Raw genomic sequence first — 57,671 nt, 5'->3', positions numbered from 1 at the left:
GACGGATGCTCCGGTACGGCCCCGACCCACGACGGCCCGAAGCCGACACGACACACAACATGTGGGGGTACCACAGCGCCCCGGCACAAGATGTATGCTCATGCTCGCTGTCGCCGCAGGGGAATCCGGTGCGAATCCGGAACTGTCCCGCAACGGTGTACTTATGCGCGTTCGTTCGCGTGCGAGTCCAGTCCGAGGACCTGCCGACAGTGCGCCCCGGCCGGCCGGCCCGGGTGACATGACGTCCGGGCCTCGCGGAATGGGCCGGTGGACGCGGCGCATCGCTGCCCAAGAGCGTGCGCTCGTGTGCCCCGCCACCCTCCCCAAGGCCCCGTGCCCAGCGAGGGAGAGCCCCACGTGACCATCGCGCCAGTCGACCCGGCCTCAGCGATTACGCAGCAGGCCCCGGTGGAGACGGACGGCCCCGGTGCCGCACTGCTGCGGACCCTGACGGACCTCACCGCCGACCTCCCCGACGCCGACCCCGGCCGAGTCGCCGCCGCCGCACTGCGCGGCCGGTCCGCACGAGGGGCCTCCGAAATCACCGCGGAGCTGCGCGAGCTGGCCACCGAGGCCGCGGCGGGCCTGATCTCCGAGGACCCCGTCTACTCGAAGCTGGCCGCCCGGCTGCTGACGATCAGCATCGCGGCGGAAGCCGCCTCGCAGGGCGTGCGGACCTTCTCAGACTCGGTCACCGTCGGCCACCGCGAGGGCCTCGTCGCGGACCGCACCGCGGACTTCGTACGCCTGCACACCGCGCGCCTGAACGCACTCATCGACACCGAAGCCGACGACCGCTTCGGCTACTTCGGCCTGCGCACGCTGCACAGCCGCTACCTCCTCCGCCACCCCATCACCCGCAGGGTCATCGAGACGCCCCAGCACTTCATGCTCCGCGTGGCGTCCGGTCTGGCGGAAGACGACACAACGCGCGCCCTCACCGAAGTCGAGGCGCTCTACCGGCTCATGAGCCGCCTCGACTACCTCCCCTCCTCCCCCACCCTCTTCAACTCCGGTACGCGCCACCCCCAGATGTCGTCCTGCTACCTCCTCGACTCCCCGCTGGACGAGCTGGACTCCATCTACGACCGCTACCACCAGGTCGCGCGCCTCTCGAAGCACGCGGGCGGCATCGGCCTGTCGTACTCCCGTATCCGCGCCCGCGGTTCACTGATCCGCGGCACGAACGGGCACTCCAACGGCATCGTCCCGTTCCTGAAGACCCTCGACGCCTCGGTCGCCGCGGTGAACCAGGGCGGCCGGCGCAAGGGCGCGGCCGCGGTCTACCTGGAGACCTGGCACTCCGACATCGAGGAGTTCCTGGAGCTGCGCGACAACACCGGTGAGGAAGCCCGCCGTACGCACAACCTGAACCTCGCGCACTGGATCCCGGACGAGTTCATGCGCCGCGTGAACGAGGACGCCCTCTGGTCGCTCTTCTCCCCGTCCGACGTGCCCGAACTGGTCGACCTGTGGGGCGACGAGTTCGACGCGGCGTACCGCGAGGCGGAAGCCCAGGGCCTCGCAAGGAAAACGATTCCCGCCCGCGACCTCTACGGCCGCATGATGCGCACCCTCGCGCAGACCGGCAACGGCTGGATGACCTTCAAGGACGCCGCCAACCGCACCGCCAACCAGACGGCGGAGCCGGGCCACACCGTCCACTCCTCGAACCTGTGCACCGAGATCCTTGAGGTCACGGACGACGGGGAGACGGCGGTCTGCAACCTGGGCTCGGTGAACCTCGGCGCGTTCGTCGACACGACGGCCGGCGACATCGACTGGGAGCGTCTCGACGAGACCGTCCGCACCGCGGTCACCTTCCTCGACCGGGTCGTCGACATCAACTTCTACCCGACCGAGCAGGCGGGCCGCTCCAACGCCAGGTGGCGCCCGGTCGGCCTCGGCGCGATGGGCCTCCAGGACGTCTTCTTCAAGCTGCGCGTCCCCTTCGACTCGCCGGAGGCCAAGGCACTCTCCACCCGTATCGCCGAGCGCGTCATGCTCGCCGCGTACGAGGCGTCCGCGGACCTCGCCGAGCGCAACGGGCCGCTCCCCGCCTGGGAGAAGACCCGCACCGCCCGCGGCGTCCTGCACCCCGACCACTACGACACCGAGCTGAACTGGCCGGAGCGCTGGAGTGCCCTGCGGGAACGCATCGCCACGACGGGCATGCGCAACTCGCTGCTCCTCGCCATCGCGCCCACCGCCACCATCGCCTCGATCGCGGGCGTCTACGAGTGCATCGAGCCGCAGGTGTCGAACCTGTTCAAGCGCGAGACGCTGTCCGGCGAGTTCCTCCAGGTGAACTCCTACCTGGTCGCCGAGTTGAAGAAGCTCGGCGTGTGGGACGCGCAGACGAGGGAGGCGCTGCGCGAGTCCAATGGCTCGGTGCAGGGCTTCACCTGGGTCCCGCAGGACGTCCGCGACCTGTACCGCACGGCGTGGGAGATCCCGCAGCGCGGCCTGATCGACATGGCCGCCGCCCGCACCCCGTTCCTCGACCAGGCGCAGTCCCTGAACCTCTTCCTGGAGACACCGACCATCGGCAAGCTCTCCTCGATGTACGCGTACGCCTGGAAGTCGGGCCTGAAGACGACGTACTACCTGCGCTCCCGCCCGGCGACCCGCATCGCCCGCGCGGCACAGGCCCAGGCACAGCCCGAAAAGACCATCCCCGTGCAGGCGACCCCCGACGAGGACGCCGTCGCCTGCTCCCTCGAAAACCCCGATTCCTGCGAGGCCTGCCAGTGAGCACCACCCAGAAGAACCTTCTCGACCCGGGCTTCGAACTCACCCTCCGCCCCATGCGCTATCCCGACTTCTACGAGCGCTACCGGGACGCCATCAAGAACACCTGGAGTGTCGAGGAGGTCGACCTCCACTCGGACGTCGCCGATCTCGCGAAGCTGTCGGAGGGCGAGCAGCACATGATCGGCCGGCTGGTCGCGTTCTTCGCGACAGGCGACTCGATCGTGGCGAACAACCTGGTGCTGACCCTCTACAAGCACATCAACTCCCCCGAGGCGCGGCTGTACTTGAGCCGCCAGCTCTTCGAGGAGGCGGTGCACGTCCAGTTCTACCTGACGCTCCTTGACACCTACCTGCCCGATCCGGACGACCGTGCGGCTGCCTTCGACGCGGTGGAGAACATCCCCTCCATCCGCGAGAAGGCCGAGTTCTGCTTCAAGTGGATCAACGAGGTCGAGAAGCTGGACCGCCTGGAGACCCAGGCCGACCGCCGCCGCTTCCTGCTCAACCTCATCTGCTTCGCCGCGTGCATCGAGGGGCTCTTCTTCTACGGTGCCTTCGCGTATGTCTACTGGTTCCGCAGCCGGGGTCTGCTGCACGGCCTGGCGACCGGCACCAACTGGGTGTTCCGCGACGAGACGATGCACATGTCCTTCGCGTTCGAGGTCGTCGACACCGTCCGCAAGGAGGAGCCGGAGCTCTTCGACGACCAGCTCCAGCAGCAGGTGACCGACATGCTGCGGGAGGCCGTCGAGGCCGAGCTGCAGTTCGGGCGCGATCTGTGCGGTGAGGGTCTGCCGGGCATGAACACCGACTCGATGCGCCAGTACCTGGAGTGCGTGGCCGACCAGCGCCTGCAGCGCCTGGGCTTCGCTCCGGTGTACGGCTCGGAGAACCCGTTCTCGTTCATGGAGCTCCAGGGCGTCCAGGAGCTGACCAACTTCTTCGAGCGCCGTGCGTCCGCGTACCAGGTGGCGGTGGAAGGCACCGTCGATCTGGACGAGGACTTCTAGGAACTGCCGCTGTCACAGTGACCGCCCCGGGCCGTGAGGCCGGGGCGGTCACTTTTTTCGTCGCCGCTCATGCCGCTCATGCCGCTTACTCGTCTTACTCGTCGCCGCTCACGCCGCGCGCGCGACATCGTTCGTGGTGAGACCGCGCAGGCCCCGGTCGGCCGAGGCCTGGCCGGACCGGCGCGCTGCCGCCGCCCGCAGCTGCCGGTCGATACGCCGCTCGCGGGTGTGTCCGACCAGTGCGGGAAGGGCCAGGATCAGGAGGATTCCGAGGACGGTGAGTGTGTCTGTGAGTGCGTTCATGTCGTCTACTGTCGCGCCGATCGCCCGCCGAGGTCAGTGGCAGGACTGCCGCACACCCTCGAATTACTGCCACTTCTGAGGCACACTGGTAAGCACGTTGCTGTGCCTGCCCGGGGCCGACCCCCGGTCTCCCGGCCGAAGACGCCGGACAGGCCGGCCCGCCGCCACCAGGCGAGGTGAAGTTGTGCTGAAGAACGTGGCCGTCGCGCTGCTCGACGGCGTACACCCCTTCGAACTCGGCGTCGTCTGCGAGGTGTTCGGCCTCGACCGCGGCGACGAGGGACTGCCCGTGTACGACTTCGCGGCCGTCTCGGCCGAGGGCCCGACGCTCACCACCCACGTCCCCGGGATGACGATCTCCACCCCCTACGGCCTGGACCGCCTCGACGAGGCCGACCTGGTCGTCGTACCGGCCGGCAGCGCCTACGCCGTACGCGACTATCCGCCCCAGCTGCTCGACGCGCTGCGCCGGGCGGTGGACCGAGGCGCCCGGGTGCTCAGCGTCTGCTCCGGCGCCTTCGTGCTCGGCGCGGCCGGACTCCTGGACGGACGGCGCTGTGCTGTGCACTGGCACCATACCGAGATGCTCGCGCGCCAGTATCCGCGCGCGATCGTCGAGCCGGACGTGCTGTACGTCGACGAGGACCCGGTGATCACCTCGGCCGGCACCGCCTCCGGGATCGATGCCTGCCTGCACATCGTGCGCAAGGAGCACGGGCCGGAGGTCGCCAACGCCATCGCGCGGCGCATGGTGGTGCCGCCGCACCGCGACGGAGGCCAGGCCCAGTACATCGAGCGGCCGCTGCCGCGCACCGAGTGCGACACGGTCAGCGAGGTGCTGGTGTGGATGGAGCGCCACCTCGACGAGGAGGTGACCGTCGAACAGCTCGCGGCCCGCGCCCACATGTCGCCCCGCACCTTCGCGCGCCGCTTCCAGCAGGAGACCGGCACCACGCCGTACCGCTGGATCCTGCGTCAACGGGTGCTGCTGGCCCAGGACCTGCTGGAGGCGTCGGACGAGACGATGGACGCGATCGCGGGCCGCACGGGGTTCGGGAACGCGGCGGCGTTGCGCCATCAGTTCGTACGGACTCTGGGGACGACCCCGCAGGCGTACCGGCGCACGTTCAGAGGCCCGCAGGCTGCCTGAACGCGCGCCGGTACGGACGCGGGGTCAGCGCGGAAGGGCCTTCAGCAGCAGCCGGTGCGGCCGCAGCGTGATGCCGACGCGTGTCGCGTCATCGGAGCCCGACACCTGCTCGAAGTGCCACCTGGACGCGACCGTCGCCGTGATGAGACTCAGCTGGGCCATCGAGAAGTGGTCACTCGGGCACTTCCGGTTGCCCACGCTGAACGGGCGCATCGCGTACTTCGGCAGGTCCTTGGACCGTTCCGGAAGCCAGCGATCGGGGTCGAAATCGAGGTGCCGCTCGTACGACAGCGGATCGCGCTGGACCGCGTACGGACTGTAGACGATGTCGGCGCCGGCAGGAATGCGATAGCCCCCCAGCTCGGTTTCGTTCACCGCCCGCCGCGTCAATATCCATACGGCCGGACGCAAACGCATCGCCTCGACGACGACATTGTTCGTGTGCGACAGCTTACGGACGTCGCCGAATGCCACGGGCCGGCCGCCCGTGACGGATTCGACCTCCTCACTGATCCGCCGCGCCTGTTCCGGATATGCAGCGAGGACTTGCAGCAGCCACATGACGGTGGACGCGATGGTTTCGCTGCCGGGGGTGAGTATCGCGACGACTTGGTCGTGGATCTCCTGTTCGTCGATGGGGTCGCCGTTGTCGTCCTTCGCTTCCAGCAATGCTGTCAGCAAATCGTCCGGCTTTTGACCAGATGTACGACGTTCGACGATGATCTCGTCGACAAGTGCGTGCAAATCAGCCAATGCACGATCGAATTTGCGGTAGGCCGGAAGCGGCAGCCGATAGAGCGGTCCCGCCGGGATGACCATGCGCCGGTACATGCCGCGGAAGACGGTGGCGAGCGCGACGCTCAGGCGTTCGGCCCGCTCGTCCATGAACTGGCCGCGCAGCAGGCAGCGGGCCGCGATCCGGACGGCGACGCGGAACGACTCCGAGGTGCAGTCGACGGCCCCTCCGGGCTCCCAGCGTGCCGCGAACGCACGCGCCTCCTCCTCCATGATCGGCCCGTACTCGGGGATGATGTCGAGCCGGAACGCGGGCTGGATCGTCCGCCGCTGGCGTCGGTGCTGCGGCCCGTTGGCGGTGGCGACCCCCTTCTTGCCGAGGAGCCCTTCGAGGGACTCCCACAGCGGGCCGCCTATCGCGTAGTCGGGGTTGAGCGCCAGCGCCCCGGTGAGTTCGGGGGTGGTGACCGCGTACACGGTCTTGGGGCCCAGCTTCAGCCGGACGACGTCGCCGTGGTCGCGGAGCTGGGCCAGGAAGCCGAGCGGGTCACGGACCAGTTTCCAGCCGTGGCCGAGGCCGGGTACTCCGCCGCCCGCGAGGGGTGGGGTGGACAGTTCCAGCGTCCGAGGGACCTCGGGTCGCACAGACTCGACGGTCATTTCTCACCTGCCGCTTCGTTGTTGACGTACGGGGGTGTGGAGCGGTCGTCCCAGCTGTCGACCATGTACCGGCCGGACTCGTGGTGGAACCAGTACACGGAACTGAACCAGTTCCGCATATTGCTCACGCACGCCTTAAGGGCGACGCTCGATTCCTTGCCCTGCACCGTCCCGTCCACGAGAGTGTCCGCGAGCCGCAATACGTCGTTCTCGGCGACCGAGAATTCGCTGATGCATTCCTCGACGCGTCGCCTGACTTCCGTGACGGCTTCTTCCAGGGTCAGCCCCTCGTGGTGAATGAGACTGATTCCGAGATTGTGGACCTCGTCGCCCGCTATTTCCTTGGGGAGCGAACACAGATCGTTGTACCAGGCGGCGAATTCCTGGCTGAGCAGAGCGGCCTTCCGATATGCCGGATGATGTCGCACCGAGACCGGGAGTTCACGCCCCGCACTCGGTTCGAGGAGGTCGGTCCAGATCCAGTGCGCGAAGGTCAGCCGACGGAGTTCGAGATACTCCTCGACCTTGGGAACCGTGCCGGACGTACGGTTGTGGAACTCCCGGTCGTACGCCTCGATCACCGCGTGGAAGTGGAGTGCGAACCGCTCGTTCCACTTCGTGCCGAGGAACGAGTACAACCGCACCATGCTGTCCGCGAACCCCGCGACCAGGGGATCCTCGTGGTGCAGATGGTTCCCGGGTGAGTCGAGGGCCGCGTGCAACTGGAACCTGAGCGTCCGCCAGGCGCCCGGCCGGCCGTGGATCACATCGCGGTCGTGGCGGTCGTCCCAGACGAAGAACCACGCGCTGTAGTCCGCTATCGCCTGCATGACCTCGTCCGGGGCGCCAATGTAGTAGCCCGCCATGAGGTCGGTGTAGCACAGGCCGTCGGCATATTCCTCGACCTTGTCGGGCGGCATCAGCCGCCTTTCGAGGAGCCAGGCCCGGGTGTTCTCCTGGAGCCTGGGCCAATACGGGTGGAGTTGACGGGGAAACTCGGCCTCGATCACCGGGAGAGAGAGCGCCGGTGGAACCGCGACCACTGTTGGTGTCGATGATGTGCTCTGTGAGAAAGCATGCACGAACAAACCCCTCTCAGCCGCCTGTTGACGTCACGCCCCTCCCGCTGTGCCGGGCGTGCGCCGTTGCGTATCCCCGCACTTCCTATTCAGCACCACAACTGACCGTTCTGGGAACGGATTTGCTCCACTCACCGCCCCATGGTGCCGAGAATCTCCCCTTGTATGACTGAATCTGGATCGCTTGATGAGCACATGGGATCGAACGTGCGACACACATACGAACGGCGCCTGATCAGGAGGCCTCTGACCAGGCGCCACGCAGACAGACCATGGTGATGGCTCAGAAGAGATCGCGAGCACCAACTGTCAAATTCTGTCTCAGACGTTCACCGCGACACCTCAGGCGTTCGTCATGGCTGCTCACGCACTCGTGGTGGTTGCTCAGCCGCTCGTCGAGGCCGCGCTCAGCCGTTCGCCACGATCGGGTAGCGAGGCTCGTTCTCGGCCATCTGGCGCAGCGCGTCCTTGCGTTCACGCTTGGAGAGCCGGTCGATGTACAGGTACCCGTACAGGTGGTCCGTCTCGTGCTGGAGGCAGCGTGAGAAGTAACCGGTGCCGCGCACCTTGATCGGGTTGCCCTTCTCGTCCTGCCCGGTGACCTCGGCGTAGTCGGGGCGTGCGAGCGGCGCGTACGCGGTCGGTACGGAGAGGCAGCCCTCGTTGCTGTCGTCCAGGCGGCGCTGCTCGGCGGGCAGTTCGACGAGCACGGGGTTGCAGACCACGCCGGTGTGCCGCTTGCCGTCGTCGTCGGGGCAGTCGTACACGAACACCTTCAGGTCGACGCCGATCTGGTTCGCGGCCAGGCCCACGCCCTCGGCGGTGTGCTGGCTGGCGAACATGTCGGCGACCAACTGCGCCAGCTCGTCGCCGAACTCGGTGACGTCCTTGCACTCCTTGTGCAGCACCGGGTTCCCCACCACGGTGATCGGCCGCGAGGTACCGCGCTCGCGGTAGTCGGCCTCGCGCTCCTCGCAGTCCTCGGTGTCGATGACGAAGCCCTCGTCGTCCACGGGGAGCACGCCCGCGTGCTGCTGATCGGTGTCCTGCTGCGCCATGACCGACGTACGCCTTCCTGGATCCCTGAAATCTGCGGGTACAGCCTACGGGGAACGGCAAGGTGACTTCCCGGCGATCCTCGGCGACCGCTCAGCAGACCTCTTCCAGATCCCGCCAGTCCCGGCTGTCCGGGCTGTCCGCGACCCAGCCGTCGAGCAGTCCGCGCACCAGCGAGGCGGGAGCGGCAAGACCGCACTCGCGCTCGGGCACCCACAGCTGCCCGTCGGTGCGGTGGCCCAGCGGCCCCGGATGGCCGGGCTCGCTGTGATCGTGCGGGTCGAGATGCTCACCGTCACCCTCGTCGGAGGGCATGCGCGACTCGGAGCACATACGGCACAGCAGCCGTACGGACGACGACCAGTCCTCGGCGGCGAAGCCGGCGTCGGCGGCGAGCTGCTCAAGGGCGTCCCGGTCGTCCTCGGTGGCCGCTTCGAGCAGCACCACCCAGGTGGGGACGGGCGACGGCGCCCACAGCTCGATCTCGTCGAACACCGGGTAGGCGTGTCCGGCGGCGGTCGTCCGCTCACCGTGCGGCACCCCGTCGTGCAGGACCACCTCACCCCAGCGCCGCCCGGAGGACGGCAGCGGAATGGACAGCACCTCGATGCGGGCGGGGTCCAGCCGCCGCCCCCACACGACCTCCGCCTCACCCTCGGGAGACAGCCGTACGGCCGCACTGCCGAGGTCCATGCCCACCGGTTCCCCGGAGACGGCGGCGCCGCCGGGCACCCGCAGCCCGTACGCCTGCCAGGCACGGCGGGCCAGCGGCCAGTCCTGGAGGGCGGTCGCGGCAATGCCCACGTTCCACCAGTCGGGTGCGCCCGTCTCCCGGTCGAGGAGGGCCACGGCCCGGAGTCCCGCCGCCCGCGCCTGCTCCCAGTCGTGCCGGAACTTGTGCAGCAGCGCCAGGTTGAACCAGGACTCGGACAGCCACGGCTCCAGGTCCGCGGCGCGCGTCAGCAGCGCGCCCGCGTCCTCGTACCGGCCGTCGCCGATCAGCGTGAACGCACGGTCGGTGGCCTGCCGCCATGAGGCGGAGGGCCGGTGTCGTCCCTTGCCGAAGATCCTCACGATTCCCGCCTGCCAGTTCCTTGCGATTCCCGCCTGCCGGTCCCTCGAAAACTTCCCTGCGGTGTCCCCGGAGGACAGCACAGCTTTGGGCTGGCCCATGCCCCCGAACACCCTCTTCCTCGCATCCAACCACGTACCGTCGGACGGCCGCTCATTACCCATGGGTTACCCAGCCTGGGGCAGGCTAAGGCCGCCCGCCAGTCTCCCGCCACCCTCAAACGGCGCGCTCACGCGACGCTCCCCCGATTTTGCAGCAGCACCCTGGCCAGCGACTCCACGACCTCCGGCTGATAGTCGCGTGCGGTGCCCAGGCGCAGCTTCTCCAGTGCGGTGAGCGGGCCTGTGGGACCTGCTTCCCTGGCCATCTCCTCGTATGCGTTCACGGCCCGCACGATCCGCGCGGTGACCGGTTGCTCCCGGTACGGATCAGCCTGTCGTTCCACCACCACCGCCACCTCCGCGTCGACGCCCGTCTGTCGTACGACGGCGCCGCCCAGCAGCGCTATCCGCCGCTGTTCGTCCGCCGGGAGCACGGCGGTGGCCCCGGCCGGAACCGGGTCGAGAAGGCTGAGCTGTCCGATGTCGTGCATCAGCGCCGCGTACTCCAACACGGTCAGGTCGGGCTCAGAAAGCCCCAGCTCGCGCCCGACGGCCCGGCTGAGCGCGGCCACCCGCCTGGCGTGCCCGGCCGGCGTGTACCCCGCGATCTCGGTCGCCCGGGCCAGCGAGGCGATGGTCTGCCGGTAGGTGACCCGCACAGCGGCGTACCGCCGGAAGGACAGTTGCGTGAGCAGCAGCGGCAGCGAGAACACGGGCAGTGCCCAGAGCCCGACCACCGCGACGGCCAGTGCCATCACGGCCCCCGTCGCACACACGGCGGACCCGATCCCCGCCATGGCCCGCAACTCGTCCCGCAGCAGCGGCCCGAACGGCCACCGGGTCCGCGAATGCGCCATCGCCGCCGCGAGCACGGCATCGCACAGAGCGGTGAGCACCAGCAGGGCGACCAGCAACAGGGCGTACGCCGGACCGCCCCATTCCAGGAACTCCCCCTGGTTGTAGAGGGGTTGGAAGCACACGGCCGCGAATCCGACGGTGAGCACCCGCCGTGTGAGGTGGTCGGCGGTCGGCCCGTGTCCCCTGGCCACATGCGGCACACACCCCAGGAGAGCGGCCGCCGCGACCACCGCGACGACCTGGAGCACCCCGTGATGCGTCGCCTGCCCGGCGTTCTCCCCGAGCAGCGCGTACGACAGCGCCCCCGCGGCCCCGAGCGGGGCGGACTCCCTCTCCTCGGCGCCCCGCCACCGGGTGAGCTCACCCACGGCGATGAGGATGCCGAAGGCGAGGGCTGTACGGCGGTCCTCGACGCCGGTCCAGAGGGTGACGGCGAGGGAGACGAGGGCGAGGAGGAGAGCGAGGGTACGGGCGAGTGTGAGGGCGAGCGGAGTACTCACGGGCCGCTCCGGCCGGCGTTTGTGGGGTGCCCATCCATCCGACTGGAAACCGGTGGCGCAGCGGGTGGGTGAACACCGCCGCGAAGGGGCGTATTCGTGTCAGCCGTAACGGCGGGACGCCACCCGTATCGGGACAGCGCCCGCACCAACGCCTCCACCATCCCCGGATCGAACTGCGCCCCCGCACACCGCTCGAGCTCCTCCAGTGCCGCCGGCACCGGCCGCGCCCGCCGATAGGACCGCGTGGACGTCATCGCGTCGAACGCGTCCGCGACAGCCACCACCCGGGCGAACTCCGGAATCTGCGCCCCGATCAGCCCGTACGGGTACCCGCTCCCGTCCAGCCGCTCATGGTGATGCAGAATCGCCGACCGGGCCTCTCCCAGAAACGCGATCCCCCGCACCATCTCGTGCCCGTACTCGGGATGCAGCTCGATCACCCGCCGCTCCTCGGGAGTCAGCGGCCCGTCCTTCCGCAACAACCGGGTGGGAACCCCCAGCTTCCCCACGTCGTGCAGGATCCCGGCGAACCGCAGCACCTCGGCACGCTCGTCGTCCATGCCGAGTTCACGCGCGATCATCATCGACGCCTGCCCGACCCGCTCACTGTGCCCGCGCGTGTAACCGTCCTTGATGTCAACGGCCTGGACGAGCGCACGAATGGTGGCCTGGTGGGCCGCCCGCTCCCGGTGGTACTGAGCGAACACCCAGCAGGAGACGTACATCGGCAACAGCACGAGCAGCGCGGCGACCGGCCCGTACGGACTGCGCCACAGCACCGCCATCATCAGCCCCGCGAGCCCGTGCACGGCGACGGGCGCGAGCGAGCGCGAAAAGAGCCCGCGCCAGGCGATGCGCGGCGGCACCCGCTCGGCCAGCGCGAGAATGCCGCCGTCCAGGAGGGTGAGCACGAGGCAGAAGGTCAGCACCGCGGCCCCGGCGGACACCAGCGCGTACGGGAAGTGGGGCGCGACCACGGCGTCCCGGCCGCCCAGCGCCCAGTGCACCCGGGAGGCCGCCCAGATGGCGACGGCGAGCTGCGCCGCCCGCCATACCCGGCGCAGCCACCGCGGCCGCTGCTCGACCCGGGCGAACAGGGCCCCGGGCAGCGCGACGAGCGCAGCGGCAGGGGGCGGCAGCAGAAAAGCCCCGGCCAGCAGCACGGGGAGAAAGGTGCCCATCCCTCTGGGGGCCTCGCGGCCGGGCCCACCCGCGGCCCTCGGCCCACGCGGAAGGGTGATCCGCTCGCACCCGGCATACAGCGCCGAGAGCAACGCGACGATCCACCAGGGAACCCGGACGGCGGGCAGTGGGGCCAGACAGGCCAGGGCACCGAGAACGACACAGGCCACATACGCACGGGCCCACGCCGGTACCGACCCCATCTGCTCGTCCCCTCCCCGACTCCAGAACTCCGGAGCCTAGGGCGGCGGGAAAGGCCGGGGCACACCAACGGCCCAATCCGCGGGTTCAGAGCCCACGGATTAGCACGTTCGGGTGACGGGAAGCCCTTTGGGAACGCCTCCGAGCCGGTGGCTCAGGACTCCTGGGGCGTGGCGGCCACATCATGCTCGGGCACGGTCTGCCCGGACCGGATCAGATCGATCCGTCCCATGACCTTGGCACGCAGATCGGTCGGCACATCGTCCTGACCGCAGCACCGCTTGACCAGCTTCTTCACGGCCTGCTCGAGCCCGTACTTCTCCAGGCACGGCGAGCACTCCTCGAAATGCACTTCGAACTTGGTGCAGTCCGCGTCAGGCATCTCGCGGTCGAGGAACTCGTAAAGGTGGTCGAGTACCTCACTGCAGTCCGTCTCGTGCGGCTCTCCGCAGCTCATGAGCCCGAGCCTTTCGCTTCGTTCGACTCTCCGGCACCGGCCGGAACCAGCCCGCGGTCACGCGCGTAGTCCTCGAGCATGCCGCGCAGTTGGCGACGGCCCCGGTGCAGCCGGGACATCACCGTGCCGATGGGTGTCCCCATGATGTCGGCGATCTCTTTGTACGCAAAGCCCTCTACGTCCGCGAGATAGACGGCGATCCGGAATTCCTCGGGGATCGCCTGCAGAGCCGACTTGACGTCCGAGTCGGGCAGGTGGTCGAGCGCCTGCGACTCGGCGGAGCGCAGACCGGTCGACATGTGCGACTCGGCGCGCGCCAGCTGCCAGTCCTCGATCTCCTCGGCCGCACTGCGCTGGGGCTCACGCTGCTTCTTGCGGTACGAGTTGATGAAGGTGTTGGTGAGGATGCGGTAGAGCCACGCCTTGAGGTTGGTGCCTTCACGGAACTGGTGGAAGGACGCGTACGCCTTCGCGTACGTCTCCTGCACCAGGTCCTCGGCGTCGGCCGGATTGCGCGTCATGCGCAGCGCGGCCGAGTACATCTGGTCGAGGAATTCGAGCGCGTCCCGCTCGAAGCGCGCGCTGCGCTCCGTGGACGATTCCGGCGTCGCGTCGCTCGTGCCCTGGCCCTCGGGCTGGTCCGCCTGGCCATGTTCGGTCCCTGCGTCGGTCCCAGTGACCGGACCCACCTCCTCCAGCGACGTAGCGAGACCGAGACCGGTCCCACTGGAATCGGAGGATAGACGAACATCGACACCCGCCGCCGCCCGAATAGGCGCGTTCTTACCCGCGTGCAGCACCGTCCAGTCCAGGTCAGCGCTGCTGTTGCGGCTCGGGCAGATGGTCGAACCCATGCGGCGGACTTCCTCTCGTACGAACGGTCCAGCACGCGCTCCGTGCTGTCTGTACTCCCACAACAGAGGCCCGCCGCTCGGCATTCCCGGGCGTCATCCGAGAGACGAGGCCCACTTCACGACACCGTCAGTGATGATCCTCACAGCCTCGTCCTGTTCGATCGGCGCCCTTTTCGGGACGGCGAATCCATGATCGCCGTACGGCACCTCGACGATGTCGTACGACCCCGCCGGGAACTCCTCGGGCTTCCCGAACGGATCGTTCCCGCCCTGTACGACGAGGGTGGGCACCCCAGAGCCGAGCAGCTCGCCGGCGCGCGACTTCTCGGGTCGGCCCGGCGGGTGCAGGGGGAAACTGAGCGCCAAGGCGGCAGCGGCCCCCAGCTCCACCGCCGTACGACAGGCCACGCGAGCTCCGGCACTGCGCCCGCCCGCGATCACCGGCAGCCCACGCTCGGCCAGCGCGGGCCACACTCCCCGCCACCCCACGTCGAGCGTCTTCGGCGCGGGCGCCACCTTCTTGTCGGCCACCCGCCAGGGCTGCTCGACCAGCGCGACACTCACCCCGTGCGCGGGGAGCACCGCCGCCAACGCCTGAAGGTCCCGCGCCTCGACACCCCCGCCCGCCCCATGACTGACAGCAAGGACAAGCCGCGCGCCAGGCGCCTCACGCCAGGTGACACGGGCCGCACCGGCATCAGTCTCAATGATCTCCGTCACGCCACAGAGTGTGCCCTCTGCAGGGCCGGGACGGCTTCCTCCGCGAGCGGTCAGAAGAGAGTCCCTTCTTCCGGCGCCTCCAACTCATCGAGCAGCTCCGGTCCGTTGTTCCGCACGTTGCTCACGGCCGTGGAGACGGGATAGGCACGCATCAAACCCGCCGGAGGCGGAGCGAGCAGCGACCGCAGGTCCTCGACATCCGTCCGCGCGGGATCCAGCCAGGCGTCCCAGCGATCCGGCGTGAGCATCAGCGGCATACGGGGATGGATGTCGGCCAGAGCGTGCGGCCCGTCGCCGGGAGCAACCGCGAGCGGCGTGGTCTCCGCCTCGGTCGTGATGACGGAACACGTCACCCACCAGGCCAGCGGATGCTCGTCGGGAAGCGTCCGGTCCCGCCAGAACTCGTACAGTCCTGCCATGGCGAAGACCGATCCGTCGGCAGGCGTCACGAAGTACGGCTGCTTGCGCGGCCGCTTCTTCTTCCCCTCGACCTCCAGCTCGCGCTCTCCGGCTCCGGTGACCCACTCGTAGTAGCCGTCGGCGGGGATGATGCAGCGCCGGGCGGCGAAGGCCTTGCGGTACGAGGGCTTCTCATGGACGGTCTCGGCACGCGCGTTGATCATCCGGGCGCCACCCTCGGGCGTCTTGGCCCAGGACGGAACGAGCCCCCACTTGAGTGTGCGCAGCTGGCGAACCGGTTCCGAGGAGTCGGCGTCCTTAACGGGACGGTCGAGAACCGCATAGACCTCTTTGGTCGGGGCCACGTTGAAATCGGGGGCCAGAACCTCCTCCGGCTCCCACTTCTCGATCTCAAAGATTCCTGCGAGATCCTCGGGGCTACGACTCGCTGCATACCGTCCGCACATACGTGCCACACTGCCAGATTCCACGACACCAGAGGGAGCCTCCGCCGACAATGGACAGCACCGCAGCCACCTCGCTGTCAGGGCTCTGGGACCAGGTCTTCGGCAGCCAGCCGGACCCCGACCTGTGGGTGGTGATCGCCACCCTCGTCGCGGCCCTCGCCGTGACCGTCCCGCACGGCGTCTGGCGGCTCTCCCGCAACGCCATCACCATCGCGCACGAGGGCGGCCACGGTCTTGTCGCCCTGCTGACCGGGCGCAGCCTGAGCGGTATACGGCTGCACTCCGACACCAGCGGCCTCACCGTCAGCCGCGGCAAGCCCACCGGGCTCGGCATGATCCTCACCGCCGCCTCGGGCTACACCGCTCCCCCGCTGCTCGGCCTCGGCGGCGCCGCACTGCTCGGCGCCGGCCACATCACCGCCCTGCTCTGGCTGGCCACCCTCCTCCTTGTGGCGATGCTGGTGATGATCCGCAACGCGTACGGCGCGCTCACGGTGCTTCTCACCGGCGGCACCTTCGTGGTGGTCTCCTGGCTCGCCGGCCCGCAGGTCCAGGCGGCGTTCGCGTACGCGGTGGTGTGGTTCCTGCTGGTCGGAGGCGTCCGCCCGGCGTTCGAGCTGCAGGCGAAGCGGAGCCGCGGCGGGGCGGGCGACTCGGACGCCGACCAGCTTTCCCGCCTCACGCACGTACCGCCGGGCCTGTGGCTCTTCCTGTTCCACACGGTGTCCCTGTGCTCCCTGATAGGCGGGGGCCGCTGGCTCCTGGAGGTGTGACGCCCGGGAACTCGGCGGCGTGGGGCCGTTCCCCGGCCAAACCCAGCGCAGCGAACCGCCACTAAAGTGGGGCGCATGACCGTTAACCCCGCCCACACCGCCCTCTGGCCCGCCCCGCACGCAAGCGGAGCCGTCGACGCGACGGTTCACGTTCCGGGGTCCAAGTCGGTCACCAACCGTGCCCTCGTCCTCGCGGCGCTCGCCTCCGAGCCCGGCTGGCTGCGCCGCCCGCTCCGCTCCCGCGACACCCTGCTGATGGCGGGTGGGCTGCGCGCGATGGGCGTGGGCATCGAGGAGACGGTGTCGTCCAGCTCCACGGTCGCCGGGGTCCCGGACGCCTCGGGCGAGGCGTGGCGGGTCATCCCCTCGGGCCTGCAGGGTCCGGCCACGGTCGACGTCGGCAACGCCGGCACGGTGATGCGCTTCCTGCCCCCGGTCGCCGCGCTCGCCGACGGCCCCATCCGCTTCGACGGCGACCCGCGTTCCTACGAGCGCCCCCTGAACGGCGTGATCGACGCGCTGCGCCTGCTCGGCGCCCGGATCGACGACGACGGGCGCGGCGCCCTGCCGCTGACCGTGCACGGCGGCGGCGCTCTGGACGGCGGCCCGGTGGAGATCGACGCGTCCTCGTCCTCCCAGTTCGTCTCGGCCCTCCTTCTCTCCGGCCCGCGCTTCAACCAGGGGGTGGAGGTCCGCCACATCGGCTCCTCGCTCCCCTCCATGCCGCACATCCGGATGACGGTCGACATGCTGCGCGCGGTCGGCGCCCAGGTGGACACCCCGGAGTCCGGCGGCGAGCCCAACGTCTGGCGGGTCACGCCGGGCGCCCTGCTCGGCCGGGACCTCACCGTCGAGCCGGACCTGTCCAACGCGCAGCCGTTCCTGGCGGCGGCCCTGGTGACCGGCGGCAAGGTCGTCGTCCCCGACTGGCCCGCGCACACCACCCAGCCGGGCGACAGGCTGCGGGAGATCTTCACCGAAATGGGCGGTTCCTGCGAACTGACCGAGGCGGGCCTGGAGTTCACCGGCTCGGGCTCGGTCCACGGCATCGACGTGGACCTGAGCGAGGTCGGCGAGCTCACCCCGGGCATCGCGGCGGTGGCGGCGCTCGCCGACTCCCCCTCGACGCTGCGCGGCGTGGCCCATCTCCGCCTCCACGAGACGGACCGCCTGGCCGCGCTCACCAAGGAGATCAACGAACTCGGCGGCGATGTCACCGAGACCGCCGACGGCCTGCACATCCGCCCGCGCCGACTGCACGGCGGCATCTTCCACACCTATGACGACCACCGCATGGCGACCGCCGGCGCGATCATCGGCCTGGCGGTGGAGGACGTACAGATCGAGAACGTGGCGACGACGGCGAAGACCCTCCCGGACTTCCCCGATCTGTGGACCGGAATGCTCGGGAACTGACGGGCGGAACACGATCATGCGCCGCTACGGCAAGAACCCCGACGAGGACGACATCCCCACCCGCCCCAACCGCAAGGGCAACCGTCCACGTACGAACATCCGCCCCAAGCACGAGGACGCCTCGGAAGGCATGGTCCTCACCGTCGACCGAGGGCGGCTCACCTGCCTCGTCGACGACCGTGTCGTGATGGCCGTGAAGGCGCGCGAACTGGGCCGCAAGGCGGCAGTGGTCGGTGACCGTGTCGCCATCATCGGTGACCTGTCCGGCGCCAAGGACACCCTGGCCCGCATCGTCCGCATCGAGCCGCGCACCTCGGTCCTGCGCCGCACGGCCGACGACGACGACCCGTTCGAGCGCGTGGTCGTCGCCAATGCCGACCAGCTCGCCATCGTCACGGCCCTCGCCGACCCCGAGCCGCGCCCCCGCCTGATCGACCGCTGCCTGGTGGCGGCATACGACGGCGGCCTGGAACCCCTCCTCGTCCTGACGAAGTCGGACCTCGCCCCACCGGACAAACTCCTCGAGCTGTACGGCGACTTGGACATCCCGTACGTCGTCACCACGCGCGAGGAGTTCGAGGACGGCCACGCGGTGGACCGGGTACGCGAGCAACTCAACAACAAAATCACGGCGTTCATCGGACACTCCGGCGTGGGCAAGACGACGCTGGTCAACGCACTGGTCTCACGTGACAGGCGGCGAACGACGGGCCATGTCAACGCAGTCACCGGGCGTGGCCGGCACACCACCACCTCGGCACGAGCAATCCCACTACCCGAGGCCGCAGGCTGGGTCATCGACACCCCAGGACTCCGCTCCTTCGGCCTGCACCACGTGGACCCCTCCCGCGTCATCAAGGCCTTCCCCGACCTCGAACCGGGCACCGAGGGCTGCCCGCGCGCATGCAGTCACGACGAGCCGGACTGCGCACTGGACCAGTGGGTGGCCGACGGTCACGCGGACCCCGCGCGGCTCTACTCCCTGCGCCGGCTGCTCGCGACGCGGGAACGGCACGAAGGCGACTGACACCGCTTGTTCGCCCTACGACCTCCGCGTTGTTTGCGCCCGTACCGCGCCGGTAAATGCATAATCGCACCGAGAGCCCCCGGAAACCGCTGACCTGAACCGCACACACCAGACCAAGCAGTCGACTTTCGGACGTGGGAGGACAAGCCATGGCATGGCTGCTGGTTGTCGTGGCAGGACTGCTGGAAACCGGCTTCGCAGTCTGTCTGAAGCTCTCGCACGGCTTCACCAGACTCTGGCCCACGGTCGCGTTCTGCATCTTCGCGCTGGGCAGCTTCGGCCTGCTGACCCTCTCCCTGAAGAAGCTGGACGTCGGCCCCGCGTACGCGGTGTGGACCGGCATCGGCGCGGCGGGCACCGCGATCTACGGCATGATCTTCCTCGGCGACCTGGTATCGACCCTGAAGCTCGTGTCGATCAGCTTCGTGATCGTCGGGGTCATCGGCCTTCAACTGTCAGGCTCGGCCCACTGACCCTTCTCCACACCTTCCCTCGGCACTCCGCTGCTCCCCTCTGCTCCTTTCCCCCGCGCTCTAGATACACATCTAGACGCTGAGGCGGTGCACGGGTGGCAGCGCGGCCTTCACCAGATCGGTCACCCCTCCCTCACCGGGAGGCGCCGCCACACAGGACAGCGACAGACGCACGACCAGTTCGCAGGAGCGGGCGAGTTCGGCCGTGTCCGCCCTCGACGCGGCCAGCGAGGCGACGGCCCGGTCACGAACCAGCGCCACGAGGTCGGCGGGCGAGGGCAGTGGCCCGTCCGCCCGCCGCTGCGCGGGTACGGCGGACGACGAGGGCACCGCCGAGAGCGTCGGCGAAGGCAGCCGCTCACTCCAGCACCCGGTCAGCAAAGCCCGTACGAGTACGTTGCCCCGCGCCGCGGACGCGGTCCACTCAGCGGTAGCCACCAGCCGCTCCCGCGCGTCCACATGGGCGGACAACGCCCGCTCGACCCCCGCGAGATAGGCATCGGCCTCCCGCCGCACGAGGGCACGCGCAAGCCCGTCTTTGCTCCCGAACTCGTTGTACAGCGTCTGTCGTGACACCCCGGCGACGGCGGCCACATCGACCATCCGCACCGCGGACCACGCCCGACGCGCAAGCGCCGTAAAGGCGGCGTCCAAAAGAGATTCCCGAGCTGCAGGCATCATCGCCTCCCTGGGCCGATCGGCTCCGCAGCTCAGATTTGACGCGCACAGGTTCACTGTCAAGGGTTCGCGACACCCCAGAGGCGCACGCCCCCACCGCACGCCCCCACCCAATGGCGAAGCCGAGCCATCACTCACTACCCGAGGGACGCCCGACGGACGACGCTTGCGGACGGCGACGGCGAACGGCGACGGCGAACGGCGCACGGCGATAGCAGGCTCCGATTGCGGGCGCCGGCCGACGATGGCAGGCGGCGATTGCGGACGGAGGCGGACGACCACGGGTAGCGGGGGACCACGGGTAGCGAGGGACCGTGGGCAGCGGGTGACCGTGGGCAGTGGGTGACGGAGACGAGCCCGCGCCACCGCCGACCCCATCCGCACCCGCACCCGCACCCGCCGCCCCACCGAAGGGGCCGGGCCGGAACCTCCGCCCGCAGCGGCTGGCGCGTCAACACCGCCCCCTATTGAGCAACCGATTCCGCGCCAGACCGAGGACGGAGGCTCCGGCCCGGCCCCGACCCACCCGCGGCGGAATCGCGAAGCGACCCCGCCCCCGGCGCGAAGGCAAAGCGCCCGCGACCCGCCCCCAGCAGAAACACCAAGCGACACGCACGCGCACAGCCGGCCAGCGCCGGCCCCACGCCGGCACCACGCCACCCCGGCACCCCCGCACCCCCGCACCCCCGCACCCCGGCACCCCCGCACCCCCGCACCCCCGCACCCCCGCACCCCCGCACCCCCGCACCAGCCCACGCCAGCCCACGCCAGTCCCAAGTCACCCCCCGCACCGCCCCGCATCGCCTCCCCATCGCCCCCCACGAAGATCTCCCAGGCCGTATAGCCCTCCCCAGGAGCAGGCAGATACGGTTCGCTCATGCCCGACTATCACGATGACCTGCGTCTCGCCCACGTCCTGGCGGACGCCGCCGACGCCGCGACGATGGCCCGGTTCAAGGCGCTCGACCTGAAGGTCGAGACCAAGCCGGACATGACCCCGGTGAGCGAGGCCGACAAATCCGCCGAGGAACTCATCCGCGGCCAGCTCCAGCGGGCAAGGCCGCGAGACGCGATCCTCGGCGAGGAGTACGGCATCGAGGGCACAGGCCCCCGCCGCTGGGTGATCGACCCGATCGACGGCACCAAGAACTACGTACGCGGCGTCCCCGTCTGGGCCACCCTCATCTCCCTGATGGCGGCAGCCGAGGGCGGCTACCAGCCGGTCGTCGGCGTGGTCTCCGCCCCCGCGCTCGGCCGCCGCTGGTGGGCCGCGAAGGGCCACGGCGCGTACACGGGCCGCAGCCTCACCTCGGCCTCCCCGCTCCGGGTCTCCAGGGTCTCCCGCATGGCGGACGCCTCCTTCGCGTACTCGTCCCTCAGCGGCTGGGAGAACCAGGGCCGCCTCGACGGCTTCCTCGACCTCACGAAGGTCGTCTGGCGCACCCGCGGCTACGGCGACTTCTGGCCGTACATGATGGTCGCCGAGGGCTCGGTCGACATCTGCGCCGAACCCGAGCTGTCGCTATGGGACATGGCAGCGAACGCGATCATCGTGACCGAGGCGGGCGGCTCCTTCACCGGCCTCGACGGCCGCCCCGGCCCGCACAGCGGCAACGCGGCGGCGTCGAACGGCATCCTCCATGACGAACTGCTGGGATACCTGAACCAGCGGTACTGAAACCGATCCTGCTTCGCAAGCCGCGGGCGCCCCGAACTCGCCGCACGCGCCCCCTTGTTGACCCCCCTTTTACCTGCGACTCTGAGGGTCCCCCCACTTGTGAACATGTGAATCACTTCTCATGACGGCTCGCCAGCGAACTTGACGCTCCAGCCGGGGAATCGGTGCTTCGCCGAGGAACCGGCGCAACCAGGGAATCGGCACCCCGCCGAGGAACAGGGAACGGCCAAGCAACCGGCACCCCCGCCGAGATCCCGGACGCAGCCACCAAGCAACCGGCACCGGCACCCCGGCCGAGATCCCGGACGCGGCCAAGCAACCGGCACCCCGTCAGGCCAAGCGATCCACCAAGGAGGTGGCTCCAGCCCATGCTCGTCCGCGACGCCATGAGTACGGTGGTCCTCACCATCGGCCCGGCACACACCCTCCGCCAGGCGGCCCGCCTGATGTCCGCTCGCCGCATCGGCGCGGCCGTAGTCCTCGACGAGGACTCCAGCGGACTAGGAATCCTCACCGAGCGCGACATCCTCAACTCGGTGGCCCTCGGCCAGAACCCCGACACCGAGACCGCAGGCAGCCACACCACCACCGACGTCGTGTTCGCCGCCCCCGCCTGGACTCTGGAGGAGGCCGCGACAGCCATGTCGCACGGCGGCTTCCGGCACCTGATCGTGCTCGACGGAACGGGCCCCGTCGGCATCGTCTCCGTCCGCGACATCATCCGCTGCTGGGCCCCGACCGGCCGACGCGCCCCCGCACAGGTCTGAGACTCCCCCGCCCACGCAAACGGGCCGGACCCCTTTCCAGGAGATCCGGCCCGCCCCAAGGACAAGCGCTCCAACCGGCCGGTCGCCGCTGCTCCAACCGGTCGCCGGCTGTCATCAGCCCCGCAGCCCCTGAACCGCGGCCTCCAACCGCTTCCCGAAGTCCCCGTCCGCCCGCCGGAAGTTGTCGATCGCCCGCTCGGCGATGTCATCCCGGGAGACCTTGGCGATGAACCCCGCCAGGTTCTCGATCAGACGGACCTTCTCGTCCTCGGAGAACAGCCGGTACAGATTGCCCGCCTGCACGAAGTCGTCGTCCTCAGCGTGAAGGGGAGCCTCGTGGTTGCCGGTTCCACCGGAGACCGGGGTCGACACCCACAGCGGACGGTCGGTCTGGACGGGACCACCGAAGGAGTTGGGCTCATAGTTCTTGGCACCCTTGTGGCGGCCGTCGTACAAGAAGCCGTCACGCGAGTTGGTACGCGCCTCGGTGGCGTGCGGCCGGTTCACCGGCAGGTGGTCTGCGTTGATGCCGACGCGGTAGCGGTGGGCGTCGCCGTACGCGAACAGCCGTCCCTGGAGCATCTTGTCGGGCGAGGGCCCGATGCCCGGCACGAAGTGAGCCGGGGAGAAGATGCTCTGCTCGACCTCGGCGAAGATGTTCTCCGGGTTCCGGTTCAGCTCGAGCCTGCCGATCTCGACCGGCGGATAGTCCTCGTGCGGCCACACCTTGGTGAGGTCGAAGGGGTTGAAGCGGTAGTGCGCCGCCTCGGCCGCCGGCATGATCTGCACCTGCACGGTCCAGGACGGGAAGTCACCGCGCTCGATGGCCTCGCGCAGATCGCGCTGGTGCGAGTCGGGGTCGACACCGGAGAGACGGACGGCCTCTTCGGTGGTCAGGTTCTTGATGCCCTGATCGGTCTTGAAGTGGTACTTGACCCAGAAGACCTCGCCGGCCTCGTTGTTCCACTGGTACGTGTGGGACCCGTAGCCGTTCATGTGACGCAGCGTCGCCGGGATACCGCGGTCGCCGAAGAGCCAGGTCACCTGATGTGTGGACTCGGGCGAGAGACCCCAGAAGTCCCAGACGTTGTCGGCTTCCTGCGATCCGGTGTACGGGTCGCGCTTCTGCGTGTGGATGAAGTCCGGGAACTTGATGGCGTCCTTGATGAAGAACACCGGGGTGTTGTTGCCGACGAGGTCGTAGTTGCCCTCCTCGGTGTAGAACTTCAGCGCGAAGCCGCGGGGATCACGGACCGCGTCCGCGGAACCGAGGTTGCCGGCCACGGTCGAGAACCGCAGGAAGGTCTCCGTCTGCTTGCCGACCTCGGAGAGGAACTTCGCGCGGGTCCACTGCGAGACGTCACGGGTGAGCGTGAAGGTGCCGTACGCGCCTGCGCCACGGGCGTGCACGATCCGCTCCGGGATCCGCTCCCGGTTGAAGTGCGCGAGCTTTTCCAGCAGCGCCTGGTCCTGCACGAGGACGGGCCCACCGACGCCCGCGGTCTCACTGTTCTGGTTGTCCGCCACCGGCGCACCGGCCTCGGTCGTAAGCGGTCCCTGCGTCACGTGCGCCTCCTGCGTCATTCGTACAAGTTCTGTCCCCCGGTTCAATGCCAAAGCAGATCCTACATTAGACATCATCTAATTCAAGTAAGACTCCAAAGTCACACCTGTTCGGGATCTGTTCCCCTTACTGTTAGGCTGGTTCGTATGAGCGACCTGTTGGAACGACTGCGCGGCCGCGGCTGGCGGATGACCTCGCAGCGGCGTGTAGTGGCCGAGGTCCTCGACGGCGATCACGTCCACCTGACGGCCGACGAGGTGCACGCACGCGCTGTCGCCAAGCTGCCGGAGATCTCACGGGCGACCGTCTACAACACCTTGGGCGAGCTGGTCTCACTCGGCGAGGTACTGGAAGTGGCGACCGACAAGCGTGCCAAGCGGTACGACCCGAACGCGCACCGTCCGCACCACCACCTGGTCTGCGCCCAGTGCGGCGCGATCCGCGACGTGCACCCGGACGGCAACCCGCTCAGCGATCTCCCCGACTCGGAGCGCTTCGGCTTCACGGTCTCGGACGTCGAGGTGACCTACCGCGGCGTCTGCCCGAACTGCGCGGCAGCCTGACCTGGCGAACACACCGAACACACCGAACACACCGAACACACCGAAGGCCCGGAATCAATGATTCCGGGCCTTCGGTCTTCAGTAGCGGGGACAGGATTTGAACCTGCGACCTCTGGGTTATGAGCCCAGCGAGCTACCGAGCTGCTCCACCCCGCGCCGTTGATCTGAACAGTACGTCACCGCCGCGGACCAGCGCAAATCCGTTTCAGCCGGTCCGGCACCAGCCGGCCCGTCCGGTACCTTTCAGCCCGTCCGGCGTGTGAGGACGAGCGCGTCCAGCGCGACAGCGGGGATCTGGGGGCGGCAGCCCCCAGGAACAAGGGACGGGCAGGGGCGGAGAAGGCGAAGAAAATCCCCGCCCCCCCACCACCGACGCAGAGCACCGTCACAGCCCGGTGCAACGTCACGCCGATAACTCCTCCCGCAACGCATCCCGCAACCGAGCCGCCCGCTCGGAGACCTCGGCCGGCCCGAGAGACACCGCACGGTCGGCCCACCGCTGCCCCTCGGCCAGCTCCCCGCCACGCGCATACACCAGCGCGAGCCGAAGCGCAGCCCGCCCATGCCCCGCGTCAGCGGCCCGCTCCCACCACACCGCGGCCTCCGGCTCACTCCCCTCCCGAGCGAGCAACAGCCCGAGATTGAACGCCCCGTTCCGCGACCCGGCCTCCGCGGCCTCGCGGTACCACCGCGCCGCCTCCACCACATCGCCCCGCGCGGCGGCCAGCATGCCGACCCGAACCTGCGCTCGCCGGTGCCCCTGGGACGCCGCCCGCTCGTACCACTCCTCGCACTCGCTCTTCTCCTGCGCGGGCTCCCCCAGCTCATGCGCGGGCACCGGCGGCCGCCGAGCGTCGAGCACGGCGGCAAGCCGGTACGCCGCCTCGGCGCTGCCGCCTCCCGCCGCACCCCTCAGATGCCGCTCGGCCTCCCGCTCGTCGCCCTCCCTCAGCCGCGCGATGGCCACCTGAAGGGCCGCCTCGGTGTGCCCGGCGGCAGCGGCCCGCTCATACCACCGCAGCGCCGCCTCGTCGTCGTCCTCGGTCCCCCGCCCGGCATGCAGAATCCCCAGATTGAACGCGGCGTCCACGCTGCCGGCCTCCGCAGCCTTGGAGAACCACGGCTGGGCCCCGGCGGCGTCGCCGACCTGGAGCAGCAGGATGGCGAGCGCGTTCGCCGCCTCGCGATGACCGGCGTACGCGGCACGCCGGTACCACTGCTCGGCCTGCGCGGTCCTCCCCTGCTCGGCGCAGAGCAGCCCGAGGTTGTACGCCCCGTTCACATCGCCGGCGTCCATCGCGGCGCGGTACCACCGCTCGGCGGTCTGCGTCTCGCCGCGCTCGGCGTGCAGCGCGCCCAGGGCGTTGGCCGCGTTCCCGTCGCCGTCCTGAGCGGCCCGCAGCCACCACACTGCGGCGCTGTCGGGGTCGCCCGCGTCCCGCAGCAGGAAGCCAAGGGCGCAGGCGGCCCGCGCCTCGCCGTCCTTGGCGGACGTCAGATACCAGCGCCCGGCCTCCTTGAGCTGGCCGCGCTTCTCCAGGATCGCCCCGAGATGCAGCGCGGCACGCCGGTGCCCACGCGCGGCGGCCTGCCGGTACCACTGCTCGGCCTCTTCACCGCCGGCGCCGATGACGCCGTTGTCTGCCCTGGCCCGGCCCGAGTCCACCACTTTGCGGTCGAGGGCCCGCGCCAGCCGGTAGGCCGCCTCGCGATGCCCGCGCTCGGCGGCGGCCCGCATCCACTGTTCCGCACCCACGTCGGCACGGTGCTCCAGCAGATCCGCGAGCGCGTACGCGCCCAGCGCGTGCCCCTGCTCGGCGGACTGGCGCAGCCAGTACTCGGCGGCGGGCTCGTCGCCGCGCTCACGGTGGTAGCGGCCGAGGGCGTGCGCCGCTGCCGCGGAACCCGCGACGGCGGCGATCCGCCACCAGCCGGCGGCGTCTTCGGCGTACCCGCGCTGGTGCAGGAGGACACCCAGGTTGTTGGCGGCCGCGCGGTCACCGGCGGCGGTGGCAGCGCGCAGCTGAGGCTCGGCTCCGTCGAGATCACCACGGCGCAGCAGCATCGCTCCGAGGACACTCATCGCCTCGACATCGCCGGCTTCCGCGGCGAGCCGTTGGCGTGCTTCCTCGACAGCCTCGCCGGTTTCGTCCCGGTCGGAAGGCTGCACAAAACGCCCTGTATCCAACAGAGTTGCCTTGTCCCCCATAACGTCCATCGTCGCACCACCTGCAACCTGGGTACACCTGGTATACCGCAGCCAGTGAGGTCACTTCAGCGTTTTGTCGACATGCCCACAGAGAGACAAGTCAAACCCAGATTTTCCAACTGCCCCCGTTTGGAGCAGCACTTCACGGGAGCCGCCAGGTCACCACCGAGGCCTCGCCCGGGGCCACACACGTCGAAGGCCCGAATCCCTGATCAGGATTCGGGCCTTCGATTTTCAGTAGCGGGGACAGGATTTGAACCTGCGACCTCTGGGTTATGAGCCCAGCGAGCTACCGAGCTGCTCCACCCCGCGCCGTTGTGTTGCAACCGTACCACGGCGCGGAGTGGCCCCTGACTCAGTCGCCGCCCGGGCTCGGACTGCTGCTCGGGCTACCGCTCGGACTGCTGCTCGGACTCGCGCTGCTGCCGCTGCCACCGCCGGTCGCGTCGGCCTTGGCCTGCGCTTCCTCCGCCCGCTTCAGCGCGTCCTCAAGATCCTTCTGAGCCACGCCGTACGCCTCCCAGTCGCCCTTTTGGAGAGCTTCCTGGCCTTCGTCGAAGGCCTTCTGGGCGTCGGTGAGCGCCTGTTGGACCGTCGGGTTGTTCGACGTCGGCGGTGGCTCCGTGGTGTCGTCCGGTGGTGGTGGCTCGGTGGTCGAACCCTCTGTCCCCAGGACCTTGTTGAGCGCGGCGTCGAGCGTGTTCTCGAAGGCGGTCCTGCCTCCGTAACTCACCAACACCTTGCGCAGGAGCGGGAACTTGAGTCCACCACCGCGTACGTAGACGGGCTCCACATAGAGCAGTCCTCCGTCGAGTGGCACCGTCAGCAGATTGCCGTACTCGACTTCCGAGTCACCGCCCTGCAGAAGTCTGATGGACTCGGCGATGGTCGGTTGGGAGTTGAACTGGCTCTGGACCTGTTTGGGCCCGTCGACCGGTTCGCTGGTCGGCAGCTTCAGAATTCTGATCTTGCCGTAGTCGGGGGTGCCCGCCTCGGCGTTGACCGACATGAAGGCGCTCAGATTGTCCCGGCCGTTCGGCGTGAGCGTCGTGGTCAGTGAGAACGCCTGCGCCGTCTCCCCGGGCATCTCCATGCTCAGGTAGTACGGCGGGACCGCGTCACCCGACTTGTTCGTCGGGTCGTCCGGCACCTGCCACACCTCACTGCCGCTGAGGAAGGTGTCCGCGTCCTTCACGTGGTAGCGGCTCAGCAGCTCGCGCTGGACCTTGAACAGGTCCTGCGGGTACCGGAGATGGGCCATGAGCGAGGCCGAGATGTCGGTCCTGGGCTCCACCGTGTTCGGGAACGCCTTCATCCAGGTCTTCAGGACCGGGTCCTCGGTGTCCCACTGGTAGAGCTTGACCTCTCCGGTGTACGCGTCGACGGTCGCCTTCACCGAGTTGCGGATGTAGTTGACCTGGTTCTGCTGGGCCACCACCGCGCGCTGGTTGTTGGTCGCGGTCAGCGAGTCCGCCGTCGTGTCGCCCAGAGTGGTACGGGAGGCGTACGGATACCCGTTGGTGGTCGTGTACGCGTCGACGATCCACTGGATCTTCCCGTCGACCACGGCCGGGTAGGCGTCGCCGTCGATGGTGAGCCAGGGGGCCACCGCCTCGACACGGTCCTTGGGTGTGCGGTTGTAGAGAATCCGCGAACCGTCGCCGATCGCGCCCGAGTAGAGGATCTGCGGCTCACTGAACGCCACCGCGTACGCGGCCCGGTTGACCGGGTTCGAGAGGTTGACCCCGCTCTTGCCCGTGTAACTGGTGGTCTTCTCGCCGTCGTCGTCGGAGTAGTCGATCTCCTTCTGGGGACCGCCGACGATCGAGTACTGCGTGGTCTTCTCGCCGTAGTAGACCCGCTGCTCGTACGTGCCGAGGTCGCCCTGGGACGGCAGGTCGGACTCGGTGAAGAGCGGCTGGCCGCCGGAGGTCGCCGTGGTGCCCTTGGCGGCGACCACGCCGTATCCGTGCGTGTAACGGAAGTGGTCGTTGATCCAGTTGTTCTTCGGAATGCCGGCGAGGTTCAGCTCGCGCAGCCCGATGACCGTGTCCTGGTCCGTGCCGTCCACGGTGTACCGGTCGACGTCCAGGTTGGTCGGGAACGCGTAGTAGTTCTTCATCTGCTGCAACTGCTGGAACGCCGGCGAGACGATGTTCGGATCCAGCAGGCGGATACTCGCCGTGGTGTCGGCGTCCTCGCGCAGCTTGGTCGTGTCCGTGGTCTCGCTCGTGCCCGCGTAATCCGTGACCTCGGCGTCCTGGATCCCGTAGGCCTCCCGGGTCGCCTTGAGGTTCTTCGTGACGTACGGCGCTTCCTTGGCCTGCTCGTTCGGCTGGACCTGGAACTTCTGGACGATCGCCGGGTACAGGCCGCCGATGAGGATCGCGGAGAGCACCATCAGACCGAAGCCGATGACGGGCAGCTGCCAGGTGCGCCGCCACAGGGTGGCGAAGAACAGCAGCGCGCAGATGACCGCGATGCAGAACAGGATCGTCTTGGCCGGCAGATACGCGTGGGCGTCGACGTACCTGAGGCCGGTCCAGTTGTCGGTCGCCTTGAAGTCACTGGACTTCACGGCGAGTCCGTACCGGTCGAGCCAGTAGGCGACCGCCTTCAGCGCGACGAAGAGTCCCAGCAGCACCGAGAGATGGCCGGTGGCGGCAGCCGTGGCACGCGCCCCCGGGCTGGTGATGCGCAGCCCTCCGTACAGGTAGTGCGTGAGCGCGGCCGCGATCAGCGAGAGCACGGTGGCTGCGAAACCGAACCCGAGCAGGAAGCGGTACCAGGGCAGGTCGAAGGTGTAGAAGGAGATGTCGAGGCCGAACTGGGGGTCCTTCTGGTTGAAGGGAACCCCGTTCACCCACATCAGCCATGTACGCCACTGGCCCGAGGCGGAGGCGCCGGCGATCAGCCCCACCAGGGACGTGATCCCGAGCAGCAGCCACCTCTTGTACGGCGCGATCCCCATCCGGTACCGGTCGAGGCTCTGCTGCTCCATCGACATGGCACTCAGCGGCGGGCGCAGCCGGTGCGCCAGCCAGATGTTCACACCGACCGAGGCCGCCATGAGGAGCCCGAAGACGAAGAAGAGCCCGATTTTCGTCCACAGTGTGGTCGTGAAGACGGACGAGTAATGGACCGATCGGTACCAGAGCCAGTCCGTCCAGAACCCCGCGAACATGACGAAGGCCATGGCCAGTGCGGCCAGTACGCCCAGTGTCATGAGCAGGGTCCGGACACGCCGGGACGGTCGGCCCACTCTGATCCGTGGCCCCGTCGGGCCTCCGCCGCGGTCCGGCATCTGGAAAGCCAAGGTGCGCACCTCGAAGTTCGCTGTTGGTCCGTCAGGTCCCCGTGATCGTGGACCATTCGTCAGGCTCCGTGATCGTGGGGCCTCATCTATGCAACTTACTCACGCTTTACTCGGTTCCCGCTTCCGGGTACTAACGAGGCAGGATTGTGACCATGTCCAACACTCCCATGGCAGCAAGCCCGCTCACCCGGGCCGTACTCGAGATCGACGAGTACGCCTCCGGCCTCGGCTGGGACCAGCCCGCTCGCCTCTTCGCCCTCGTAGACACCGCTCGGCTGCGGACCCAGGAACCCGGCCTCGCGGCCCAGCTCGGTCTGCAGGACGAGCAGGAAACCACCGGTCTCACCCCCATCGAGCAGGACGAGATCCCTGCCGACAAGCCGCTGGACGAGTTCCTCGGCACCATCGCCTGGCCGGACGCCGTGGTCGGCTGCGCGCTCACTGTGGAGCGGCTGATGCTGCCGCCGTCCGCGGAAGCCTCCGTCCCGGAGGGCCTCAGCGAGAAGAAGCTCACGAAGTGGGTCGCCGAGCACCCGGACCGTCAGGAGGTACGCATGACGGTCGGTGTGCTGCGCGACGGCACCCGGGACTCCGCGCTGCGCCTGCGCGAGAAGGACGCCCCCACGGAGGTGCTCACAGGTTCGGGGCTGGTCCCGGGACTGGCGGAGGCGCTGTCGGCGACCTTCGCGGAGTAGTCCTTCGGACTACTTGGTCGTGCACTTCGTCAGATCGGACGTCTTGCCGGAACTGATGTCCTTGAGGGCGCTCATCGCGTCGTCGATGGTTTTCACCTTGACGAGCGTGAGCCCCTTGGGGGTGTCGTTGGCGGCGGCCGCGCAGTTGTCCGCGGGCGTCAGGAAGTACTGGGCGCCCTTCTCCCGCGCACCGACCGTCTTCATCTCGATGCCGCCGATCGGGCCGACCTTGCCGGCGTCGTCGATGGTGCCGGTGCCGGCGACGAACTTGCCGCCGGTGAGGTTGCCCGGGGTGAGCTTGTCCACGATTCCGAGGGCGAACATCAGCCCCGCGCTCGGTCCGCCGACATCGGCAAGCTTGATGTCGATGGTGAACGGGAAGGTGTGGTCGGTACCGGCGGAGATGCCGACGATGGCCCGGGAAGCACCGTCGTCGTCGGACTCCTTGGTGGTGAGCGTGACGTCCTCGGTCTCGGTCGCCGCCTTGTTCTCCTTCTCGGCGGCGGCCTGCGCCTTGGCGGGCACGATCGTGAAGACGACCTTCTCGCCGGGCTTGTGCTTGGTGACCAGGTCCGCGACGTCGCCGGGCGCCTTCACCGCCGTACCGTCAACAGCCTTGATCACGTCCCCGGCGTGCAGCTTTCCCTCGGCCGGAGAGTCCTTGAGGACCGTGGAGACGATCACCCAGGACTGCACAGGGATGTCCAGCTCCTCGAGGGCCGCGACCTTGGCACTCTCCTGGGACTGGCTGAACTCCTCGGCGTTCTCCTGCGTCGACTGCTCCTCCGTCTTGCCGTCGGGGTAGAGCGTGTCGTGCGGGACCACCTTGTTGTCGTGCGCCAGCCAGCCGTAGACCGCTTCGACAAGGTTCATGTTGTAGTCGGCGCTCGTGACCCGGACCGTCGTCATATTGAGATTCCCGGTGGCCGGGTAGGTCTTGTGCCCGGTGATCTGCAGCACGGGCTCGCCGTCGTGATCGCCCAAGGTGTTCACGGTCGGACCCGGCGACATCTCCGAGTACGGCACTTTGATGAACACTCCCGCGCACAGGAGCGCGATCAGGATCAGGGTGGAGGCGAGCATCGTCGCGGTGCGGCGTGGCATGCCACGACATTACGGGACGGTGCTGTCAACGCACCGTCGGGGCCGTCCGTACGGGGCCGGCATCGGCCTGAGAGGCCAGAGGCCCGAGCGCACCGTCAGACGACGTCGGAGGAGGACTTCTTCAGAGCAACGGAGGTCTTGACGACAGTCGCGGGCGCCTTGACGACAACCGCCGGCGTCTTGGCCACGGCCATCGACGTCCTTGTGACAGCTGTGACAGCTGTGACAGCTGTGACAGCTGCGGACGTCTTGTCGACCCCGGGCCGCTCCACGTCCCTGTACCTGGCCACGGCCTCGTACCGCGCGACGGTCTCGGGCTTTTCCATGGCCGCGCGGAAGCGTGCGTAACCGTCGAGCTCGATGCCGTCTCCCGCGGTCTTGCGATTCCGGCTGGCCCAACCACCCCACAGTCCGGCACCGATCGCAGCCAAAAGCGGAATCAGCAACCAGGCGAGTGCCGCCATGCCGACCTCCCAACCCCATGAGCGACCGCAACTGACTGATCAGCAGATTAACCATCAGCAGTGTCAACGCTCACGCCCGGGGGTCGGTTACGCAACCGGAAGGCGGATGACACGTCAGTGAACGAACTCGGCGGACGAACTCGGCCGACGAACTCGGGCCAACGAATGCGGTGAACCCTCAGCAGGCCCCGACCCACTCCTCCGTGCCGTCCGAGAACTTCTGGTGCTTCCAGATCGGCACTTCGTGCTTCAGGTCGTCGATGAGTTTGCGGCATGCCTCGAACGCCTCACCCCGGTGCGGGCACGACACGGCGACGACGACAGCGAGATCCCCGACACCCAGGTCCCCGATCCGGTGGACGGCGGCCAGCGCACGCACCGGGTACTCGGCGACCACCTTCTCGGCGACCCGCCGCAACTCGGCCTCCGCACTGGGGTGACAGGAGTACCCCAGCTCATCGACGTCGGCACCCCCGTCATGATTTCGCACCGTCCCCACGAACAACGCGGTCCCCCCGGCGGAGTCGTCCCCCACGGCCCGGAAAACCTCGTCGAGGGACAACGGTTCCTCACGAATGGCGAGCAGCCGAATGGGATCCTGCGCGCCCTGCTCACCGGGATGGTCATAGGTAGGTGCCATACGCCCATCGTGCCGCAACCCACCGACACCAAGGAATACCGTTTTCACCCGTCACAGGGCGTACCCCTTCGGAGGAGCCTCCGAGAATCCGGTGCCAGAGATTTTTCAGCCCGTCCGGCGTTTGAGGACGCGGCCGTCCAGGCCGACAGCGGGGGCCTGGGGGCGGCAGCCCCTAGAAACGGGACGGGAAGGGGCGGAGGGGGCGAAAACCCACCTCCACGCCAGCAGCAGCCAGAGGGTGAAGGTGCATGAACACGCCTGGGCACACCCCAGGCCGAGGCCCTCAGATCCGCCGCCGAGCCTTCCGCGCCCGTCGCACCACCGCAGCCGCCCCCAACAACGCCACCGTCGCCCCCGCGGCCCCCGCCGCAGTCGCGTCCTTACGCCCAAGCCGCCGCCCAACCACGGTGTGCCGCCCGGCGACCTCCTCCAGCAGCTCCGCGAGGACCTCCTCGTTGCTCCACCGAGGCCGCCACCCGGCGTCATGCAGCCGACTCCCGCTCACGACCCACGGATACATCGTGTAGGCCAGATCACCGGCAGGCGAAGGGGTGAGCCCGATCCGGTGCAGCCGAGCAGCCGCGCCAAGAGCGACCGCGGACGGCAGCTCCATCCGCCGGATCCCGCTCAGCTCCTCGACCTCCTCCTGTTCCAGCCATCCGTCGCACCCGACGGCCAGCTCCCCCTCGACCTTCTCCACGACGGCGTACTCCAGAGCACTGCACAGGTCCTCGACGTGACAGAACTGCCACGCGGGCCGCGACCCCGCCACCACAAGCAGCCGAGGCGACTCGAAGTACCTGGTCAGGGCCGTGTCGGTGCCGCCAACGAGCACAGCGGGCCGTACGACGGTGACATTGAGACCCGGATGCGCGCGCGGCGCCCGTCGCGCGAGCCGCTCGATCTCCAGCAGGTCACCGACCCCCGTGGCCTCGGCGGTCGCCCGCAGTTCGGCGTCTTCCGAGAGGGGCAGTTCGTTGTCGGGCAGCGCCCCGTAGACCATCGCGGAGGTGCACAGCACCACTCGGTGCACCCCGGCCGCCGCGGCGGCGGTGAGCACGGTCTGCGTCCCCCGGACGTTGTACGCCGTCCGTGCCGCCGCGTCCGACTCCAGATCGAGGTCGAGGGCGAGGTGCACGACGACATCCGCCCCGCGCAGCTTCTCGGCGATCACCGGGTCCCGGACGTCCAGGATGTGCCACTGGGCGGCCGCGCACTCGCCGCGCCGCTCGTCGATGGCGATGACCTGCTTGATCCCCTCGCTGGCGGCGAGCCGCTCGGTGAGCAGCGCACCCACGCCGGACGCGGCGCCGGTGACCGCGACGACGGGCCCGCGCGCTGCCGGGCTGGTTGAGTGGTTTCGCGCTGCGCGAACCTGTGGATCTGGGGAACTCACCGGGCGTCTCCAGCGGTTGTCTTCAGTAACGGACGCGCGTGACGCGTGCGTACCAGGTGGCATCCATCCTGCCGCAGGCGGAGAGTCGGCGAAGCACCGAGGCCCGATCGGGCTGGGGTGTCTACGCTGGGTGGTGTGTTGTCGGGCAAGCCGCCGTCGGGAAGAACCGGCGGCCTTACCAGCCGAGGAATCCCGTGAGTGACACCCCATTCGGATTCGGCCTTCCGCCGGAGGAGCCGGAGAACGGCGACGAGGGCAAGAAGAAGGACCAGGAGAGCGGCGGTGGTCAGGGACCGGCCAACCCGTTCGGTTTCGGGGGGTTCCCCGGAGCCGGCGGCCCCGGCGCCGACAATCCGCTCGCAGCCATGTTCGGTTCCATGAACCCCAATGACCTGGGCGCCGCGTTCCAGCAGCTCGGCCAGATGCTCTCGTACGAGGGCGGTCCGGTGAATTGGGACATGGCCAAGCAGATCGCCCGCCAGACGGTCTCCCAGGGCACCTCTGACGGCACCAAGGACGCGAGCGTCGGCCCAGCCGAGCGCACCGCGGTCCAGGAGGCCGTGCGCCTGGCCGACCTGTGGCTGGACGACGCGACCTCGCTGCCGTCCGGAGCGGGCTCCGCCGTGGCCTGGAGCCGCGCGGAGTGGGTCGAGGCGACCCTGCCGGTGTGGAAGGAGCTCGTCGACCCCGTCGCCGAGCGCGTCGGCGCGGCCATGGGCGAGGTCCTGCCGGAGGAGATGCAGGCCATGGCAGGCCCGCTCATCGGCATGATGCGCTCCATGGGCGGCGCCATGTTCGGTACGCAGATCGGGCAGGCCGTGGGCGTGCTCGCCGGCGAGGTCGTCGGTTCGAGTGACATCGGCCTGCCGCTCGGCCCGGCCGGCAAGGCCGCACTGCTGCCGCTGAACATCGAGTCGTTCGGCAAGGACCTGGGCGTCCCCCAGGAGGAGGTGCGGCTCTACATCGCCCTGCGCGAGGCCGCCCACCAGCGCCTCTTCGCACACGTGCCGTGGCTGCGCTCTCACCTGTTCGGCGCTGTCGAGGGCTACGCGCGCGGGATCAAGGTCGACACGGCCAAGCTGGAGGACGTGGTCGGCCAGTTCGACCCGCAGAACCCGGAGGAGCTGCAGAACGCGCTCCAGCAGGGCATGTTCCAGCCGGAGGACACTCCGGAGCAGAAGGCCGCGCTGGCCCGTCTGGAGACGGCTCTCGCGCTCGTCGAGGGCTGGGTGGACGCGGTCGTGCACGCGGCCGCCAAGCCGCGTCTGACGTCCGCGGACGCGCTGCGGGAGACGCTGCGCCGCCGTCGCGCGTCGGGTGGTCCCGCCGAGCAGACCTTCGCCACGCTGATCGGCCTGGAGCTGCGCCCCCGCCGTCTGCGGGACGCCTCCCGTCTGTGGGCCTCGCTCACCGACGCGCGCGGTGTCGACGGGCGTGACGGTCTGTGGGCCCACCCGGACATGCTGCCCACCGCTTCCGACCTGGACGACCCGGACGGCTTCGTGCACCGCGAGCAGCTGGACTTCTCCGAGATCGACAAGATGCTCGGCGAGGCGGCTGACGGCTCCGGCTCCGGCTCCGGCTCCGGCGAGAAGCCGAACCTGAAGAAGGACGACGACAAGGGCGACGGCAAGGGCGACGACGCCGAGTGAGCCTGTACGACGACGCGGTCCTCGTACTCAAGAGCTACGAGGACCAGGAAGAGCTGCGCCAGGCGTACCTGGACCATCTGGCGGCGCATCCGGACGGCATGTGGAAGGCCTGCACCGCAGGGCACATCACGGCGAGCGCCCTCGTGATCGATCCCGAGCACAGCCGCGTGCTGCTGACCCTCCACAAGAAACTGCGCATGTGGCTCCAGATGGGTGGTCACTGCGAGCCGCAGGACGCCACGCTGGAGGCCGCGGCTCTGCGTGAGGCGACGGAGGAGTCGGGCATCGCGGCTCTCGAACTGCTCCCCGGTGGCCCGGTGCGGCTCGACCGGCATCCGATCCCGCCGCCGTGCCACTGCCATTTCGACGTCCAGTACGCCGTGGTGGCCGCGCCAGGAGCCGTGCAGGAGATCAGCGACGAGTCGCTCGACCTGCGCTGGTTCGCGTACGAGGAGGTCGCGGGCGTGGCCGACGAGTCGGTCGTACGACTCCTGGAAGCGACCCGCGCGCGACTGTGAACGGGTAAGGGGCGACCACTACGGCGGCCGCCCCTTACCCGCACTTCGGGGAATTGCACGGAGCTTCGCTGAACTTGTGGAGCTTCCTGGACGCTCAGCTCCAGGCGTTGCCCTGGTTCTGCGCCTGCACGCCCTGCTGACCCACGCCGTACTGGGCGCGCACCCCCTGGCCGATCACGGCGTTCTGCGGCGGCAGCAGTTCGCTGGGCTGGACGAGCGCGTAGCCCTGCCCCAGGAAGCTGAGCTCCCAGCCCTCGCCCGTGTTGCCACGGCGCCGAAATACTCCGGAGGAGTGGGTCTGGGCCTGCATCTGCACACGCAGGCTCGTGGACCACGCCACGATCGCGTCGGCGTCGCAGTTGACGTACTTGTCCGGCGTGACCTGCATCAGCAGCGGCATCCCGGAGGTCATCAGCGCGACCTTGCCGCGACCCGTGATGTTGAGCTGGTACTTGCCCGAGCCGGAGATGCCGTACTGGCTGTCCACGGCGATGACCTCGTGGTGCAGCGAAGAGTCCATCGCCAGTACGTAACTGCTGTCGACGGTGAGACCGTCCTGGTCCACGTCGACCACGTGCACGTGCTGGGCGAGGTTCGCCAGGTAGACGGTCCCCTGCCCGTGGCAGCGCATCAGGTCGAGGCCCTCGCCGGTGTGTGCGCGCGACCGCTGCTGGCCGCTGTTCTGGTACTCGGCGTCGAACTCGACGAGCCCCTGGTACGCGACCATGGTGCCCTTGCGCGCCAGGATGTCGTCGTGGCCCTCCAGGACGACGCGCAGCATCTGCGAGTTCTGCAGGCTGTAGCGCTCCTGGGTCTGCTGTTCGTTGTAGCCGAAAAGCGGGCTCTGCATGATGTCCTGCTCCCCCTCAGCCCCGGACTCGGAGACGGTCGGTGCTGTCCTCACTGGGCTGGACGACGACGATGCCCTGCCCGGAGAACGCCATCTGGAAGGCCTCGCCGCTGCCCCGTCCGATCAGCGACTGCGCTTTGAAGCTGCGCTTGCCCTTCACCTTGAGGTTCGGGGACCAGGCGACGAGCGCGTCCGGGTCTACGTACGTCTCGTCCTCACCACCGCCGCAGTCGACGACGATCGGCTTGCCCCGGGAGGTCAGCGCGACCCAGCCCTGCCCGGAGATCTTCGTGTTCCACAGGCCCTGTCCGGCGAACTTGGCGAGCCCCTTGACGCGCTCGACGCCCCACGTGAGATGGGCGTCGAAGGCGAGCAGGTTCGTCGCGTTGACGGAGATCGCGTCCCCGTCGAGGTTGATGACGACGACATTCGCCCCGTAGTCGGCGAGGTACAGCAGGCCGTCGCCCGAGGCCTTCATCAGGGGCGCGCCCTCACCCGTGGCCCAGTCGCGGGCGATCTGACGTACGGCGGGCGGGTTGGGCTCGTACTGGACGAACCCTTCGTAGGCGACCATCGATCCCACGCGCGCGAGGAGGTCGTTTCCGGTCTGCATGGCGACCTTCAGCATGTGATTGCCGTGGTTCTCCATGCGGGCGGTGACGGGTGCCGGGGCGAAGCCCGAGAGTGGCTGGTTCATGACGGGCTCCCTCAGACCTCGTACGGCTGGACGACGATGAAATTGCCGGGCGCGCCGCGGAACTGGAGATTCACGCTCTCCCCGGTGTCGCCTGGATAGGCGTTCCGGCGCATCCGCACCTGGCTGGAGACGATCACCTGAGAGGCCGCGGACCAGGCGACCACCGCGTTGCAGTCGGCGAAGGTCGTGGGCGTGACGGGTAGGACGACGGGCGCACCGTGGGTCTTCACGACGATCGTGCCGGTCCCCTGGAACTGCATCGTGAAAAGCGCGCCCCCTGGGATGCCGTGCCCCTCGATCCTGCGGACCTCGTACTGAAGCGTCTCGTCGAAAGCGAGGACGCTCTCGGCGGACACACAGATTCCGTCGCCCTGGAGTTCGATGGGGTGCAGATGGGAGCCGTTCTCGGCGAGGAACACCTGTCCGCGACCCGAACAGCGCATCAGCTGCATCTCCTGGCCGGTCGCGTTGCCCACGATCCGCCCGGCGAAGCCGGCGCCCTTGTAGCTGAAGTCGACCTTGCCCTGGTAAAGCACCATGCTGCCTTGGCGCGCCAGGACTGCCTGATCACCGCCCGCGCCGAGGTCGACGCGGACCAATTTCTTGTTCTGCTGGGTCCAGCGCTGCCCGGTGGGCGTCTCCTTGAATGCCTGCAACGCGGCGGACACACCGGCACCGCCCTGTGGGGCTCCCTGGGGAACGACGTACGAGGAAGGCGCACCCGGCTGCCCGGGAATCTGCCCGGGGACCTGGCCGAACGGCGGCTGCTGTCCATAGCCAGGGGGTGCCGTAGGAGCCTGCTGTCCATATCCGGGAGGGGCGGTGGGCGCCTGCTGGCCATATCCCGGAGGTGCGGGCGGTGCCTGCTGACCGTAACCGGGCGGCGGCGGAGCCGTCTGACCGGGAGGCTGCTGGCTGTAGCCCGGCGGTGGACCGGGCCGGCCCGGCGGCTGCACGTACGGTGCGGGCCCCGGCGGTGGCACGTTGCCGCCCGGCGGAGTGTGCAGCGGCGCGACGATGGTCGGTGCGGCGTGCACCGAGGGCGCGGGCGCCGGGGCGGGCGGCGGTGTGGCTCCCGGCGGCGGCGCGAAGCCCTGGGCGGCGGGCTGCGGCACGGGTGCCGGTGTGCTCGGCGCGCCGAACGCGGGGGGTGGGGTGGCCTGGGCCGGGGGCGCGAAGGACGGTGCGGCGGCGGCCTGCGGCGGCTGCGCGGCGGGCTCCTCCTCGGCGACCTCGCCGCCGAAGTTCTTCAGCAGCGCGTCGAGGCCACCGTCGAAGCCCTGTCCTACGGCGGCGAACCGCCAGACATCCTTCAGGTAGAAGTCGCCCAGCATCACGGCGCGTTCCGTGGAGAACTCGGCGCCGCTGAACGGGTACCGGGCCACCTCTTCACCGCCCGCGACGATCCGGATATATCCGGGGTCGATCTGGGACATCTGCCCGGCGCCGTCGAGGGTCGCGGTGAACGACAGTTTGTGGATCTTCGCGGGGATGCGGTCGAGCGTGACACGGAAGGACTCGGTGTCACCCGCTTGGGCGCCGAGGAGCTGAATGGACTCTTCGGGGGACTTCGGCTGGTTGAAGAAGACGAAGTACTGATCGTCCGAGAGCCGTTCGTCGGCGTCCAGACCGAAGCAACTGATGTCGAAGGTCAGCCCGGGGCCGGCGATCTGCACACCTACGTACAGATCGGTGCCCGCGGTGAGGTCACTGATCTTGGCCTTGTGGCCGCGTTGGAATTCCCTGCCCATGCGTAACGACCGTCCCCCATCCCGAAAGCAAGTGCGTCGCGCCAGGCTAACGGCAAACTCTGACAGTGGAGGGAGCCGGTACAGACCCGGTACACAACCGCCCCTTCGGTGCGGACAGGCCGGCTTCGGCGCGGGTGGGCCGACCGCTCAATCGTCGCGCGTGGCGGGCGGGTGCGGCAGCCGATCGGCTGCCACCACCCCTTCGAGGTAACCGCGAGCACGCTCCGTACGCGGATACGCCTCCAGGAGCCGCCAGAAGCGGGGCCCATGACCGGGCACGAGCAGGTGCGCGAGTTCATGGACGAGTACGTAGTCGACGACGTACTCGGGCATGCCCTGCAACCGGTGCGACAGACGGATACTTCCCTCGGCCGGTGTGCACGAGCCCCAGCGCGTGTTCTGGTTGGTGACCCAACGAACCGAGGTGGGCCGGGCCCGGCCGTCGAAGTACTGACCCGACAGACGCGCTGCACGCTCGGTCAGCTCGGCGTCACAGGGCACCCTCTTCTTCTCCTGGGCGGCCAGTTTGTCGAGCATGACAGTCACCCAGCGCTGTTCCTCCGCCTCGGACATCCGGGCGGGGATGAGCACAACGGTGCGATCGCCCTCGCGGTACGCGGAGACCGTTCTGCGCCTTCGCGCGCTCCTTCGAACCTCGATCGCGCTCGCCCCCGAGCCGCTTGGCGGCGGGCTCGTCGTACTGCGCTGTGGTTTTCCGGCGCGGTGCAGTGGGTCGGCGGGCACGCCCCGACGTTACCCGCTGCACATGGGGGAAGTCCCGTCCCGAAGACGGTTCGATACCGATCCGCACCCTGCGCGCTCGATTTGTACGACGTATGGCGCCGCCTGTGGATAACTTTCGGCACCCTCGGGCCGCGAACGGCATGCTGGCATTCGGTCGGCGAAGCGGGACCCACACCGGCCGACACACGGGGACGATCCACGGAGTACGGGGGTAGGTCATGCATCCGATCGTGAAGCCGGCGCTGCGGCGCGGCTGGCGGGATCTCAACACCGTCCAGTTCGGAATGGCGCCCGCGCACGCGATAATCCTTGGCCCGGTCGACACGGCGACAGGCAGCTTCCTCGATCTCCTCAACGGGACACGCGGGCTGCCGCTCCTCCGCGAGGAAGGGCGCAGGATGGGATTTCCCGACGGGCATGTCGACGGGCTGCTGGACCGGCTCGCCCGGTCCGGGCTGCTGGACGACAACACCGGAGGCGGCCCGGCCGCGGACACCTTGCGTAAGAAGAAAGCGGTCCTCGACCGGCTGCGTCCCGACCTCGCTTCTCTCTCCCTCGTCGCCCCCGAACCGGGCGAAGGTATGAAACGGCTGGCCGCCCGTCGCTCACTGCGCGTACAGGTGCGGGGGGCCGGCCGTGTGGGAGTGATCCTTGCCTCACTGCTCGCCGGCGCGGGCGTGGGTCAGGTCGATGTTCGCGACAGCGGCTGCGTCGAACCGTCGGACGTCGCGCCGGGCGGGCTGCCCGCCGAGTCCATCGGTCAACGCCGGGAGGAAGCCGCCCGGCGCGCGGTACGACAAGCGGCGCCGGAGGGTCCACCCCGGACACCCCCGGACTCGGAGCAAGTCGGGCTGTCGCTGGTGATCCTCACACCGCGAGACGGTCTCGCCGTCCACGCGCCCGACCCGGCAGCCACCGAGTCATTGATCACTTCGGGAACACCGCACCTGTACGCGGGCGTCGTGGAGGGCACGGGAGTCGTCGGCCCTCTGGTGCTGCCTGGGGACACGGGCTGCGCGGGCTGTCTGGACCAGGGGCGTACCGACCGCGATCCGACCTGGCCGCGCCTGGTCGCGCAGTGGCGCTCCGGGCAGCAGCGCCAGGTCCCAGCCTGCGACCTCGCGCTGGCGGCCGGGGTCGCCGGGATGGCCGCGGGTCATGCGCTGGCCTACCTCGACGGGGAGCTGCCTTCCAGCGCCGGGGCACGCTGGGAGGCGTCCGTACCGGGGTTCGACTGGCATGCGAGGCCGGTCTGGCCGCATCCCGCATGCCTGTGCGGCGCGGCGGAGAAGGGTAAGAAGGGGGAGCGCGCCTCGGAAGACGGGGAGCCGCACGAGACAATGGCGGAGCAACAGCCGTACGCGGCTCGGCTGTCCGGTAATTGGAGGGCTCATGTCTGATCTTCCTCGGAAGGCAGTCACCCGTACGGCCAAACTCGCCGCGCTGCCACTCGGCTTCGCCGGGCGGGCCACCTGGGGGCTCGGCAAACGGATCGGCGGGAAGTCGGCGGAGATCGTCGGCCGCGAGTTGCAGCAGCGCACGGCCGAGCAGTTGTTCAAGGTGCTCGGTGAGCTCAAGGGCGGCGCGATGAAGTTCGGGCAGGCACTGTCCGTCTTCGAGTCGGCGCTGCCCGAAGAGGTCGCGGGACCCTATCGAGCGGCGCTGACGAAGCTCCAGGAGGCGGCGCCTCCGATGCCGACACGCACCGTGCACTCCGTGCTGGAGGAGCGGCTCGGTAGGGACTGGTCCGAGCTGTTCCTCGAGTTCGAGGACAAGCCGTCCGCGGCGGCCTCCATCGGCCAGGTGCACCACGCGGTGTGGCATGACGGCCGAGAGGTCGCGGTGAAGGTGCAGTACCCCGGAGCGGGCGAGGCCCTGCTGTCCGATCTGACCCAGCTCAGCCGGTTCGCCAGGCTCCTGGGTCCCTTGATCCCGGGGATGGACGTCAAACCACTCATCGCGGAGCTGCGCGACCGGGTGTCCGAGGAGCTCGACTACGGACTGGAGGCGCAGGCTCAGGAGACCCATGCGGCCGAGTTCGCGGGCGACCCGGATGTTCTGGTACCGGCGGTGGTCCACCAGTGCGACCAGATTCTGGTGACTGAATGGATCGACGGCATACCGATGTCGGAGGTGATCGCCAACGGCACCCAGGAACAGCGGGACCGAGCCGGCCAGCTGCTGGCCCGCTTCCTCTTCTCGGGCCCCGCCCGCACAGGGCTGCTGCACGCCGATCCGCACCCGGGCAACTTCCGTCTCCTGCCGGACGAGAAGACCGGCTGGCGTCTGGGCGTCCTGGACTTCGGCACGGTGGACCGCCTCCCCGGCGGCCTGCCCTCAACGATCGGCGAGTCCCTGCGCATGACCCTCGACGGCGAGGCCGAGGCGGTCTATGAGCTGCTCTGCGAGGAGGGCTTCGTCAAGGAGTCGATTGAGCTCGAACCCGACGCGGTTCTGGACTATCTCGTGCCGATCATCGAACCGGCCCGGGCGGACGAGTTCACCTTCACCCGCGGCTGGATGCGCAGCCAGGCCGCCCGCGTGGGCGACCCCCGCTCCCCCGCCTACCAGTTGGGCAAGCAGCTCAACCTGCCCCCGGCGTATCTCCTGATACACCGCGTGACCCTCAGCACCATCGGTGTCCTGTGCCAACTGGGCGCGACGGTCCGTCTACGCGATGAACTGGAGGAGTGGCTGCCCGGTTTCCTGCCTGCGGAGGAGTTGGGCGAGAGGGAGCAGGCCGCCGAAGCCTGACGGGGCGCGGTTCACCACCACGCGGAGTCCAGCCGTCCCTCGATCGCCCTCAGATGTGTACGGGCGCAGCTGTCGCAGAAGTAGTGATGGCTGCCGTTCTCCACGGAACAGGTCCACGTCGGCCGGGGGCCGTCGGCCGGGGTGCCGCAGCGAGCGCACACGATGTGCTCGGCCTCGGCAACGTCGGGCCGCTGCGCTGAGCCGGTGCTGTCACTGTCCCCGGGAAGACTCGTCACCCGGCGACGATATCGCCGTGATCGACGGTTCGCCGGACGCAACGCACCGCGGAGCCGGACGCACTGCGGGGGCCGGCCCTGTCGGACCGACCCCCGCGAGGAGTTACTTCCTGCTGCTATGCCTGCGACTGCCGTCGGCTACTGCATGACCGCCATGGCCAGCGCACGCCGGGCACGCATCGAGGCGCGCTCGGCACGACGCTGCATCCGGCGGGCGGACGCCAGGCGCAGGGCCCGGCGTTCACGCTCGGCCTCGTGCAGTCGCTCGTGCATATGCGCACGAGCCAGGGCTTCTGGAATGAGTTGCATCTCTCGGGTCCTGTTCTGACGCGAGTCCTTCGCGTCGGTGGTGGTGAAGTCTGGGATTGCGGAACCGGCGGGCTCGCTGGTGGACGGCTTCATCGGGGCCTGTTTCTTGGGGTCGTTCGTCAGAGGGCGGTCGATCGTTCCTCGGATGTTCATGCCGCGACCGGGTTCTTGCGCGGGCGGCCACGCGGCCGCTTGCGGGCCACGACGACACCCTGGACGAAGAGCTCGCCACCCCAGACGCCCCAGGGCTCACGCCGCTCCTTGGCACCGGCGAGGCAGGCCTCGACCAACGGGCAGGTGCGGCAGAGCGACTTGGCGTACTCGACATCGGCCGGCGACTCGGCGAAGAAGACCTCCGGGTCGTAGGAACGGCAGGGGACGGGTACGCCGAGGTTCTCGATGGCGTCGTCGAGCGCGGTGAGCGCAGTGAGCGGGATCAAGGTGGAGTCCTCCGTGAGGCCGGGCGGGGAGATCGTTTCGGAAGGCGGTACGGACGGGGCGTGCGCTTCGAGTTGCACGGTTCGTCTTCCTCGTCTGGTCGTGCCGGCCGGTTGGCCGGTTGGCGGCTGGGTACCGGGTTCTTTTCATTTCCCGAGGCCCCTTCGCTCCGCCGTCCCCGGTCGGGGACAAACAGAAGGGCCGCGGATCCCGGGTGGGGTTCCGCGGCCCTGAAGGCGCCGGCCTGATCAGAATCAGGCTGGATCACTCCAGGGTTCAGGCCCACGGAAGGCCCACATCGTGTGGTGCTGCTTCGTCTGCTTCAGGGATCCGGCACCGGCTGCCGCAAAGGCATAGGCACGCGCCTCTGCCACTACTGCTGCTTCCAGTGCCTGGATCGGTCGCTCATTGCGCTCACTGACGGGAAGACCCGCGAGAGACACGGAGGACGCCGGCCGGACAGCAGGATTGCCGGACAGACCGGTGCCCAGGTTCGAGACGCCGAGCAGGCAGGTGGAAGCGACCGAGAGATCGGTCATTTTGACGGTGCTGTTGAAGCTCGTGGTGATGCTGATCACAGGAATCGCCTCCTCTCGGCGTCTAGGGGGACTGGGTGTGAGCCAGTCCGACGGTTGTTAAGTACAGCACGGAACCGGTGCCTCGGAGAAGGCCGCCGTTCCGTGTTAAGAACCTATGGGGATTGCTGGGGCATGCGCAAACTATTTTTTCGACGAGTTCGTATCAGTCACCCTCATCGTCCACTCCAACATCTTGACCTGCGCAGATAGCCAGAACATCGGTGCCGAACCGGTTCAGCTTGCGGACTCCGACTCCAGGGATCCGAGCCAGCTCGCCCGCCTCGTCGGGCACAGCCTCGGCGATGGCCATCAACGTCTTGTCGGTGAACACGCAGAACGCGGGCTGCCCACTGCGCTGCGCCTGTACCGCCCGCCACTCCCGCAACCGCTCGTAGAGGCCCTCGTCCATGTCGGACGGACAGTCCTCGCAGCGCATCAGTTTCATCTCGCCCGCGTCGGTCAGGGTGCGGCCGCATACCCGGCAGCGGGCGGGGGTCCGGGCCGACCGCCGCGCGACCGTGCCACCGCTGCTCCCGATACCTCGCTCGACACCTCCTGGGCCGCCACCGCCGCTTCGGCCCGCCGTGGTGACCGAGCCGGGGCGCAGCCCGTCGAGGAAGCGGCTGGGCCGTCGGTTGGGTCTGCCGCCGGGTGAGCGGGACAGCGCCCAGGAGACACCGAGGTGCTCTCTGGCGCGGGTTACGCCGACGTAGAGGAGGCGGCGTTCCTCCTCGATCTGCTCCTCGGTCTTTGCGTAGGTGATTGGCATCATGCCCTCGGCGACGGCGACCAGGAAGACGACGTCCCACTCCAGTCCCTTGGCGGAGTGCAGGGAAGCGAGTGTGACGCCCTGGACGGTCGGAGCGTGCTGGGCGCTCGCCCGCTCGTCGAGCTCTGCCACCAGGTCTCCCAGGGTGGCGCCCTCCTTTGCCGCGGCGAAGTCGTGGGCAAGGTGGACCAGGGCGGCCAGCGATTCCCAGCGCTCTCTGACCGCACCGGAACCTGCGGGGGGCTGGTTGGTCCATCCTTCGCCCGACAGCACCGCGCGGACCTGGGAGGGCAGGTCGATGACATCGTCGAGGAGTGAGTCGTTGCCTCCGAACCGGGCCGCGGCGCGCAGGGCGGTGCCGGCCTTGCGCACTTCGGGGCGGTCGAAGAACCGCTCGGCGCCGCGCAGCTGGTAGGGCACGCCGACGTCGGCGAGCGCCTGCTCATAGAGCTCGGACTGCGAGTTCGTACGGAAGAGAATCGCGATCTCGCCCGCGGGGACGCCGGACACGACGAGGTCGCGGATGCGTCGGGCGGCGCCTTCGGCCTCTGCGGGCTCGTCCGGGTACTCGGCGTAGACGGGTTCGGGGCCCGGGGGCCGCTGGGAGATCAGCTCCAGGCGGTGCTCGGCGGCCCGGCCACGGGCCTGGGCGAGCAGGCCGTTGGCGAGGTGGACCACCTGCGGCGAGGAGCGGTAGTCGCGTACGAGTTTGACGACGGTGGCTCCGGGGTGGCGGATACGGAAGTCGAGAAGGTGGTCAGGAGTTGCACCGGTGAACGAATAGATCGTCTGACTGGCATCGCCGACGACACAGAGACTGTCGCGCTCGCCGAGCCACAGGTCCAGCAGACGCTGCTGGAGGGGGCTGACGTCCTGGTACTCGTCGACCACGAAGTGCTGGTACTGGGCGCGGACCTGCTCCGCGATGTCGTGGCGGTCCTGGAGGACGGCGACCGTCAGCAGCAGGACGTCTTCGAAGTCGATGACCCCGCGATTGCGCTTGAGGTCTTCGTAGGTCCCGTACAGCTGGGCGATCTCGGCTGGATTGCGGGGGGCCTCGCGGCCGGCTTTGGCGGCGGCGGCCGCGTAGTCGGCGGGGATGGTCTGGGTGACCTTGGACCACTCGATCTCGGCGGTGACGTCTCGCAGTTCGCCCCGGTCGAGGCGGATGCGGCAGGCTGCCGCCGCGTCTGCGACGAGCTGGATCTTGCGGTCGACAAGCCGGGGCAGGCTGCCGCCGACCGCTTTCGGCCAGAAGTACTGGAGCTGGCGCAGCGCGGCCGAGTGGAAGGTCCGGGCCTGGACGCCGCCGGCGCCGAGCTGCCTGAGTCGGCCGCGCATCTCACCCGCGGCACGGTTGGTGAAGGTGACGGCCAGCACGGTGGAGGGCTGGAGAATCCCCGCGCGCACCCCGTAGGCGATGCGGTGGGTGATTGCCCGTGTCTTGCCCGTGCCGGCGCCCGCGAGCACGCACACCGGTCCGTGCAGGGCGGTGGCGACCTCGCGTTGCTCGGGGTCGAGCCCGTCGAGCACCGCGTCGGCCGTGTCCGGAACCTCCGGGAAGAGTGTGGAGTGCGTTGCTGCTGTCACCCCGCCATGCTGCCAGGTCGTCGGGGACGGGTGAGCCGGGTTGTCCACAGGAAACACCCGCAGTCGTACAAATGCGGCAGGCCCGTTGCGTGCCGCCGGGTACCCCCCGCGGGAATGGCGGCCGTGTCGCGTACGTTCCCCTGACGCGACCACGCATCCCAACGCCGTGAAGGAGCTCAATCGACATGCCGGGCACTGTGACGATGTACAGCACCACGTGGTGCGGCTACTGCCGTCGGCTGAAGAGCCAGATGGACCGCGAGGGCATCACGTACGACGAGATCAACATCGAGCAGGACCCGCAGTCCGCGGCATTCGTGGAGAAGGCGAACGGCGGAAACCAGACGGTTCCGACCGTTCTGGTGGTCCCCGCCCAGGGCGGCTCTGAGGTCGTGATGACGAACCCGAGCCTTGCCCAGGTGAAGCAGGCGCTCGGCGTCTGACCCGGGAGTGGGCGCACGAGACCCCCGCCCAAGGACCACGGGCGCGGGTCTCGCCTCCGGACGGCTGATCAGCAATACGGCTGCCGGCGGCCACCCCCGTACCGCACCGCTACTCACATGAAGACACCGAAGAGCCGAGTCACTGTCCAGGCACGCTACTGCCTCCGCTCTGACTGCCGAGAACCCGATGATCACAACGCTGGCTCGACGTCGCCGAACCCCTCCCCGGCGCAGGCCAAGCAGAGAATCGGCACGTAGTCGACATCACTGGGCCGGCGCCCGCGTCGGACGTGTGCACCCGGTGGGCAGCCGACCGTCCAGTCGATGTCAGGTGGCTGATCCCCGGGTCGGCAGGGGCTTGCCGTACCAGAGTTCGATCAGCCGGGCCGCAATCGAGATCCCGTAAGGGGGCAGCACTTCCCCGGACTCGAAGGCGGCCCGCAGGTCTTCGCGGGAGAACCAGCGGGCCTCTTCGATCTCCTCGCCGTCGACGTTGATCTCGGACGACTGGGCGCGGGCCATGAAGCCCAGCATGAGGCTGGAGGGGAACGGCCAGGGCTGGCTGGCGACGTACTCGACCTCGCCCACCGTGATACCGGCCTCCTCGAAGACCTCGCGGCGCACCGACTGCTCGATGGACTCACCAGGCTCGACGAAGCCCGCGAGTGTCGAGAAGCGGCCCTCGGGCCAGTGCACCTGGCGGCCGAGCAGGATGCGGTCCTCGTCGTCCGTGACCGCCATGATCACGGCCGGATCGGTACGCGGGTAGTGCTCGGCGCCGCAGGCCGGGCAGCGCCGGATGTGGCCGGCTGCCGCGATGACGGTGCGTTCACCGCAGCGCGAGCAGAAGCGGTGAAGCCGCTGCCAGTTCTCCAGGGCGACCGCGTGCACCATGAGGCCCGCGTCGCGGGGAGACAGCAGGAGTCCCGCCTCGCGCAAGCCGGCCGAGCGGGCCGACTGGTCGATGCGGCCGGGGAGCGCGTCCTTCTGGAGGGCGAAGTAGCTCACACCGTCGTCGTCGGTGCCCAGGAAGTAGCGGTGTGCCTCGGTGAGCGGCGCCTCGAAGGAGGGGGTCATCACCAGTTCGGTGGTGCCGTCCGCCCTCTCGTCGATCAGGACCTGGCCGCCGGAGACCACGAAGGCGCGGGTGGTGGGGTGGCTCCACGCCGCGGCGAGCCAGGCCTCGTCGAGCCGGTGGTGGGCGGCCCGGTCGATGCCGCTCGGGGCGGTGAGCGAGATGGGACGGTCGGCGGTGTGGTCGGTCCAGGTGGTCACGGGTGCTTCCAACTCCCCCGGTGTAACGGATATGTCGGCGGGCGGTTCGGCAGGGCGGGTGTGGAGGGGGCTGTTCAGGGCGTTGATCGCCTTCTTCGTGGGTGCCTTCTGGATGCCTTCTTCAGTGTGCCTCGCGCCGGCTCACGGCCAGATCGCCCCACAGGTAGGCGGTGGTTTCGACGCCCTTCATGAGGAGATCCAGTTCGACCTTCTCGTTGGGTGCGTGCCAGCCGTCGGACGGGACGGAGATGCCCAGGAAGAGCACCGGGGCGCCGAGGACTTCCTGAAGGTCGGCCGCGGGCCCCGAGCCGCCCTCACGGGTGAAGCGGACGGGCTGTTCGAAGGCACGGCTCATGGCCCGTACGACGGACTGCAGGGCTGGGTGGTCCAGCGGCGTCAGACACGGGCGGGTGGCCGGGCCGAACGTGATCTCGTGCCGGATGCCCGCGGGTACCTGTTCGGCGGCCCACGCGCGTACGGCCTTCTCGATGTGGTCGGGGTCCTGTCCCGCGACCAGCCGGAAGGAGAGCTTGACCATCGCCGAGGACGGGATGATCGTCTTGCTGCCGGGACCCTGGTAGCCGCCGCCGATGCCGTTGACCTCGGCGGTCGGACGGGCCCAGACGCGCTCCAGGGTGGTGTGTCCGGCCTCTCCGTAGGAGGCCGTCGACCTGGCGGTGCGCAGCCACTCGGCCTCGTCGAAGGGCAGCTCGGCGAAAAGCTCGCGCTCGCGGTCGGTGAGTTCCGTGACGCCTTCGTAGAAGCCCGGTACCGCCACGCGCGCGTGCTCGTCATGCAGGGCAGCCACAAGGCGAGCGACGGCGGTGGCCGGGTTGGGCACAGCTCCGCCGAAGGCCCCGGAGTGGATGTCCTGGTCGGGCCCGTGGAGCCTGATCTCGCACTCGGCGAGGCCACGCATGCCGGTGCACACCGTGGGGGTGTCCTCGGACCACATGCCGGTGTCGGAGACGATCACGATGCCGGTCGCGAGTCGCTCCGCACGCGCCTCGACGAGGTCACGGAAGTGCGGGGAGCCGGATTCCTCCTCGCCCTCGATGAGGAGCTTGAGGTGTACGGCGGGCGCGGTGCGCCCGGTGGCGTCGAGGTGGGCCCGGACGCCGAGTGTGTGGAAGAACACCTGGCCCTTGTCATCGGCCGCCCCGCGCGCGTGGAGGCGGTTTCCGCGGATCACGGGCTCGAAGGGCTCCGTGTCCCAGCCGTCCTCGCGGGCGGCGGGCTGCACGTCGTGGTGGCCGTAGACCAGGACCGTAGGGGCTTCAGGGTCCTCTGAGGGCCAGTCGGCGAAGACGGCCGGGGCGCCGTCGGTCGCCCAGACCTCGACGGTGGGAAAGCCGGTCTCCCGAAGCTTGGCGGCAAGCCAGTCGGCGCTGCGCCGTACGTCCGCGGCGTGGTCGGGCTGAGCCGACACCGAGGGGATGCGCAGCCATTCGGCGAGGTCGTCGAGGAAGGCGGCGCGGTGGTTCTGGATGTACGTACGCACGGTGCTGACGGCGTTGTCAACGGGCTTGCTCATGGCCACGAGCCTATCCGCCCACGGAAGCGTGTTCGTCCGGTGGCTCCCCGGACGCCTCTTCCTGTGGGCCCTCCGTGAGCAACCGCTCCAGTGCGGCCCGGTCCGGCAGGTCGCCCGGTCGTACGACCTCGCCGCTGCGGACGTACAGGAACGCCGCCCTGACCGCCTCCAGGGGCACGCCCTGCTGCTCCGCCCAGGCCAGGCGGTACAGCGCGAGCTGAAGGGGGTCCGCGGTGCGGCTGCGGCTGGTCTTCCAGTCCACGATCTCGTACGTCGTGCCGTCGCCGCCCTCCCTACCGAGCGAGGCGTCGCCGTCACCGTTGTCAGCGGTCTCCCGGTAGACCGCGTCGATACGGCCGCGCACGACGCGGCCTGCGATGGCGAGCTGGAAGGGAACCTCGACGCGGTAAGGAGTGCGGTGTGCGTAGGGAGTGCGCTCGAAGGCCTCCTTGAGAGACTCCAGGTCGCGCTCGTCGGCGATCTCGGCCTCGCTGCCGGGCAGCTCCTCCGGCTCCAGCATGGGCAGCCGCAGTTCCTCGAAGCGGGACTCCAGCCACGCGTGGAAGCGGGTGCCGCGGCGCGCGGCGGGCTGCGGAGGGCGCGGCATGGGCCGGGCCAGGTCCTGCGCGAAGCCGTCCGGGTCGGCCGCCAGGCGCAGCACCTGCGACGCGGTGAGCGAGGACGGCAGGGGTACGTCGGTGACGCCGGCGCGGGCGCGCAGCAGCTCGCCGGTGAGCGCGTCCAGGTCGCGGTCCCAGGAGGCGAGTGTGCGGGACTCCTCGGGCGTGAGCCGCATCGGGTCCCCGGGGTGAGGGCGAGCCTCGGGGTCCTGTGCCTGGTGCGGGACCTTCGGGCGGTCCGCCGTCCAGGAGTCCCAGTCGGAGCCGTCGTCCCCCTGGAGATCGAGGTCGGGCGGTTCGTCGTCCTCGGGCGGAGGCGGCCACTCAGGGTCCTCGTACGAGGAACCTGCCGAGGAGGGTGGCGCGGCGTGGGCGGCCCCTGGATGGTCCTCCTGGTGGGACGCGACCCGCTCCAGGTGGGCGAGTACGGTCTCCGCGGCCGCGCGGCGGCGGGCGAGCGCCCCGTCGTCGAGCGGCAGCGGCCAGGCGTGGTCGGCGGACGCCTCGTGGAGGGCGGGGTTCTCGTCGTCCTCGGCGGGTTCGTCCGCCCAGACCTCGATGTCTCCGTGTCCGGCCGCGCAGTGCTCGTACAGGGCGTGCAGGAAGTCCGAGGGCCCGCGCGGCTTCTTCTGGGAGGGGCCCCACCAGTGGCCGGAGCCGATCAGGAGTGAGCGTGGTCGGGTGAAGGTGACGTAGCCGAGGCGGAGTTCCTCGGTGTGCTGGTGGTCCTTCATGGCCTCGTGGAAGGCCTTGATGCCCCTGGCGTTCCAGGCTTCGATGTCGGGCAGGGTGTCGGCGTCTCCGCGCAGCTCGTGCGGCAGGACCTTGCCCTGGGCGGTCCATTTCTCGCGGCCCTGGGTGCTGGGGAAGGTGCCGGTGACCAGGCCCGGGACCACGACGACGTCCCATTCCAGGCCTTTGGACTTGTGCGCGGTGAGCACCTTGACGGTGTTCTCACCGCCCGGGAGCGCGTTGTCGAGGCCTTTCTCGTACTGCGCGGCGGTCCGCAGGAAGCCGAGGAAGGCCAGCAAAGACGCCTCCCCGTCACCCGCGGCGAAGGATGCGGCGACATCCAGGAAGTTCGATAGCGTCTCGCGTCGCCGGGCGGCCAGCGCGTGCGGGGACGCGGAGAGCTCGACCTCCAGGCCGGTGACGGCGAGCACCCGGTGCAGGACGTCCATCAGTGGGTCGGCGAGTGAGCGGCGCAGGTCGCGCAGTTCGGCGGCGAGCCGCGCGAAACGCACTCGCGCGTCCGGCGAGAAGGGCAGTCCGTCGTCGTCTCCTTCGGCCTCGATGGGCATCTCAAGGAACGTGTCGAGCGCGTCCGCGAGCGATATCACCTCGGCCGGGTCGACCCCCTCGACGGCTGCGGCGAGCCGACGGTCCGGGTCGTCGTCGGCGCGCACGCGCGCGTGGGTCACCAGATGGCGGGCGCGCCTGCCCAGGAGGGCCAGGTCGCGCGGGCCGATGCGCCAGCGCGGGCCGGTGAGCAGGCGTACGAGGGCAGCGTTGGCACCGGGGTCCTGGAGGACCTCGCAGACGGCGACGAGGTCGGCGACCTCGGGGAGGTGCAGCAGACCGGAGAGGCCCACCACCTCCACGGGAATGTCGCGGGCGACGAGCGCGCCCTGGATCTCGGCGAAGTCGGTCGCCGTACGGCACAGCACCGCGATCTCGCCGGGCGCCTTTCCGGTGCGTACGAGATGGGCGATCGACTCGGCGAGCCAGTCGATCTCCTCGGCGTGGGTCCGCAGCAGCCCGCAGCGGACCAGGCCGTCGCGCTCGGCTCCGGGGGCGGGGCGGAGTGCCTCCACGCCTGCGTGCATGGCCCGCAGGGGCTCGGCGAGGCCGTTGGCGAGGTCCAGGAGCCGACCACCACTGCGGCGGTTCTCGCTGAGTGCCTGGCGGGTCGCGAGGCGGCCGTCGGGGTGTGCGAAGTGTTCGGGGAAGTCGTCCAGGTTGGCGACGGAGGCGCCACGCCAGCCGTAGATCGCCTGGCAGGGGTCGCCGACCGCCGTCACCGGGTGACCGGTGCCGCCGCCGAAAAGACCGGCGAGCAGGACGCGCTGGGCCACGGACGTGTCCTGGTACTCGTCCAGCAGAACGACACGGAACTCGTCGCGCAGGATGGTGCCGACCTCGGGGCGGGTGCGGGCCAGGGTGGCCGACAGGGCGATCTGGTCGCCGAAGTCGAGGAGATCGCGTTCGCGTTTGGCCGCGCGGTAGTGGCCCACCAGCTCGGCCAGTTCACGACGGGCCGCCGCCGCATCCGGGACCTTGCGGAGGTCGGCGTTGGTGAGTTCGGCGCTCTCCAGGAAGAGCAGCAGCTCGGCGTCGTAGCTACGCAGGTCCTCGGGGCGTACCAGGTGTTCGGAGAGCTCGGAGTCGAGCGTGAGGAGGTCGCCGACCAGGTCCGGGAAGGAGCGGGTGAGCGCCGGATACGGTCCCGGTGCCTCGCGCAGCACGCGTGCGGCGAGCTGGTAGCGGGTGGCGTCGGCCAGCAGACGGGACGTCGGTTCGAGTCCGATGCGCAGGCCGTGGTCGGTCAGCAACCGGCCGGCGAAGGCGTGGTACGTGGAGATGACCGGCTCGCCCGGCGGGTTGTCCGGGTCGATCGTGTCCGGGTCGGTGACGCCCGCCTTGATCAGCGCCTTGCGGACGCGCTCGGCGAGTTCACCGGCCGCCTTGTTGGTGAACGTCAGTCCGAGGACCTGCTCCGGGGCGACCTGCCCGGTGCCGACCAGCCACACCACGCGTGCGGCCATCACCGTGGTCTTGCCCGAACCGGCTCCGGCCACGATCACCTGCGGCGCGGGCGGTGCGGTGATGCAGGCCGTCTGCTCCGGCGTGAACGGGATGCCCAGGAGCTCCTTGAGCTGCTCGGGGTCGGTGATACGGGCTGGCACGTCAGAGAGGCTAGCGGCGCCCACTGACAGCGCGGGCCACATCGGCCGCGGAGCCGAGGGATGCGCTGGTCAGCGCAGGTGGTGCGATACGTCACGCACGTTCGCACCACTTGACCGCGCACACACCACCCAGCACGCGCACGTCACAGAACTGCACACCCGTCACTCGACCACGTGCCGCCCCTCGGGCCGCGCACTGCACGACGCCCGGAACGCGCAGTGCGTGCAGTGCTGACCGGTCGTGGGCGAGAACCGCTCGTCGAGGACCTTGCCCGCGGCGGTGGCGAGCAGGTCGCCGACCCACTCGCCCTCAAGGGGTTCCTGCGCCTGCACCTTGGGGAGGGTCTCGCCCCCGTTCTTCTTGGCGGCGCCCTGGCGCAACTGGACGAGTTCGGCGCCGCCGGGCTCGGGCCGTACGCCGTCGAAAGCGTCGTCGGCTGCGCCCTCGCTGATGGCGAGCTGGTAGACGGCGAGTTGCGGGTGGTGCGCCACCTCGGCGGCGCTCGGCGCATGTTTACCGGTCTTGAAATCGACCACATAGGCGCGGCCTTGGGCGTCCGCCTCGACGCGGTCCATGGAGCCGCGGATGCGTACTGCGTAGTCGCCCGCTTCGAGAGTCACGTCGAAGTCGTGCTCACTGGCCACCGGCGTTCGTCCGGTGCGATCCATCACGTGCCACTTCAGGAAGCGTTCGAGCGCCACGCGCGCGTGCTCCTTCTCCTGCGCGGACTTCCACGGCGCGTCGAAGGCGAGCGCGTTCCACACGGAGTCGAGGCGCTCCATGAGGACGGTGAGGTCGGCCGGGGTGCGTCCGGAGGCGACCTCGTCGGCGAGGACGTGTACCACGTTGCCGAAGCCCTGGGCGGCGGTCGCGGGCGCGTCGGCCTTGACCTCGCGCCCCAGGAACCACTGCAGGGCGCAGGTGTTGGCGAGCTGGTCGAGAGCGCTTCCGGAGAGCACGACCGGCTGGTCGCGGTTGCGCAGCGGGATCTTGCTCTCGGTCGGCTCGTAAAGGCCCCACCAGCGGTAGGGGTGCGCGGACGGCACAAGAGGCCGGCCGTCCTCGTCGCCGAGCGCGGCGAGTTTGGCCAGGCGGCGGGCCGCGGCCTGCCTGAGGGTGTCCGAGACGCGCGGATCGACCGTCGTGGCGCGCAGTTCGGCGACCAGCGCGGCGACGGACAGCGGACGGCGCGGGCGACCGGCGACGTCCTTGGGCTCGACGCCGAGTTCGGTGAGGAAGCGGGAGGGCTGGTCGCCGTCGTCGGCGGGGGCCTTCACCGCGGTGACGACGAGGCGTTCACGCGCGCGCGTGGCGGCCACGTAGAACAAACGACGCTCTTCGGAGAGAAGCGCACCGGGCGTGAGGGGTTCCGCCAGGCCGTCCCGTCCGATGCGGTCGGCCTCCAGCAGGGACCCACGGCGGCGCAGGTCCGGCCACAGCCCCTCCTGGACACCCGCCACGACGACGAGGCGCCACTCCAGGCCCTTGGAACGGTGCGCGGTCATCAGACGCACCGCGTCGGGACGGACGGCCCTTCGGGTGAGCGTGTCGGCGGCGATGTCCTGGGCCTCGATCTCCTCCAGGAAGTTGAGAGCGCCACGGCCGCCGGTGCGCTCCTCGGCACGGGTCGCGGTCGCGAACAGCGCACACACGGCGTCGAGGTCTCGGTCGGCGTTGCGCCCTGCCGCGCCGCCACGCCGGGCAGCTCGCTCCAAACGCTGTGGCCACGGCGTGCCCTCCCACAGGTCCCAGAGTGCCTCCTCGGCCGTCCCGCCCCCCGCGAGGCGCTCCCGTGCCTTCTGCAGCAAAGCACCGAGGCGCTGGGCTCCGCGGGCGTACGCCGGATCGTGCGCGACGAGCCGCTCCGGCGCGGCCAGTGCGCGGGCGAGCAGGTGGTCGGAGGGCGGCGGTACGTGGTTGCCGGCGGCGCGCTCCTCCTCACGCAGGGCCCGGCCCAGGCGCCGAAGGTCGGCAGCGTCCATGCTCGCGAGGGGCGAGGCGAGGAGGGTGAGGGCGGTGTCGGTGTCGAGCCAGGGGGGCTCCGGTTCTGGCTCAGCCGATACAGCCTGCTCAAGGGGCTCATGAGCCTCAATGGGCTCAATGGGCTCAATGGGCTCAATGGGCTCATGAGGCTCAATCGGGTCGGCGCTCTCGGCTTCCTCTGCGGTTGCGCCTTCCTGCGCAGGCACGCCCCCAGCAGCGTCCTCAATGGATGTGTGTTCCGGCGCAGGCGCGTCCCCTGCAGCGTCCTCACCGGATGCGTATTCCCGCGCAGGCGCGCCCCCCGTAACGTCCACCTCGGATACATCGATGTCGGCGCCGGAGTCGGTGTCCGCCCGCAGCTCCGCCCCCAGTTCCGCCTGCGCCACCGCCCGCAGCGCCGTCAGCAGCGGCGCGACCGCCGGCTCGTGCCGCAGCGGCAGATCGTCGCCGTCGATGTCGAGCGGCACCCCGGCAGCGGTGAGGGCGCGTCGGATCGTCGGGATCGTGCGGGAGCCGGCGCGCACCAGGACGGCCATCTCGCTCCAGGGGACGCCGTCCTCCAGGTGGGCGCGGCGCACGATGTCGGCGATGTTGTCCAGCTCCGTGCCGGACGTCGGGTACGTGTAGACCTCGATCCGGCCGCCGTCCCGTACCGGAGACAGTTCGCGGTGGGCCCGGACCTTCTCCGCCGGAAGGCGGGTCAGCGGCATGCGCTGGGTGAGCAGGCGTGTGGCGGTCAGCAGGGCGGCGCCCGAGCGGCGGGATGTCCTGAGGACCTCGACCGGCGCCGGGCGGCCGTCAACACGCGGGAAGGCGTCGGGGAAGTCCAGAATGCCGTTCACCTCGGCGCCCCGGAAGGTGTAGATGGACTGGTCGGGGTCGCCGAAAGCGATGAGGGTGCGTCCGCCGCCTGCGAGGGCCCTCAGCAGTCGTACCTGTGCCGGGTCGGTGTCCTGGTACTCGTCCACGTAGACGGCGTCGTATTTCGCGGCCAGGCGTTCGGCGACACCGGGGCGTCCGGCGAGCAGCACCGCGCGGTGCACGAGTTCGGCGTAGTCGAGCACTCCTTGCATGTCGAGAACGTCGAGGTACTCGGCGAGGAAGGCCGCGGCGGCGCCCCAATCGGGCCGGCCGATGCGGGCGGCGAAGGCGTCCAGGGCATCAGGGCTCAGGCCCAGCTCACGGCTGCGGGCCAGGACCGCGCGGACCTCGTCGGCGAAGCCTCGTGTGGTCAGGCAGGCACGCAGATCGTCCGGCCAGCGCACGTGCGCGAGACCGAGGCGCTCCAGGTCGGGCTGGCCCGCAAGCAGCTCGCGCACCGCCACGTCCTGTTCGGGACCCGACAACAACCGGACGGGTTCTACGAACAGGTCGCTGTCCTGGTGGGCGCGGACAAGGGCGTAGCAGAAGGAGTGGAAGGTGGTCGCCTGAGGCGCGCGGGCAGCCCCTATGCGTAGCGCCATGCGGTCGCGCAGCTCCACGGCGGCCTTCCTGCTGAACGTCAGCACCAGGATCCGTTCCGGATCGCCGCCCCGTGCGATCCGGGCGGCCACGGACTCGACCAGCGTGGTCGTCTTTCCAGTGCCCGGACCTGCGAGAACGAGCAGCGGGCCACCCTTGTGGTCAACCACCGAGCGCTGCCCTGCGTCCAGACGAGGGGGATCCACTCGGGCCGGCGGGGTACGAACCAGTCGGTACGCGC

At 69.5% G+C, this 57,671-nt stretch carries 48 protein-coding genes, 2 tRNA genes and 1 riboswitch (1 of these 51 cut by a window edge); of the genes, 16 read left to right on the top strand and 34 right to left on the bottom strand.

Annotated features, from left to right (window positions below; translation table 11 throughout):
- Window positions 1–64: 64 nt before the first annotated feature.
- Window positions 65–223, top strand: a riboswitch (cobalamin riboswitch).
- A gap of 134 nt (window positions 224–357) precedes the next feature.
- Both ACFYPC_RS02540 and ACFYPC_RS02535 read left to right on the top strand, forming a co-directional pair.
- Window positions 358–2,754 (top strand): ribonucleoside-diphosphate reductase subunit alpha, encoded by a 2,397-nt coding sequence (locus tag ACFYPC_RS02540; RefSeq protein ID WP_388669451.1) that lies wholly within the window; start codon window positions 358–360, stop codon window positions 2,752–2,754.
- Window positions 2,755–2,807: 53 nt separating this feature from the next.
- Window positions 2,808–3,764: a ribonucleotide-diphosphate reductase subunit beta gene (locus tag ACFYPC_RS02535; RefSeq protein WP_388670030.1), complete on the top strand. Its 957-nt coding sequence runs from the start codon at window positions 2,808–2,810 to the stop codon at window positions 3,762–3,764.
- 108 nt (window positions 3,765–3,872) lie between these two features.
- Here the strand turns inward: ACFYPC_RS02535 and ACFYPC_RS02530 are convergent, their stop codons facing one another.
- Complete coding sequence (locus ACFYPC_RS02530; RefSeq protein WP_388669448.1) at window positions 3,873–4,067, bottom strand: hypothetical protein; 195 nt, start codon at window positions 4,065–4,067, stop codon at window positions 3,873–3,875.
- Window positions 4,068–4,251: 184 nt separating this feature from the next.
- Here ACFYPC_RS02530 and ACFYPC_RS02525 point away from each other — a divergent pair, with 184 nt between their 5' ends.
- Complete coding sequence (locus ACFYPC_RS02525; protein WP_388669445.1) at window positions 4,252–5,217, top strand: GlxA family transcriptional regulator; 966 nt, start codon at window positions 4,252–4,254, stop codon at window positions 5,215–5,217.
- Window positions 5,218–5,241: 24 nt separating this feature from the next.
- On the opposite strand, the gene ACFYPC_RS02520 is transcribed toward ACFYPC_RS02525, so the two are convergent.
- From ACFYPC_RS02520 to ACFYPC_RS02475, 10 genes are all read right to left on the bottom strand, one after another.
- Complete coding sequence (locus ACFYPC_RS02520) at window positions 5,242–6,612, bottom strand: cytochrome P450 (protein ID WP_388669442.1); 1,371 nt, start codon at window positions 6,610–6,612, stop codon at window positions 5,242–5,244.
- Window positions 6,609–7,694 carry an epi-isozizaene synthase gene (cyc1, locus tag ACFYPC_RS02515; protein ID WP_388669438.1) on the bottom strand — a complete coding sequence of 362 codons (1,086 nt, stop codon included), beginning with the start codon at window positions 7,692–7,694 and terminating at the stop codon, window positions 6,609–6,611. The genes ACFYPC_RS02520 and cyc1 overlap by 4 nt, the downstream gene beginning before the upstream one ends.
- Window positions 7,695–8,098: 404 nt before the next feature.
- Entirely contained in the window at window positions 8,099–8,749 is a 651-nt protein-coding gene (gene def / locus ACFYPC_RS02510) for a peptide deformylase (RefSeq protein WP_388669435.1), read from the bottom strand.
- Window positions 8,750–8,840: 91 nt separating this feature from the next.
- A complete protein-coding gene (locus ACFYPC_RS02505; protein WP_384382639.1) occupies window positions 8,841–9,821 on the bottom strand; it encodes a tetratricopeptide repeat protein in 981 nt (326 codons plus the stop codon).
- A 227-nt stretch (window positions 9,822–10,048) separates the two neighbouring features.
- Window positions 10,049–11,278, bottom strand: a complete 1,230-nt coding sequence (locus ACFYPC_RS02500; RefSeq protein WP_388669432.1) for an HD-GYP domain-containing protein — start codon at window positions 11,276–11,278, stop codon at window positions 10,049–10,051.
- Window positions 11,275–12,663 (bottom strand): HD-GYP domain-containing protein, encoded by a 1,389-nt coding sequence (locus ACFYPC_RS02495; RefSeq protein WP_388669429.1) that lies wholly within the window; start codon window positions 12,661–12,663, stop codon window positions 11,275–11,277. Before ACFYPC_RS02495 ends, ACFYPC_RS02500 begins: the two co-directional genes overlap by 4 nt.
- 152 nt (window positions 12,664–12,815) lie before the next feature.
- Window positions 12,816–13,118: a mycothiol system anti-sigma-R factor gene (gene rsrA / locus ACFYPC_RS02490; RefSeq protein WP_388669426.1), complete on the bottom strand. Its 303-nt coding sequence runs from the start codon at window positions 13,116–13,118 to the stop codon at window positions 12,816–12,818.
- Entirely contained in the window at window positions 13,115–13,807 is a 693-nt protein-coding gene (sigR, locus tag ACFYPC_RS02485) for an RNA polymerase sigma factor SigR (RefSeq protein ID WP_388670027.1), read from the bottom strand. Before sigR ends, rsrA begins: the two co-directional genes overlap by 4 nt.
- 258 nt (window positions 13,808–14,065) lie before the next feature.
- On the bottom strand, window positions 14,066–14,692 hold the full coding sequence (locus ACFYPC_RS02480) for an alpha/beta family hydrolase (RefSeq protein ID WP_388669423.1): 627 nt from the start codon (window positions 14,690–14,692) through the stop codon (window positions 14,066–14,068).
- A 50-nt stretch (window positions 14,693–14,742) separates the two neighbouring features.
- Window positions 14,743–15,558 (bottom strand): SOS response-associated peptidase, encoded by an 816-nt coding sequence (locus ACFYPC_RS02475; protein ID WP_388669420.1) that lies wholly within the window; start codon window positions 15,556–15,558, stop codon window positions 14,743–14,745.
- 50 nt (window positions 15,559–15,608) lie between these two features.
- Between ACFYPC_RS02475 and ACFYPC_RS02470 the strand changes: the two genes are divergently transcribed.
- The 4 genes from ACFYPC_RS02470 to ACFYPC_RS02455 all read left to right on the top strand — a co-directional run bounded on the left by ACFYPC_RS02470 (window position 15,609) and on the right by ACFYPC_RS02455 (window position 19,247).
- A complete protein-coding gene (locus ACFYPC_RS02470) occupies window positions 15,609–16,331 on the top strand; it encodes a M50 family metallopeptidase (RefSeq protein WP_388669417.1) in 723 nt (240 codons plus the stop codon).
- Window positions 16,332–16,406: 75 nt separating this feature from the next.
- Window positions 16,407–17,747, top strand: a complete 1,341-nt coding sequence (aroA, locus tag ACFYPC_RS02465) for a 3-phosphoshikimate 1-carboxyvinyltransferase (protein WP_388669415.1) — start codon at window positions 16,407–16,409, stop codon at window positions 17,745–17,747.
- Between the two features lie 16 nt (window positions 17,748–17,763).
- A complete protein-coding gene (gene rsgA / locus ACFYPC_RS02460) occupies window positions 17,764–18,774 on the top strand; it encodes a ribosome small subunit-dependent GTPase A (RefSeq protein ID WP_388669412.1) in 1,011 nt (336 codons plus the stop codon).
- A 149-nt stretch (window positions 18,775–18,923) separates the two neighbouring features.
- Window positions 18,924–19,247 carry a multidrug efflux SMR transporter gene (locus tag ACFYPC_RS02455; RefSeq protein WP_126274259.1) on the top strand — a complete coding sequence of 108 codons (324 nt, stop codon included), beginning with the start codon at window positions 18,924–18,926 and terminating at the stop codon, window positions 19,245–19,247.
- A gap of 72 nt (window positions 19,248–19,319) precedes the next feature.
- Here the strand turns inward: ACFYPC_RS02455 and ACFYPC_RS02450 are convergent, their stop codons facing one another.
- Window positions 19,320–19,928 (bottom strand): TetR/AcrR family transcriptional regulator, encoded by a 609-nt coding sequence (locus ACFYPC_RS02450; protein WP_388669408.1) that lies wholly within the window; start codon window positions 19,926–19,928, stop codon window positions 19,320–19,322.
- An 874-nt stretch (window positions 19,929–20,802) separates the two neighbouring features.
- On the opposite strand from ACFYPC_RS02450, the gene hisN reads away from it, so the two are divergent.
- Window positions 20,803–21,603: a histidinol-phosphatase gene (gene hisN, locus ACFYPC_RS02445; RefSeq protein WP_388669405.1), complete on the top strand. Its 801-nt coding sequence runs from the start codon at window positions 20,803–20,805 to the stop codon at window positions 21,601–21,603.
- Between the two features lie 368 nt (window positions 21,604–21,971).
- Window positions 21,972–22,370 (top strand): cyclic nucleotide-binding/CBS domain-containing protein, encoded by a 399-nt coding sequence (locus ACFYPC_RS02440; RefSeq protein WP_388669402.1) that lies wholly within the window; start codon window positions 21,972–21,974, stop codon window positions 22,368–22,370.
- 114 nt (window positions 22,371–22,484) lie between these two features.
- Here ACFYPC_RS02440 and ACFYPC_RS02435 read toward each other — a convergent pair whose 3' ends face one another.
- Window positions 22,485–23,954, bottom strand: a complete 1,470-nt coding sequence (locus ACFYPC_RS02435) for a catalase (RefSeq protein WP_388669399.1) — start codon at window positions 23,952–23,954, stop codon at window positions 22,485–22,487.
- A gap of 126 nt (window positions 23,955–24,080) precedes the next feature.
- Here ACFYPC_RS02435 and ACFYPC_RS02430 point away from each other — a divergent pair, with 126 nt between their 5' ends.
- A complete protein-coding gene (locus tag ACFYPC_RS02430; protein ID WP_388669396.1) occupies window positions 24,081–24,497 on the top strand; it encodes a Fur family transcriptional regulator in 417 nt (138 codons plus the stop codon).
- An 82-nt stretch (window positions 24,498–24,579) separates the two neighbouring features.
- On the opposite strand, the gene ACFYPC_RS02425 is transcribed toward ACFYPC_RS02430, so the two are convergent.
- From ACFYPC_RS02425 to ACFYPC_RS02410, 4 genes are all read right to left on the bottom strand, one after another.
- Window positions 24,580–24,653: transfer RNA gene (locus ACFYPC_RS02425), tRNA-Met, on the bottom strand.
- A gap of 247 nt (window positions 24,654–24,900) precedes the next feature.
- Window positions 24,901–26,715, bottom strand: coding sequence for a tetratricopeptide repeat protein (locus ACFYPC_RS02420; protein WP_388669393.1), 1,815 nt, complete (start codon window positions 26,713–26,715; stop codon window positions 24,901–24,903).
- A gap of 229 nt (window positions 26,716–26,944) precedes the next feature.
- Window positions 26,945–27,018: transfer RNA gene (locus ACFYPC_RS02415), tRNA-Met, on the bottom strand.
- A 43-nt stretch (window positions 27,019–27,061) separates the two neighbouring features.
- Window positions 27,062–30,010, bottom strand: coding sequence for a UPF0182 family protein (locus ACFYPC_RS02410; RefSeq protein WP_388670024.1), 2,949 nt, complete (start codon window positions 30,008–30,010; stop codon window positions 27,062–27,064).
- Between the two features lie 164 nt (window positions 30,011–30,174).
- Between ACFYPC_RS02410 and ACFYPC_RS02405 the strand changes: the two genes are divergently transcribed.
- Complete coding sequence (locus tag ACFYPC_RS02405; RefSeq protein WP_388669390.1) at window positions 30,175–30,717, top strand: PPA1309 family protein; 543 nt, start codon at window positions 30,175–30,177, stop codon at window positions 30,715–30,717.
- A gap of 9 nt (window positions 30,718–30,726) precedes the next feature.
- Here the strand turns inward: ACFYPC_RS02405 and ACFYPC_RS02400 are convergent, their stop codons facing one another.
- From ACFYPC_RS02400 to ACFYPC_RS02385, 4 genes are all read right to left on the bottom strand, one after another.
- Window positions 30,727–31,821: a PDZ domain-containing protein gene (locus tag ACFYPC_RS02400; RefSeq protein ID WP_388669387.1), complete on the bottom strand. Its 1,095-nt coding sequence runs from the start codon at window positions 31,819–31,821 to the stop codon at window positions 30,727–30,729.
- Between the two features lie 95 nt (window positions 31,822–31,916).
- Window positions 31,917–32,285, bottom strand: coding sequence for a hypothetical protein (locus ACFYPC_RS02395; protein ID WP_388669384.1), 369 nt, complete (start codon window positions 32,283–32,285; stop codon window positions 31,917–31,919).
- A 178-nt stretch (window positions 32,286–32,463) separates the two neighbouring features.
- Entirely contained in the window at window positions 32,464–32,925 is a 462-nt protein-coding gene (locus ACFYPC_RS02390; protein ID WP_388669381.1) for a molybdenum cofactor biosynthesis protein MoaE, read from the bottom strand.
- Window positions 32,926–33,208: 283 nt separating this feature from the next.
- Entirely contained in the window at window positions 33,209–34,321 is a 1,113-nt protein-coding gene (locus tag ACFYPC_RS02385) for an SDR family oxidoreductase (protein ID WP_385741730.1), read from the bottom strand.
- A gap of 194 nt (window positions 34,322–34,515) precedes the next feature.
- Here ACFYPC_RS02385 and ACFYPC_RS02380 point away from each other — a divergent pair, with 194 nt between their 5' ends.
- Window positions 34,516–35,973, top strand: a complete 1,458-nt coding sequence (locus tag ACFYPC_RS02380; RefSeq protein ID WP_388669377.1) for a zinc-dependent metalloprotease — start codon at window positions 34,516–34,518, stop codon at window positions 35,971–35,973.
- Window positions 35,970–36,491: an NUDIX hydrolase gene (locus ACFYPC_RS02375; RefSeq protein WP_388669375.1), complete on the top strand. Its 522-nt coding sequence runs from the start codon at window positions 35,970–35,972 to the stop codon at window positions 36,489–36,491. The genes ACFYPC_RS02380 and ACFYPC_RS02375 overlap by 4 nt, the downstream gene beginning before the upstream one ends.
- Window positions 36,492–36,585: 94 nt before the next feature.
- Here ACFYPC_RS02375 and ACFYPC_RS02370 read toward each other — a convergent pair whose 3' ends face one another.
- From ACFYPC_RS02370 to ACFYPC_RS02355, 4 genes are all read right to left on the bottom strand, one after another.
- Window positions 36,586–37,341: an AIM24 family protein gene (locus ACFYPC_RS02370; protein WP_388669372.1), complete on the bottom strand. Its 756-nt coding sequence runs from the start codon at window positions 37,339–37,341 to the stop codon at window positions 36,586–36,588.
- A 16-nt stretch (window positions 37,342–37,357) separates the two neighbouring features.
- On the bottom strand, window positions 37,358–38,038 hold the full coding sequence (locus tag ACFYPC_RS02365) for an AIM24 family protein (RefSeq protein WP_388669370.1): 681 nt from the start codon (window positions 38,036–38,038) through the stop codon (window positions 37,358–37,360).
- 11 nt (window positions 38,039–38,049) lie between these two features.
- On the bottom strand, window positions 38,050–39,789 hold the full coding sequence (locus ACFYPC_RS02360; protein ID WP_388669367.1) for a TerD family protein: 1,740 nt from the start codon (window positions 39,787–39,789) through the stop codon (window positions 38,050–38,052).
- A 147-nt stretch (window positions 39,790–39,936) separates the two neighbouring features.
- A complete protein-coding gene (locus ACFYPC_RS02355) occupies window positions 39,937–40,533 on the bottom strand; it encodes a M48 family metallopeptidase (protein WP_388669364.1) in 597 nt (198 codons plus the stop codon).
- 218 nt (window positions 40,534–40,751) lie between these two features.
- Between ACFYPC_RS02355 and ACFYPC_RS02350 the strand changes: the two genes are divergently transcribed.
- Together ACFYPC_RS02350 and ACFYPC_RS02345 are read left to right on the top strand one after the other, a co-directional pair.
- Window positions 40,752–41,933, top strand: coding sequence for a TOMM precursor leader peptide-binding protein (locus tag ACFYPC_RS02350; RefSeq protein WP_388669361.1), 1,182 nt, complete (start codon window positions 40,752–40,754; stop codon window positions 41,931–41,933).
- Complete coding sequence (locus ACFYPC_RS02345; RefSeq protein ID WP_388669358.1) at window positions 41,926–43,287, top strand: ABC1 kinase family protein; 1,362 nt, start codon at window positions 41,926–41,928, stop codon at window positions 43,285–43,287. Before ACFYPC_RS02350 ends, ACFYPC_RS02345 begins: the two co-directional genes overlap by 8 nt.
- 11 nt (window positions 43,288–43,298) lie before the next feature.
- On the opposite strand, the gene ACFYPC_RS02340 is transcribed toward ACFYPC_RS02345, so the two are convergent.
- From ACFYPC_RS02340 to ACFYPC_RS02320, 5 genes are all read right to left on the bottom strand, one after another.
- Window positions 43,299–43,523, bottom strand: coding sequence for a hypothetical protein (locus tag ACFYPC_RS02340; protein WP_388669356.1), 225 nt, complete (start codon window positions 43,521–43,523; stop codon window positions 43,299–43,301).
- 138 nt (window positions 43,524–43,661) lie between these two features.
- Window positions 43,662–43,985, bottom strand: coding sequence for a hypothetical protein (locus ACFYPC_RS02335; protein ID WP_388669353.1), 324 nt, complete (start codon window positions 43,983–43,985; stop codon window positions 43,662–43,664).
- Window positions 43,982–44,350: a WhiB family transcriptional regulator gene (locus tag ACFYPC_RS02330; RefSeq protein WP_266454605.1), complete on the bottom strand. Its 369-nt coding sequence runs from the start codon at window positions 44,348–44,350 to the stop codon at window positions 43,982–43,984. Before ACFYPC_RS02330 ends, ACFYPC_RS02335 begins: the two co-directional genes overlap by 4 nt.
- Before the next feature lie 174 nt (window positions 44,351–44,524).
- Window positions 44,525–44,848, bottom strand: coding sequence for a hypothetical protein (locus ACFYPC_RS02325; RefSeq protein WP_388669350.1), 324 nt, complete (start codon window positions 44,846–44,848; stop codon window positions 44,525–44,527).
- Between the two features lie 163 nt (window positions 44,849–45,011).
- Window positions 45,012–47,207 (bottom strand): ATP-dependent DNA helicase UvrD2, encoded by a 2,196-nt coding sequence (locus ACFYPC_RS02320; protein ID WP_388669347.1) that lies wholly within the window; start codon window positions 47,205–47,207, stop codon window positions 45,012–45,014.
- A 185-nt stretch (window positions 47,208–47,392) separates the two neighbouring features.
- On the opposite strand from ACFYPC_RS02320, the gene ACFYPC_RS02315 reads away from it, so the two are divergent.
- Window positions 47,393–47,650 (top strand): mycoredoxin, encoded by a 258-nt coding sequence (locus ACFYPC_RS02315; RefSeq protein WP_388669344.1) that lies wholly within the window; start codon window positions 47,393–47,395, stop codon window positions 47,648–47,650.
- 327 nt (window positions 47,651–47,977) lie between these two features.
- Here ACFYPC_RS02315 and nudC read toward each other — a convergent pair whose 3' ends face one another.
- From nudC to ACFYPC_RS02295, 4 genes are all read right to left on the bottom strand, one after another.
- On the bottom strand, window positions 47,978–48,925 hold the full coding sequence (nudC, locus tag ACFYPC_RS02310; protein ID WP_388669341.1) for an NAD(+) diphosphatase: 948 nt from the start codon (window positions 48,923–48,925) through the stop codon (window positions 47,978–47,980).
- Window positions 48,926–49,046: 121 nt separating this feature from the next.
- Window positions 49,047–50,459 carry a dipeptidase gene (locus tag ACFYPC_RS02305; RefSeq protein WP_388669338.1) on the bottom strand — a complete coding sequence of 471 codons (1,413 nt, stop codon included), beginning with the start codon at window positions 50,457–50,459 and terminating at the stop codon, window positions 49,047–49,049.
- A 10-nt stretch (window positions 50,460–50,469) separates the two neighbouring features.
- Entirely contained in the window at window positions 50,470–53,985 is a 3,516-nt protein-coding gene (locus ACFYPC_RS02300) for a UvrD-helicase domain-containing protein (protein WP_388669335.1), read from the bottom strand.
- A gap of 162 nt (window positions 53,986–54,147) precedes the next feature.
- Window positions 54,148–57,671: the 3' portion of an ATP-dependent helicase gene (locus tag ACFYPC_RS02295; RefSeq protein ID WP_388669332.1), read on the bottom strand. 61 nt of this gene lie beyond the right edge of the window; the window shows 3,524 of its 3,585 coding nt (coding positions 62–3,585); its start codon lies beyond the right edge, outside the window — the gene reads right to left on this strand; the stop codon is at window positions 54,148–54,150.

Origin of the sequence: Streptomyces sp. NPDC005808, from assembly GCF_042871385.1 — a bacterium.
Taxonomy (GTDB): Bacteria; Actinomycetota; Actinomycetes; order Streptomycetales; family Streptomycetaceae; genus Streptomyces.
The sequence above is the reverse complement of the archived record's forward strand: the minus strand, read 5'-3'. Positions and strand labels throughout refer to the sequence as shown.

What these genes read in the sequence shown, in the direction of transcription:
- ACFYPC_RS02535 (WP_388670030.1), top strand. Translation starts at nt 2,808, where the DNA reads ATGCGCTATCCCGACTTCTACGAGCGCTACCGGGACGCCATCAAGAAC.
- ACFYPC_RS02530 (WP_388669448.1), bottom strand. Translation starts at nt 4,067, where the DNA reads ATGAACGCACTCACAGACACACTCACCGTCCTCGGAATCCTCCTGATC.
- ACFYPC_RS02520 (WP_388669442.1), bottom strand. Translation starts at nt 6,612, where the DNA reads ATGACCGTCGAGTCTGTGCGACCCGAGGTCCCTCGGACGCTGGAACTG.
- def (WP_388669435.1), bottom strand. Translation starts at nt 8,749, where the DNA reads ATGGCGCAGCAGGACACCGATCAGCAGCACGCGGGCGTGCTCCCCGTG.
- ACFYPC_RS02495 (WP_388669429.1), bottom strand. Translation starts at nt 12,663, where the DNA reads ATGGGGTCGGTACCGGCGTGGGCCCGTGCGTATGTGGCCTGTGTCGTT.
- rsrA (WP_388669426.1), bottom strand. Translation starts at nt 13,118, where the DNA reads ATGAGCTGCGGAGAGCCGCACGAGACGGACTGCAGTGAGGTACTCGAC.
- ACFYPC_RS02475 (WP_388669420.1), bottom strand. Translation starts at nt 15,558, where the DNA reads ATGTGCGGACGGTATGCAGCGAGTCGTAGCCCCGAGGATCTCGCAGGA.
- ACFYPC_RS02470 (WP_388669417.1), top strand. Translation starts at nt 15,609, where the DNA reads ATGGACAGCACCGCAGCCACCTCGCTGTCAGGGCTCTGGGACCAGGTC.
- aroA (WP_388669415.1), top strand. Translation starts at nt 16,407, where the DNA reads ATGACCGTTAACCCCGCCCACACCGCCCTCTGGCCCGCCCCGCACGCA.
- rsgA (WP_388669412.1), top strand. Translation starts at nt 17,764, where the DNA reads ATGCGCCGCTACGGCAAGAACCCCGACGAGGACGACATCCCCACCCGC.
- ACFYPC_RS02455 (WP_126274259.1), top strand. Translation starts at nt 18,924, where the DNA reads ATGGCATGGCTGCTGGTTGTCGTGGCAGGACTGCTGGAAACCGGCTTC.
- ACFYPC_RS02450 (WP_388669408.1), bottom strand. Translation starts at nt 19,928, where the DNA reads ATGATGCCTGCAGCTCGGGAATCTCTTTTGGACGCCGCCTTTACGGCG.
- hisN (WP_388669405.1), top strand. Translation starts at nt 20,803, where the DNA reads ATGCCCGACTATCACGATGACCTGCGTCTCGCCCACGTCCTGGCGGAC.
- ACFYPC_RS02440 (WP_388669402.1), top strand. Translation starts at nt 21,972, where the DNA reads ATGCTCGTCCGCGACGCCATGAGTACGGTGGTCCTCACCATCGGCCCG.
- ACFYPC_RS02435 (WP_388669399.1), bottom strand. Translation starts at nt 23,954, where the DNA reads ATGACGCAGGAGGCGCACGTGACGCAGGGACCGCTTACGACCGAGGCC.
- ACFYPC_RS02430 (WP_388669396.1), top strand. Translation starts at nt 24,081, where the DNA reads ATGAGCGACCTGTTGGAACGACTGCGCGGCCGCGGCTGGCGGATGACC.
- ACFYPC_RS02420 (WP_388669393.1), bottom strand. Translation starts at nt 26,715, where the DNA reads ATGGACGTTATGGGGGACAAGGCAACTCTGTTGGATACAGGGCGTTTT.
- ACFYPC_RS02410 (WP_388670024.1), bottom strand. Translation starts at nt 30,010, where the DNA reads ATGCCGGACCGCGGCGGAGGCCCGACGGGGCCACGGATCAGAGTGGGC.
- ACFYPC_RS02405 (WP_388669390.1), top strand. Translation starts at nt 30,175, where the DNA reads ATGTCCAACACTCCCATGGCAGCAAGCCCGCTCACCCGGGCCGTACTC.
- ACFYPC_RS02400 (WP_388669387.1), bottom strand. Translation starts at nt 31,821, where the DNA reads ATGCCACGCCGCACCGCGACGATGCTCGCCTCCACCCTGATCCTGATC.
- ACFYPC_RS02395 (WP_388669384.1), bottom strand. Translation starts at nt 32,285, where the DNA reads ATGGCGGCACTCGCCTGGTTGCTGATTCCGCTTTTGGCTGCGATCGGT.
- ACFYPC_RS02390 (WP_388669381.1), bottom strand. Translation starts at nt 32,925, where the DNA reads ATGGCACCTACCTATGACCATCCCGGTGAGCAGGGCGCGCAGGATCCC.
- ACFYPC_RS02370 (WP_388669372.1), bottom strand. Translation starts at nt 37,341, where the DNA reads ATGCAGAGCCCGCTTTTCGGCTACAACGAACAGCAGACCCAGGAGCGC.
- ACFYPC_RS02365 (WP_388669370.1), bottom strand. Translation starts at nt 38,038, where the DNA reads ATGAACCAGCCACTCTCGGGCTTCGCCCCGGCACCCGTCACCGCCCGC.
- ACFYPC_RS02360 (WP_388669367.1), bottom strand. Translation starts at nt 39,789, where the DNA reads ATGGGCAGGGAATTCCAACGCGGCCACAAGGCCAAGATCAGTGACCTC.
- ACFYPC_RS02350 (WP_388669361.1), top strand. Translation starts at nt 40,752, where the DNA reads ATGCATCCGATCGTGAAGCCGGCGCTGCGGCGCGGCTGGCGGGATCTC.
- ACFYPC_RS02345 (WP_388669358.1), top strand. Translation starts at nt 41,926, where the DNA reads ATGTCTGATCTTCCTCGGAAGGCAGTCACCCGTACGGCCAAACTCGCC.
- ACFYPC_RS02335 (WP_388669353.1), bottom strand. Translation starts at nt 43,985, where the DNA reads ATGAACATCCGAGGAACGATCGACCGCCCTCTGACGAACGACCCCAAG.
- ACFYPC_RS02315 (WP_388669344.1), top strand. Translation starts at nt 47,393, where the DNA reads ATGCCGGGCACTGTGACGATGTACAGCACCACGTGGTGCGGCTACTGC.
- ACFYPC_RS02305 (WP_388669338.1), bottom strand. Translation starts at nt 50,459, where the DNA reads ATGAGCAAGCCCGTTGACAACGCCGTCAGCACCGTGCGTACGTACATC.